This is a genomic window from endosymbiont GvMRE of Glomus versiforme, assembly GCF_003546845.1.
In genome coordinates this window covers 115,343-173,013 of the sequence record NZ_NWVA01000009.1, presented here as the reverse complement: position 1 = coordinate 173,013, position 57,671 = coordinate 115,343, and the positions used below count along the sequence as shown (strand labels likewise).

Annotated in this window: 47 protein-coding genes, 2 tRNA genes and 1 other RNA gene (1 of these 50 cut by a window edge); 24 read left to right on the top strand and 26 right to left on the bottom strand. The window is 28.7% G+C overall.

Features of this window, described 5'->3' with window-relative positions:
- Positions 1-161: 161 nt before the first annotated feature.
- The gene (locus tag GvMRE_RS11450) at positions 162-509 is read right to left on the bottom strand and encodes a hypothetical protein (protein ID WP_147411379.1); all 348 of its coding nucleotides are present in this window, start codon (positions 507-509) and stop codon (positions 162-164) included.
- A 178-nt stretch (positions 510-687) separates the two neighbouring features.
- Positions 688-885 (bottom strand): hypothetical protein, encoded by a 198-nt coding sequence (locus GvMRE_RS11445; RefSeq protein WP_147411378.1) that lies wholly within the window; start codon positions 883-885, stop codon positions 688-690.
- 842 nt (positions 886-1,727) lie between these two features.
- On the opposite strand from GvMRE_RS11445, the gene thiI reads away from it, so the two are divergent.
- Positions 1,728-2,885 (top strand): tRNA uracil 4-sulfurtransferase ThiI, encoded by a 1,158-nt coding sequence (thiI, locus tag GvMRE_RS11440; RefSeq protein WP_147411377.1) that lies wholly within the window; start codon positions 1,728-1,730, stop codon positions 2,883-2,885.
- 987 nt (positions 2,886-3,872) lie between these two features.
- On the opposite strand, the gene GvMRE_RS11435 is transcribed toward thiI, so the two are convergent.
- The gene (locus tag GvMRE_RS11435; RefSeq protein WP_147411376.1) at positions 3,873-4,082 is read right to left on the bottom strand and encodes a hypothetical protein; all 210 of its coding nucleotides are present in this window, start codon (positions 4,080-4,082) and stop codon (positions 3,873-3,875) included.
- Positions 4,083-4,832: 750 nt separating this feature from the next.
- Between GvMRE_RS11435 and ssrA the strand changes: the two genes are divergently transcribed.
- Together ssrA and GvMRE_RS11430 are read left to right on the top strand one after the other, a co-directional pair.
- Positions 4,833-5,203: a transfer-messenger RNA gene (gene ssrA / locus GvMRE_RS14560) on the top strand.
- A complete protein-coding gene (locus tag GvMRE_RS11430) occupies positions 5,177-5,386 on the top strand; it encodes a hypothetical protein (protein ID WP_147411375.1) in 210 nt (69 codons plus the stop codon). The genes ssrA and GvMRE_RS11430 overlap by 27 nt, the downstream gene beginning before the upstream one ends.
- Positions 5,387-5,554: 168 nt before the next feature.
- Here the strand turns inward: GvMRE_RS11430 and GvMRE_RS11425 are convergent, their stop codons facing one another.
- The 5 genes from GvMRE_RS11425 to GvMRE_RS11405 all read right to left on the bottom strand — a co-directional run bounded on the left by GvMRE_RS11425 (position 5,555) and on the right by GvMRE_RS11405 (position 12,278).
- On the bottom strand, positions 5,555-6,382 hold the full coding sequence (locus GvMRE_RS11425) for a class I tRNA ligase family protein (protein WP_147411374.1): 828 nt from the start codon (positions 6,380-6,382) through the stop codon (positions 5,555-5,557).
- Between the two features lie 103 nt (positions 6,383-6,485).
- Complete coding sequence (uvrB, locus tag GvMRE_RS11420) at positions 6,486-8,480, bottom strand: excinuclease ABC subunit UvrB (RefSeq protein ID WP_147411373.1); 1,995 nt, start codon at positions 8,478-8,480, stop codon at positions 6,486-6,488.
- A 216-nt stretch (positions 8,481-8,696) separates the two neighbouring features.
- Complete coding sequence (uvrC, locus tag GvMRE_RS11415) at positions 8,697-10,304, bottom strand: excinuclease ABC subunit UvrC (protein ID WP_147411372.1); 1,608 nt, start codon at positions 10,302-10,304, stop codon at positions 8,697-8,699.
- A gap of 841 nt (positions 10,305-11,145) precedes the next feature.
- A complete protein-coding gene (locus GvMRE_RS11410) occupies positions 11,146-12,003 on the bottom strand; it encodes a glycosyltransferase family 25 protein (protein WP_147411371.1) in 858 nt (285 codons plus the stop codon).
- Positions 11,970-12,278 (bottom strand): hypothetical protein, encoded by a 309-nt coding sequence (locus tag GvMRE_RS11405; RefSeq protein ID WP_147411370.1) that lies wholly within the window; start codon positions 12,276-12,278, stop codon positions 11,970-11,972. Before GvMRE_RS11405 ends, GvMRE_RS11410 begins: the two co-directional genes overlap by 34 nt.
- 400 nt (positions 12,279-12,678) lie before the next feature.
- Between GvMRE_RS11405 and GvMRE_RS11400 the strand changes: the two genes are divergently transcribed.
- Genes GvMRE_RS11400 through GvMRE_RS11390 form a run of 3 tightly spaced genes read left to right on the top strand, consistent with a single transcriptional unit; the run spans position 12,679 to position 15,998 of the window.
- Complete coding sequence (locus tag GvMRE_RS11400; protein WP_172575398.1) at positions 12,679-13,842, top strand: NusA N-terminal domain-containing protein; 1,164 nt, start codon at positions 12,679-12,681, stop codon at positions 13,840-13,842.
- Entirely contained in the window at positions 13,826-15,658 is a 1,833-nt protein-coding gene (locus GvMRE_RS11395) for a GTP-binding protein (RefSeq protein WP_147411368.1), read from the top strand. Before GvMRE_RS11400 ends, GvMRE_RS11395 begins: the two co-directional genes overlap by 17 nt.
- 16 nt (positions 15,659-15,674) lie before the next feature.
- On the top strand, positions 15,675-15,998 hold the full coding sequence (locus tag GvMRE_RS11390; protein WP_147411367.1) for a ribosome-binding factor A: 324 nt from the start codon (positions 15,675-15,677) through the stop codon (positions 15,996-15,998).
- 191 nt (positions 15,999-16,189) lie between these two features.
- Here the strand turns inward: GvMRE_RS11390 and GvMRE_RS11385 are convergent, their stop codons facing one another.
- Positions 16,190-16,405, bottom strand: a complete 216-nt coding sequence (locus GvMRE_RS11385; RefSeq protein ID WP_147411366.1) for a hypothetical protein — start codon at positions 16,403-16,405, stop codon at positions 16,190-16,192.
- Positions 16,406-16,451: 46 nt separating this feature from the next.
- Here GvMRE_RS11385 and GvMRE_RS11380 point away from each other — a divergent pair, with 46 nt between their 5' ends.
- Positions 16,452-16,973 (top strand): CBS domain-containing protein, encoded by a 522-nt coding sequence (locus GvMRE_RS11380; protein ID WP_147411365.1) that lies wholly within the window; start codon positions 16,452-16,454, stop codon positions 16,971-16,973.
- 321 nt (positions 16,974-17,294) lie between these two features.
- On the opposite strand, the gene GvMRE_RS13990 is transcribed toward GvMRE_RS11380, so the two are convergent.
- Positions 17,295-17,450 (bottom strand): hypothetical protein, encoded by a 156-nt coding sequence (locus GvMRE_RS13990; RefSeq protein WP_172575396.1) that lies wholly within the window; start codon positions 17,448-17,450, stop codon positions 17,295-17,297.
- A gap of 43 nt (positions 17,451-17,493) precedes the next feature.
- On the opposite strand from GvMRE_RS13990, the gene GvMRE_RS11375 reads away from it, so the two are divergent.
- The 13 genes from GvMRE_RS11375 to GvMRE_RS11315 all read left to right on the top strand — a co-directional run bounded on the left by GvMRE_RS11375 (position 17,494) and on the right by GvMRE_RS11315 (position 33,545).
- Positions 17,494-18,006 (top strand): HMG-box domain-containing protein, encoded by a 513-nt coding sequence (locus GvMRE_RS11375; protein WP_172575395.1) that lies wholly within the window; start codon positions 17,494-17,496, stop codon positions 18,004-18,006.
- Positions 18,007-18,759: 753 nt separating this feature from the next.
- Positions 18,760-19,122 (top strand): hypothetical protein, encoded by a 363-nt coding sequence (locus tag GvMRE_RS11370; RefSeq protein ID WP_147411363.1) that lies wholly within the window; start codon positions 18,760-18,762, stop codon positions 19,120-19,122.
- Positions 19,123-19,251: 129 nt separating this feature from the next.
- The gene (locus tag GvMRE_RS14160; protein ID WP_147411362.1) at positions 19,252-23,385 is read left to right on the top strand and encodes a hypothetical protein; all 4,134 of its coding nucleotides are present in this window, start codon (positions 19,252-19,254) and stop codon (positions 23,383-23,385) included.
- Between the two features lie 197 nt (positions 23,386-23,582).
- Positions 23,583-24,680, top strand: coding sequence for a PCRF domain-containing protein (locus GvMRE_RS11360; RefSeq protein ID WP_147411361.1), 1,098 nt, complete (start codon positions 23,583-23,585; stop codon positions 24,678-24,680).
- A gap of 320 nt (positions 24,681-25,000) precedes the next feature.
- Positions 25,001-25,074, top strand: a tRNA-Gly gene (locus GvMRE_RS11355).
- A gap of 6 nt (positions 25,075-25,080) precedes the next feature.
- Positions 25,081-25,155: transfer RNA gene (locus GvMRE_RS11350), tRNA-His, on the top strand.
- A gap of 68 nt (positions 25,156-25,223) precedes the next feature.
- Entirely contained in the window at positions 25,224-25,508 is a 285-nt protein-coding gene (locus tag GvMRE_RS11345) for a hypothetical protein (RefSeq protein WP_147411360.1), read from the top strand.
- Between the two features lie 30 nt (positions 25,509-25,538).
- Complete coding sequence (locus GvMRE_RS11340; RefSeq protein WP_147411359.1) at positions 25,539-27,668, top strand: AAA family ATPase; 2,130 nt, start codon at positions 25,539-25,541, stop codon at positions 27,666-27,668.
- Positions 27,669-27,745: 77 nt separating this feature from the next.
- Positions 27,746-28,318 (top strand): nucleotide exchange factor GrpE, encoded by a 573-nt coding sequence (locus GvMRE_RS11335; protein ID WP_147411358.1) that lies wholly within the window; start codon positions 27,746-27,748, stop codon positions 28,316-28,318.
- A gap of 99 nt (positions 28,319-28,417) precedes the next feature.
- A complete protein-coding gene (dnaK, locus tag GvMRE_RS11330) occupies positions 28,418-30,316 on the top strand; it encodes a molecular chaperone DnaK (RefSeq protein ID WP_147411357.1) in 1,899 nt (632 codons plus the stop codon).
- A 26-nt stretch (positions 30,317-30,342) separates the two neighbouring features.
- Positions 30,343-31,512 carry a DnaJ C-terminal domain-containing protein gene (locus GvMRE_RS11325; protein ID WP_147411356.1) on the top strand — a complete coding sequence of 390 codons (1,170 nt, stop codon included), beginning with the start codon at positions 30,343-30,345 and terminating at the stop codon, positions 31,510-31,512.
- A 47-nt stretch (positions 31,513-31,559) separates the two neighbouring features.
- Entirely contained in the window at positions 31,560-32,519 is a 960-nt protein-coding gene (locus tag GvMRE_RS11320) for a hypothetical protein (RefSeq protein WP_147411355.1), read from the top strand.
- 33 nt (positions 32,520-32,552) lie between these two features.
- A complete protein-coding gene (locus GvMRE_RS11315) occupies positions 32,553-33,545 on the top strand; it encodes a hypothetical protein (protein ID WP_147411354.1) in 993 nt (330 codons plus the stop codon).
- A gap of 95 nt (positions 33,546-33,640) precedes the next feature.
- Here the strand turns inward: GvMRE_RS11315 and GvMRE_RS11310 are convergent, their stop codons facing one another.
- Positions 33,641-34,501: a deoxyribonuclease IV gene (locus tag GvMRE_RS11310; RefSeq protein WP_147411353.1), complete on the bottom strand. Its 861-nt coding sequence runs from the start codon at positions 34,499-34,501 to the stop codon at positions 33,641-33,643.
- A gap of 366 nt (positions 34,502-34,867) precedes the next feature.
- Between GvMRE_RS11310 and ligA the strand changes: the two genes are divergently transcribed.
- Positions 34,868-36,580: an NAD-dependent DNA ligase LigA gene (gene ligA / locus GvMRE_RS11305; RefSeq protein ID WP_172575394.1), complete on the top strand. Its 1,713-nt coding sequence runs from the start codon at positions 34,868-34,870 to the stop codon at positions 36,578-36,580.
- A gap of 854 nt (positions 36,581-37,434) precedes the next feature.
- Here ligA and GvMRE_RS11300 read toward each other — a convergent pair.
- The 9 genes from GvMRE_RS11300 to GvMRE_RS11260 form a co-directional block, all read right to left on the bottom strand.
- Positions 37,435-38,052, bottom strand: coding sequence for a hypothetical protein (locus tag GvMRE_RS11300; protein WP_147411351.1), 618 nt, complete (start codon positions 38,050-38,052; stop codon positions 37,435-37,437).
- Positions 38,053-38,374: 322 nt separating this feature from the next.
- Positions 38,375-38,806 (bottom strand): Hsp20/alpha crystallin family protein, encoded by a 432-nt coding sequence (locus tag GvMRE_RS11295; protein ID WP_147411350.1) that lies wholly within the window; start codon positions 38,804-38,806, stop codon positions 38,375-38,377.
- Between the two features lie 12 nt (positions 38,807-38,818).
- Entirely contained in the window at positions 38,819-39,205 is a 387-nt protein-coding gene (locus tag GvMRE_RS11290; protein WP_147411349.1) for a hypothetical protein, read from the bottom strand.
- Between the two features lie 488 nt (positions 39,206-39,693).
- The gene (locus GvMRE_RS11285; RefSeq protein ID WP_172575393.1) at positions 39,694-40,845 is read right to left on the bottom strand and encodes a pepsin-like aspartic protease; all 1,152 of its coding nucleotides are present in this window, start codon (positions 40,843-40,845) and stop codon (positions 39,694-39,696) included.
- Between the two features lie 614 nt (positions 40,846-41,459).
- Positions 41,460-41,795: a hypothetical protein gene (locus tag GvMRE_RS11280; RefSeq protein WP_147411347.1), complete on the bottom strand. Its 336-nt coding sequence runs from the start codon at positions 41,793-41,795 to the stop codon at positions 41,460-41,462.
- A complete protein-coding gene (locus GvMRE_RS11275; RefSeq protein WP_147411346.1) occupies positions 41,795-42,190 on the bottom strand; it encodes a hypothetical protein in 396 nt (131 codons plus the stop codon). Before GvMRE_RS11275 ends, GvMRE_RS11280 begins: the two co-directional genes overlap by 1 nt.
- Positions 42,191-42,271: 81 nt before the next feature.
- Positions 42,272-42,628: a hypothetical protein gene (locus GvMRE_RS11270; RefSeq protein ID WP_147411345.1), complete on the bottom strand. Its 357-nt coding sequence runs from the start codon at positions 42,626-42,628 to the stop codon at positions 42,272-42,274.
- A 9-nt stretch (positions 42,629-42,637) separates the two neighbouring features.
- Positions 42,638-43,249, bottom strand: coding sequence for a hypothetical protein (locus GvMRE_RS11265; protein WP_147411344.1), 612 nt, complete (start codon positions 43,247-43,249; stop codon positions 42,638-42,640).
- 2,587 nt (positions 43,250-45,836) lie between these two features.
- Complete coding sequence (locus GvMRE_RS11260; RefSeq protein ID WP_147411343.1) at positions 45,837-48,842, bottom strand: hypothetical protein; 3,006 nt, start codon at positions 48,840-48,842, stop codon at positions 45,837-45,839.
- A gap of 745 nt (positions 48,843-49,587) precedes the next feature.
- On the opposite strand from GvMRE_RS11260, the gene GvMRE_RS11255 reads away from it, so the two are divergent.
- Positions 49,588-50,328 (top strand): uracil-DNA glycosylase, encoded by a 741-nt coding sequence (locus GvMRE_RS11255; RefSeq protein ID WP_172575392.1) that lies wholly within the window; start codon positions 49,588-49,590, stop codon positions 50,326-50,328.
- 175 nt (positions 50,329-50,503) lie between these two features.
- Here GvMRE_RS11255 and GvMRE_RS11250 read toward each other — a convergent pair whose 3' ends face one another.
- Complete coding sequence (locus GvMRE_RS11250) at positions 50,504-51,514, bottom strand: leucine-rich repeat domain-containing protein (RefSeq protein ID WP_147411341.1); 1,011 nt, start codon at positions 51,512-51,514, stop codon at positions 50,504-50,506.
- Positions 51,515-51,743: 229 nt separating this feature from the next.
- Between GvMRE_RS11250 and GvMRE_RS11245 the strand changes: the two genes are divergently transcribed.
- Positions 51,744-52,229 carry a hypothetical protein gene (locus tag GvMRE_RS11245; RefSeq protein WP_147411340.1) on the top strand — a complete coding sequence of 162 codons (486 nt, stop codon included), beginning with the start codon at positions 51,744-51,746 and terminating at the stop codon, positions 52,227-52,229.
- Positions 52,230-52,337: 108 nt separating this feature from the next.
- On the opposite strand, the gene rpmG is transcribed toward GvMRE_RS11245, so the two are convergent.
- Together rpmG and GvMRE_RS11235 are read right to left on the bottom strand one after the other, a co-directional pair.
- A complete protein-coding gene (gene rpmG / locus GvMRE_RS11240) occupies positions 52,338-52,502 on the bottom strand; it encodes a 50S ribosomal protein L33 (RefSeq protein ID WP_147411339.1) in 165 nt (54 codons plus the stop codon).
- Positions 52,503-52,538: 36 nt separating this feature from the next.
- Positions 52,539-53,495: an HAD hydrolase family protein gene (locus GvMRE_RS11235; protein ID WP_147411338.1), complete on the bottom strand. Its 957-nt coding sequence runs from the start codon at positions 53,493-53,495 to the stop codon at positions 52,539-52,541.
- A gap of 825 nt (positions 53,496-54,320) precedes the next feature.
- Between GvMRE_RS11235 and GvMRE_RS11230 the strand changes: the two genes are divergently transcribed.
- On the top strand, positions 54,321-54,818 hold the full coding sequence (locus GvMRE_RS11230) for a hypothetical protein (protein WP_147411337.1): 498 nt from the start codon (positions 54,321-54,323) through the stop codon (positions 54,816-54,818).
- A 487-nt stretch (positions 54,819-55,305) separates the two neighbouring features.
- On the opposite strand, the gene GvMRE_RS11225 is transcribed toward GvMRE_RS11230, so the two are convergent.
- The 3 genes from GvMRE_RS11225 to topA all read right to left on the bottom strand — a co-directional run.
- A complete protein-coding gene (locus GvMRE_RS11225) occupies positions 55,306-55,599 on the bottom strand; it encodes a hypothetical protein (protein ID WP_147411336.1) in 294 nt (97 codons plus the stop codon).
- Positions 55,600-55,673: 74 nt separating this feature from the next.
- Positions 55,674-55,949 carry a hypothetical protein gene (locus tag GvMRE_RS11220; RefSeq protein WP_147411335.1) on the bottom strand — a complete coding sequence of 92 codons (276 nt, stop codon included), beginning with the start codon at positions 55,947-55,949 and terminating at the stop codon, positions 55,674-55,676.
- Between the two features lie 291 nt (positions 55,950-56,240).
- Positions 56,241-57,671: the 3' portion of a type I DNA topoisomerase gene (gene topA / locus GvMRE_RS11215; RefSeq protein WP_147411334.1), read on the bottom strand. Its footprint extends 270 nt past the window's final position; only the last 1,431 of its 1,701 coding nucleotides appear in the window; its start codon lies off the right edge, out of view; it ends in the stop codon at positions 56,241-56,243.

The window sequence follows — 57,671 nt, the reverse complement described above, 5'->3', positions numbered from 1 at the left end:
TACTAGGTAGTATCTTATTCTTAAAAAATGTACTTCTTTATTATATCAATGAGCAATAATGTTTTGAACTTAAATCACATGATAAGAAAATTTTAAATTCTTGTTAATTAGTTTATTAAAAAAATGTTTTCTTACTTAATTAGCATTTTAAAAGTAAAAATTTAGAAGTGTAATCCTGTTTTTTGAGTGTCATTCGCAACATACAAAATTGCGTCAGAACAATTTTTCGTGGTTCCTCGATCGATTATTTCTAAAATGTTTTCTTCATTTTTTGCTTTTTCGTACCATTCTTCTAACGAGGTTGTTGTTACTAAATTTTCTTCTCCTTTGTTTGAATAATTTGAATTACAATATTCGATAATAACTACTAAATTATCGTTATACATATCATAACTTTCGTTTTCCTTTTGAATATTGTAATATTCATCGATTAATTTGGAACAAGATCTTTCAAGACTTAGTTTTTCTTTTTTTAAATATTTTGAAAAGGAATTGGCTAGACGAGTCAAATTATTGTCTTTTTTTTCTAGAGAACACAAAATAAAAATAATTTTGTAAATAAATTAACTTTTATATTAACTAACTAAAAAAAATAAAACTGCCTAAAATACCCGTTATTTTCTTCTTCTTTCTGATGACTATCTCGAGTTTTGTAACTGTTCAAAGCAAAAAAATAAACGAATAAATTTAGAGTTTAATAGAGTTTAATAAAAAAATTTTTGCTATTGACTTACCTCCAAAATAGCTGGTTAATACTCTTTCCATTTTATAACTTTTGAAGTCTTTATACGTCTTATCTTCGCTAGCACGACCTTTTCCTATTTTCGGAGTATATTTTTTACCATTTTCTCTTTCTATTTGGTTTTGAATAGTGAAAATTGGCATGTTTTTTAACGATGAAAATTAGTTAATTTAAAAAAAAGAAAACATTATACAAGTAATTTCAGAAGTAATTTATATACATATTGGTCTAGATTTTATTGATTACGTCAATGCTTTCATATTCAAAAAAGAGAATAAACATTACGTTAAAAAAACTTATTGACTTAAAAAAATATAATACATTTTATTTATTAATTGTTTTCTTATGAAATAAAAAGCTGGCGTAAAAATAATACAAAAGTATTATTATTTATATCAAACAACTGGACTATTATTCTTAGCAATTATTTCGTCATGGTTGTTTGATCTCCTAAGGAGCAATTAGTTTTTACTTCTTTCCCTTTCTCAATGAACTTTCTGGCGTTAACTTTATCAATTTGGCCTTATTCATGGTTTACTTTTTCTTACTGAATTTTTTTGGCAAGTTAGATTTATGCGGGTTTGGACTGAGTAATATTTTTTTTAAAAAGTAAGAAAATGATAAATTATCCAATGAGGAGAGAAAGTACCATAATTTTGAAACTGGTTGTCACTTCTTAACATCAAAAAGATAATCTCTCAGACTCTTTTAACTTGTTCCATTTCTTCTCACTAACTACTCCCAAAAGATTTTCCAATTTTAATCCTCTAAAAAAAGTACAAACAGAGGAAGATCTAGCCAATTAATGTATTTGTTGTCCTCAGAGTAAGTAACTAATACAGGATTAATAAAACAGACAGATTTATGAAGAGTTTTGGCATGAGAATTAAATTGCTATATGAATAAAAGCAACATTTTAAGAACTTTTAAGGTCAACTCATTTTCTCCCTAATTTTCTTTCTAGGTTAATTGGATAAAATTAAATATGAAAAATAAATTTATTATTATTCGCTATGGAGAACTATTTTTGAAGGGTAAAAATAGGAATGATTTTGTTCAAAAATTAGTTGCCAATATTACCTTAACTTTCCAAAAAAATAATTTCTCCAACTTTAATATCAAAAAACTATCCGACCAACTAATAGTCACGAACCAGAATGATAAAGAACTGCCAAAAATGATTTCTTCCTTAAATAAAGTATTTGGGATTAGCGTTTTTTATTTATCTTATCAGTTAGAAAACGATTGCGAAAAACTCTATGACTTTGTTAGAGAAATTACTAATCATTATGAAATTAACTTTACCACTTTTAAATTTGACATTAGTAGGAACGATAAAACTTTTTCCAAAAATTCCTTAATATTACAAAAAGAATTGGGAGAAATTATAGTCAAAAGTCATGGCTTGAAAGTTAATTTAAGCAGCCCGCAAACAACTTTTTATATTCGAATTTATCGTAACTTTATCCTTTTTTTTACTGAGAAAATAAAAGGACAGGGGGGTTTGCCAATTGGCAGTTCCGGAAAAGCTTTATTACTTTTAAGTGGGGGGATAGACTCACCAGTAGCCGCTTACCAATTAATGAAAAGAGGTTTGGAAGTTGTTTACTGCCATTTTTACCAGCAAAAAGAGGGCCAAGAAAAAATATTTGCCCTGGCGGAAAAATTATGTCCTTATAATAATTATTCTAATAATATTTATCTTGTTGATACCCAGCCCCTTTTTACCGAAATTAGCCATATTAGCCAAGCAAAATATCGTCTCGTCATTTTAAAAAGAATGTTTATTCGTTTGGCTTGCTCCTTAGCCCAAGAATTAGAAATTAAAGCCATTGCGACTGGCGATTCACTATCCCAAGTATCTTCCCAAACCTTAGAAAGTTTAACGGTTATTCAACAAGTTAGTTCTCTCATTATATTACAACCTTTAATTAGTTGAGACAAAAAAGAAATAATTGACCAAGCCCAACAAATAGGCACTTATAACCTTTCTCTAAGTAAATATGAGGACTGTTGTTCCTTGTTTGAGCCCAAGCATCCCATTACCAAACCAAAAAAAGAGATAGTAGAAAAATTAGAAGGAGAAATTTTCTGAGAAGAAACTTTAGATATCATCTTACAAAAGATGGAAAATTTCTCCTAAAATAGAACAAACACGTCGAATAATTAAAAGCTTGTTTTTTACTTCACTCAAGTTTTTAGATTTCGCAAAAATTTAGGTTATTTTTTTATTTTATCTAATGTTAAAATAGGTAAATATGAAAGGAAAAAAGAAAATCCAAGGTGAAGCAAAAAACGACAGATTTTTTTTATTAAACTTTACTCTGATAGAAATTAGAGAAATATAAAATTCAGATATAAATTATTCTTTTTATTGTCATCACAAAATTATTGTTGTATACTCATGTTTTTGCTCATCCTAATTTTATTTTATGAAAAAACCGATTTTTTCATTATGTTATCAAAAAAAGTTACCAAGAGGATGTTAGCATCTCCTTTTTGTTTTTTTTGATGACAATATTTTAGAAATTTTGTACAAGCCTTGTTGTACATAGTTAAACATAATTTATCATAATCTTTTTCATTTTTGTAAGAGTTTTGAATACAATCTTGGTAATTTCTATAATATTTTTCCCAATCCCCAAGTTGTTTTTTTACTTTCGACTTCTCTTTTTTAAGGTAATCGTTAAAGATCTTTGAAGCCTCTTTTTTTTTGTATCCAAAAAAGAGGCTTTTTTTTACATCACCTGAATTTTTAAATATAAGTTATCATCAATTATTAAACTTTTAAAAATAGTAAAATATGCAAAAAAAACTTACAACAATTAGTCATAAAAATAAATTCAATTTCTTCAGTAAATAACGTTTTGAATTTAACTGAATAACCAACAGAGTTTGCTTTTCAATTTAAGAGAAATATTGATAAATTTAGATAGTTATAGGATATAAAACAAATAACAAAATTAAGAAAAACTATCAATCACCATTCACTTCATTATCAAAATCATTAGCACTTGATTTGTTACGATAAGTGGATAGATAAAAAGGCAAACATTTATTCTTATTTTTCACTTGACTAATCTTATTATTTTAGTATAGTATGACAAAAGCAAAGTTAGTTATATTCTTACTAAACATTTTTCTTCGTTGTAAATGAAAATATTCTTACTAGATGTAATTTTTTGTCGTTAGTAAATAGCATAATTAAGGCTTCTGTTCCTTTTTCAGTTAATAAATTAGTTAGATCTTTTTTGAATTGTTCTTTGCTTGTAGATCCATTTTTGATAATTATGTGTTTTGCTTCTTCAGCTAATTTTTCAGAATCTTTTAGAAAATCCACAGAATTTTAATAAGTAAAATATTTCCAAATAAGATTGATATTTATCAAGTTTGCTTACATATTTCTTCACTAAAAGCGAGTATTACGTGAGTACCGTTCAAATCGTTAATGTCAGTTTTTCTCAAAGTTGAGTAACTTATAGATTGCAATTCTATTTTTTTTGCAGAGATAATTAAAATCATAACAATTTTATTAAAATTAAATTAATCAACATAAATATTTCTTGTACTTTACCTCCCGTAGTTGCAGTTATTATCTGATTTCTATCTTTAATAAATGAACAGTTTTTAAAATCAATCGTCGGCAGAGTGCTTTTCATTTTTCTCTCTAGATACTAGCTAAACAACTTTCTAAAAATCCGTACTTATCAGCTAAAAATTTGAAACAGATCAACATAAGTTATTCCCTCTTTTTTGGCTCTTTGAAAAATCTTTTTTGTAAATATGAATTTTAATAATTTATGAAACAAATGATTTTTTGTTTTTGAAACATGACACAACAAATGCAACATGAAACTTGTTATGAGATAAGTATTTTATTTTGAAACAAAATCAATATTCATTAAAATAATTATAAATTAGCTGGTGGATGTTATGAAATTTATTTTTGATTTTTAGTTTTCATTAATTGCCTTTACTAATTTTAACAACAAAAGCTCTATAATAATAAGAATTTAAATAAAACAAGATATATAATGTTAAAACAAATAAAAAAAATATACTTAACATTATAGCAAAGCATAGTGAAAAAGGGGATGCAAGTTTTGACTTAGATTAGACTTGATAATTATTGCAGTGTTAATTTGAAAAAAAAAATCAAGATAAAAACAATAGCACTATTATAAATAATTACAGCTATCATAGTAATTTAGCAGCTTGCGCTGCCTAAATACCTAGCTATCCACTCCATTTAAATAGCTAGTAGCAAAAATGGAATTAACTAGTTAAGTTTGGTTATTATTCTTACTAGATTTTTAATTTAATCTAACAAAAAAAAACCACCTATTAACATATAGTTTGTCTATTAGTAAATGTTAAGATAGGGAAATTAAAAATAGACTAAACTGTAGAGATAATTATCGGTTATTTAAGGACATGGGTTCAATCCCATCATCTCCACCAAAATATTATTTAGACATAATTCTCAAGAATAAAAAACAATCAAATTGGGGTAAAGTTTGTTTAGATAAAAAGATCATTGGTTGAGAAGCAGCTAAAAAACAAGCCCGAGCTGATTTAGCCTACCATGAAAAAAAAGAGTGTGCTACCGTGAATAAAACTGGTAAAACCTTAACTATGTTCTAGTTATCTAAGCTATTCTAACCATAACCAACTAAGCTTTTATTTCTCATATAACGTTCAACAAAATTTGTTGTTTTTATAATCTTTCAATAATTATCTTCTTTTAATTAGGTTTGTGCCAAGAGGATTAGACCACTAAATATTTTAAAAGTTGTTGACTATTTGTCTTATTTATGAATTATTCTGTTTTTTCTCAAAAATTTTTGTTACCATGAGTGTTTTTAATCCGGTTTGTAATTTTTTTTTTTGTTCTTGGTAATAAACAAGTTTTTTTCTCTCTTCTTCTACTAATTGGGAAGGTGCTTTTTTCAAAAAATTACTGTTTGTTAATAGTTGCTTACTTCTTTCGCATTCCTTTTTATAATATTTCAATTGTTCTTCCAATTCTCTTTTGTTAACTTGTTCATGATATCATAAAATTCCAAAAGGTTGTAAATCAAGAAAGGAACTAAATTTACCCCTTTTCTCCCTTTCTAAGATAAAAACTCTACTTTTTGTTAATGGTTTTAGATATTGATTAGAATCAAAAGAGTTATTTAATTTGTTTTCTCATTTAGGAACTAATTCCAAATAAAATTCACTGACTTTACTTTTTTGGTGAAAATTGCGGATATTACTTATTAAAAGTAGTAAACAATCTATTTGTCAAAGATTACTTTTTTCAGTTTCTATATCAATCTTTTCAATTTCGGCTTCTAATATCTTTTTTTGAGTTTGTTCTTGGTAAAGGTATTCGGTAATAAAAGGAGTAACAGGGTGAAGCATAATTAATAATTGTTGATAAACAAAAAGCGTCGTTTTTTTAGTATTATCATCTCAGGGAGAAATTTTACTTAATTCTAAATATTCATTACTTAATTTTTCCCGAGTAAATTTAATAAGTTGAGCGGTAGCAAAATTAATTTCTTTCCTTCCTAAGTGATAAAAATAATTCTTTTGACAAAGAGCTAATTCATTTAAAATTCAACTATTAATTAAGTTATTATTTTTGTCTATCACTTATTATAATTAATTTTTCACTTGTCTTTTTATTTTCCTCTTTCTTCTGTTCTTTTTTTAAGTGAATAATAAGTTTTTTTAGTTCGGTTTTTCTTTCTCTTCTTTAATTATTTATTATTTTAGTATTAGTTATCACTCCTTCTAATTTTTCCAAGTCTAGAAGGGCATTTCGAAAAGCAATGGCCTGGTCAAACTTGAATTCTTTGGCAGATCTTTTTGTTCTTCTTCGTAAATCTTTAACTAATTTTGCTAATTCTTTTTTTTTTATTTCGCCTTTTTGAGCTTTTTCCACTAAAATGGCTATTAGAGGGTCAAGAACAATATCTTTGACTGGTTTTTCGATTGTTTTAGGAGTAATGCTGTTCTGATCGTTATGCACTTCTTGAATTTGGCGCCGACGATTAGTTTCTTGAATAGCACTTTGCATGTTACTAGTAATCCCATCTGCATAAAGGATAACTCTGCCATTTCTATTGCGCGAGGCTCGGCCGATTATTTGAATTAAGGAGCGAGTATCCCGTAAAAACCCAGGCTTGTCAGCGTCTAAAATACAAACCAATGAAACCTCGGGTAGGTCTATTCCTTCTTTTAACAAATTAATTCCTACAATTACATCATAAACTCCTCGCCGCAAACTGGTAATTGCCTGATACCGCTCAAAAATCTCTAATCGACTATGAAGATAAACGACCCGAATATTTCTCTCTTGTAAAAAACTGGCAATATCTTCTGACATGACAATAGTCAGAGCATAAATGAGAATTTTTTCCCCGCGACTGCTTTTTTCTCTTATTTCGTCCATAATATCAGCGATTTGGTTGCGGGTGGTTCTTACTTCTATTTGTGGGTCCAAGAGACCAGTTGGACGAATAATTTGCTCAACTGGTTGATAATTGACTTTTTCTAATTCAAAGTTGCCAGGAGTAGCAGAAACATAAAGAGAATAATTGACTTTTTCAAAAAATTCCTCTTGACTGAGCGGTCTATTATCCAGGGCCGAAGGCAAACGAAAGCCATATTTTATCAGCGTTTCTTTCCGTCGACGGTCGGTATTATACATGGCTTTCAATTGGGAAATAGTGATATGGGACTCATCAACAATAGTTAGAAAATCTTCCGGAAAGTAGTCCAGTAAAACAAAAGGAGTTTCCCCAGATTTTCTCCCATCAAAATAACGAGAATAATTTTCAATGCCGGGACAAAAACCCATTTCTCGCAAGTTAAACAAGTCTTCTTGAACTCTTTTTTCTAATCTTTCGGCTTCCAAAAATTTTCCTTCTTGGTAAAAAAAGTCTTTTTGCTCGGTCAACTCTCTTTCGATTTTTGCCAAAATTTCGGCTAATTTTTCTCCTTCTTCTCCGACATAATTATGATTAGGAGGAATAACAATTTTCTCTAATTCAATTATTTTTTCACCGGTTTGTTTATCTCTTTTTTCAATTTTTTGAATCTTGTCCTCTATTAGGCTTATCTGAAAGTAATAATTCTCTTCTCAACATAACATAAAGCAAATATCATCCTCTTTTATTTGGCAGTTTCCAGAGTTGATTTTTTTATCAATTTTGTATCCTAAATGGAGCATTTTTTCCTTAATTAGATTCCTATTTATTTTTAGTCCTTTTTCCAAATGAATAACCATTTTTTGGTAGGAAAAAGGACTAAAACAGCCATAGATGGCTGCTACTGAAGCTACCACAATAACATGTTCTTCCGTAATTAAAGAATTGAGAGCTTTTAACCGCATTTTGGCAATGTTATTATTCCGCTGAACTTTTTTTCCAATATAAATGTTGTTAACAGGTTTATAGGCTTCTGGCTGATAATAATCAAAATAGGAAACATAATATTCTACTCTATTATGGGGAAAGAAACCTTGCATTTCTTGATAAATTTGCATAGCTAAAGTCTTATTGTGAACCAGAATTAGAGTGGATTTTTGAATTTGTTGAATAACATTAGCCATGGTAAAAGTTTTTCCAGTACCAGTAGCTCCCAAAAGCACTTGTTCTTTTTGCCCTTTGTTAATACTTGCAACTATTTTTTTAATTGCTTTTGGTTGGTCTCCACATGGTTGAAAATCAGTTTTAAGATAGAACATTGTTATAAAAAGGTTTTCGCAAAAAATTTTAATGTTGATGACAATGTTTTAATAATTCTTATAAGAAGAAAAGATTTATTAAAGATTATGAAAAAAGTAAGTCAGGAAAAACATTGAATGTTCATAAGTTTAATGCACTTGAAAAATTATACATTTCGAAATTTAACTGGTTAAGAGTGTAATTATTTTTGTTGTTTTTTTCGGAAAAGACATAGGTTACTTTAAAATACTTTGACGATGTAGTTTGCGATGAAAATTAAGAGCATAGCGGTGAACTTCCTCTTGGCAGTTAGCTAAAAAATTAAAAATTCTTTCTTGATCAAAGAAGCCTAGTTCTTGGTAATCACTAGTAACAATTTTGGCGGTCTGGTGTTTTTCATTTTTGGCTAAACCGATTACTTTTACCTTTACTTCTAATTCTTTTAAAGTCTGTTGAACGGTTCTCACTTGTTCTTTACCACCATCTACTATTATCAAGTCAGGAATTTTTCTAGATAAATGTTTTTGATAATGGGTTAAACAGGCTCTTTTTAGGCGGAGTATATCGCTATCTTGGTCAATGCTTTCTAATTTATATAATTTGCTTTTGCTCAAAATTTTTTCGCCATTAATAAAAATTAAAAAACCTGCTGCTACATCTTGCTTATAAAGGTTAGAAATGTCTAAGCATTCGATATAGTTAGGTATTGGAATAGACAAAAGTTCACTTATTTCTTTTAATACTTGCTCTTTATTGACTTGTTGAAACTCATTTCAGTAGTTTTTTTGTCAAACTTGATGAGCATTTTGTTGAGCAAGATCAATTACTTCTTTTTTACGGCCTCGTTGGGGTGATTGGCAAGCAAATCCTAATTCTTCTCCTAATAATTCAATTCCGGGCAATTTTTTCGAAATATAAAGTATTTTTGGTGGTAAATTATTTTGATAAAATTGGTAAAGATAAGTTTCACAAATTTCTTCTTGATTGTTCCAGACTGGAAAAGCTGCTTCATCAGTGGCTACTAACTTTCCATAACGATAAATAAGGAGGCAAAAGGCCAGAATATTTTCTTGCTCGTAAATACCTAAAAAGTCGCAATTTTCTTTTTGGATAAATTCAATATTTTGCTGGCTAGTAAAAAGGTCGATATTATCCAGTATTTTTTTTTCTTTGTGAGCGATTTCAAAGGCTAAGTTAGTGATATTTTTCCGCAAAGAGTTTTTAATTTTTTTTTTTATTTCTTGGGTTTGGCCGTGAAAAAATTTTCGAACCTCTTTTTTAATATTTTCGTAGTAAGACTTGTCAACTACCTGCCAGCAATGACCAGAACATTGATCAATAGTATAATAAAAACAGGGTTTTCCAAGTTTACCTTTACATTTAACTAAGGGAAACAACCTTTCTAATAATTGTAATATCTCGCGAGCCTTGCTGCCATCGGGAAAAGGACCAAAATACTCATTGGAACTGGCAGGATTAATTTTCCGCACCACTTTATAACGGGGGTTTTCTCCACCAGTAATTTCCAAGTATGGATAGTAATGGTTATCTTTAAGGAGAACATTAAAACGAGGCTGATATTTTTTAATCAGATTTTGTTCTAAAATTAAGGCTTCTTTAGCATTATTAGTAATAATAGTATTAAAACTATGAATTTGCTGATAAAAATAACTGTCCTGAGAGTTTTGAAAATAACTACTAACCCTCTTTTTGAGGTTTTGAGCTTTACCAACATAAATTATTGTTTCATTCCTATCTTTGAATAAGTAGCAACCTGACTTATTGGTTACTTTATTTAGAAGTTTATGAAAAGTTAACTTGTTATTATTATTTATATTTGGCATTAGGGAATTATATTAGTAGAACAAAAAAAGTTTTTTAAATTTACGTACATTTTATTTTTTTGCTTTTTAATCTACCTAACTAAATATAAAAGTGAAGCTATGAAGTGTTTAAGCTTTTAGTAAAGAATAACAAAAAACAAAGGAAAAAGTTAGAGGCAAAGATATTTTTCTAACTTTTCGTGATAAACTTGAAAGAAAATTAAGAACTAAAAAAAAGCCAGCTATTTTCAAATTATCTCATGATTGAATTATAAAAAGAATTTTGATTGGGAAGATAAAAAGAATAAAGCAAATAAAATTGGTTTAGAGTCTGACACTAATTATGAAAGTTTAATATTTCATTTATATTCTCTAATTTCTGCCTTTGTATCTTGCTAATCAAAATGCTAAAATTTCATAAGATCGACTATTTACAATATGATTTAATGAAATATTGATTATCAACTTTAATCCATTATTCTTCTTTTTTTTACACCTTATTGATTTTCATCTTATGATCAACAATTGAACAAGAAACAATATGAAGAAAGCAATCTTTCGCAGTAAATAAATAAAGTTTTTTTAAAAGGTTTTTATGAATAAATAAAGTATCATTTTAACTATAAAAAATTGATATTTCTTCCATGGAAAAAATACTAAAAATGTAAAGTAATGAAATTCCTGCTTATGAGGACTCTTTTTAGAAATTTATAAAATAGATGATAAATTTAACTATGTTGATTTTAATTGATAGTGATGTAGCAATAGTAGAAAGTTATGAACCTACTACTTTCGGAAGAGTTGAAGAAACCATGTATTATCAAGGTAGATATTATCATGATATCGATCACAATTTTCTTATTTAAAATCTTAAGGGTCTTAAAAATAAAGCCTCAATTCATACTATTTCATGATATCCAAGAAAATGCAAAGTAGAATTTTTTAGAGGATAGGTCCACTGATTTTGTTCTGGAGAAATATCGGAAGGATTGTCTTTTGATTTCCATTGTACAATCGCTGATGGTTCTAAAGTAAAAGATGATATTTTTCCTTTTTTTATATAATGCACTAATTCTAAATCAATAGGGCTTTTTATATTAATTAGCAAATTTAACAAATTCTGAGCTCCTAAAAATGAGACTGCATAAGCATGAGTGCAGAAAGGTGATTCAGATTTATAAACCTTAAATGGAGACGTTTGATTATTTAGAGGATTTTTATGTTCTTTTTGCCCACATTGCCCAATATAAAATAGTTCCCAGTCCTTAGGCAGATACGGAATATAAGTATTCATTATATCAGTGATATTGAGTTCAATGTCTACATCATCTTCTAGAATTAAAGAACTGCGATAACCCCTTTTTAAAATATCACCATATAAACGATAGTGGCTAATATAACATGCTTTATATTGAGGTTCGAGATCAGATAAGTATTCATTAAGAGTTTCAAAGTCTTCTTTAGGTACGGCATCTACAAAGTCAAAATCTAATTTTAAATATTTAGAGAGAGATTCCATCATTTCTCTCCGATCTTTTCGTGATGGTAAGTTTATTACATAGATGTGATCAAAATCCAAAGTATTTTTTGAAACAGTTGAGTTAATTCTATTAATTAAAACATTAATATTAGAAAACCATAAACTAATATTCAGGAGTATTATTAAAAAGCAAAATACTAAAAGGTTTATTGCGCTTTTTTTATACTTTGTAAGTTTCATTTTTTTAGCTTATGATTTTTTTTAGAAAGAAAAATTTGAACCTTTTTATTATTTTTTTCCAAGCTAATAACTATACAATCATGAGAATAAGTTAGACAAATATTAATGACAATACAAAGTTCTAAATAGTTATGTTTTTTCCTAATTTGGTTAGGTTTTAAAGAAAGGTTTTTAGTTATTTTGTTGTTCTTTTCTATTTTCATTTTACTTATTGCTTTAAACAAGTTTGGAGGCAAAGCAGCGGTTTCAACTTTCGTAGCTGGTTCAATCGTCACTAGTGGTGGTGGTGTTTCCCTTCTTTTTTTATACAGGAGCAGTTGGTTATGGAACAGGAAAAGTTGTCAAAATCATGGGAAAATAGTTTGATTATTGTTTAAGCATTGTTGCGTAGCTTAGTCGAGTTTGCTTTTGCCTTGAATAATTGCTTTGCATCCTTCATAATCATATAAGTTCATAAGTTATATCTCTGGTTAGTTCGTGTTGCTGAATGAAGAGTGAATAGTATAGTAAAGGAAGCACGATCTAACTTTATAAAATGATAGAAATTTGCTTTATTTCTGCTAAGTCATTCGATAGTTTTTGCAATGATCTTGGACAGTTAGTTATGTTGATATTAGATTAAAATACTTATTAAATACCGTTGATAACAAAAATGCGTGTTTTCAAAAATTAGTTTTGACAGAAAATAATAAAATTCACCAGTTAATTAAAGAGTTAGCTGAAGAAAAAGAAATATCAGAAGAAAGGATCAAGGAAATAATCATCCAATCAATTAATAAATCTTACTGTAGTGGCGAAAATACGGGAGTTAGTTTGCATTTTGAGTTTGATAGTGGATTATCAGTTTATCATACCTATCAAATTGTAGAAAAAGTTAATAATCCTAAAAGAGAAATTCAAAAAAATAGTGAGTTATTGAAAGAAGGGAAAATAATGGGCGAAACTTTTTTACTACCTTTAGATATTAAAAATTTACCTCTTTTGCTTAGTAATGAAATAAGAAAGCAATTGCAAAAAGACTTAGAAGAAGCTAATTGAGAAAAGCAGTATAGATTATTTGAATCCCTTCAAGGACAATTAGTATGAGGAGTTATTCAAAACTTTAAAGAAAACTGTTGCATAATAGATATAGAATCAAAAAAGGGAATAGGTTGTTGAGATAAAAAAGAGTTGATCTTCTATCCTAGGAGATTGCTATCATCAAAAGAGAAGTTATGATTTTTGGTTAAGGAAGTGCAGAAAAAGGATAATTTACCTCAAGTTGTTCTTACTCGTTCAGATGATTTGTTTCTGCATAGAATATTAGAAAATGAAATCCCTGAAATAAAAAAAAAAGTGATTATTGTTCATCATATTATACGATTACCAGGGATACTGAGCAAGGTAATAGTAAAAAGTGAAAATTTAGATGCTAACCCTCTCGGAGCTTGCATAGGAAAAGATGCTCTAAGAATAAAGACTATTTCCAAACTAGCTTTTCCTGAAAAAGTGGATATAGTTCTTTGATCAAGAGACAAAAAAACTTTGCTTTTTAATTTGCTTTTATCAAATGAGCCTACCGAACTAATCATTAAGCAAGAAAAAGAATGGGAGGTAATTATATCTCGATGAAAAGGATCTTTAATTAATGATGAATGTAGAAGTAAAGTTTTAAAAAAAATTAGCGATTATTTGGAAATAAACATTCATATAAGGAGTCTTGAGGAATCAGCCGTAAAAAAAAAAGAAAATAGAAGAAGAGTAGTAAGAGAAATCAGTATTTATAAAAATGTTCATATAAGGAGTCTTGAAGAAACAGATTATAAAAGAGGTGAAAAAAAATATGAAAAAAAATACTAATCATTTGCTTTTAGAAATTTTTCGACGAATAATTTCTAGTACTCAAAACGAACTCAAAAACAGTGTTCTATACCTTTCGTCAGAAAGCATAACAATTAGTGATCTAGGAGACATAATCAATAAGCCAATAGGCGAAATTGTCTTTTTTTTTTGAAATAAAGAACAAGTGCTAAATTCAAATGATCCTCTGTCTTTTGGTTTGGTGAAAGACTACTGCAAAAGTATAGGCATAGAAGTAAAAAGGAAAAAGGAAAAAGATTTTCGAGAACTTGTTCAAGAGTATTTGGAAAAAACAACGAAGAGTGTTGAACTAGTCAATCGCCCGCCTTTTATTAGTGTTATGGGTCATGTTGACCATGGCAAAACCACACTTTTAGACACTATTTGTCATACTAATATTCAAAAAAAAGAAGCGGGAGGAATTACCCAAAAAGTTGCTGTTTTATATATAGAATTTCAGAAAAAAAAGCTCATTTTTTTAGATACTCCTGGACATGCGGATTTTATTCGAATGCGTCAACAAGGCATTTTTCTGACCGACCTGGTAGTTTTAGTGATTGATGCTAAAGATGGCGTAATGCAACAAACTAAAGAAATTATTGACTATCTTCATAAGTATGAGTTGCCAACTATTATTTTTGTAAATCATAAAAAACTAATAGAAACAAATAATGAAGAAAATTTAAATAGAATTAGAAAACAGTTGCAACAAAAAAACTTGATTCCTTTTGAGTTTGTTTCTGGCAATGCCAAAGAAAAAAGTGATGTTGATTATTTATTAGAAAAAATTTTACCTTTAGCTGATTTTAAAACAAACTCTAATTATCCAACCCATGGTACAACCATAAATAGTTATTTACATCAAAAGGGTAATTTTTGAATTAATGAATTGCTAATTCAAGGCGGTAAATTACAAAAAGGAGATACTATTTTTATCAATTGAAAATTCTTCAAAGTGAAATTTATTCATAATATTTTCAATGATGAAATTACCATTGCTCACCCTGGTGACTTGGCAAAAGTTGTTGGTTCAAATTTCGCTACTGAATTAGGAGATAAATTTTTAGTAGTTAATGACATAGAAATTAAAAAAGCTATCGAAAAAGAGTTAATTAGTCATCAAAAAAAAGAATTTGACCTAAATTCTTTTTTAACTATTAGAAATAAAAAAAAAAACGCTAATTTAATACTAATGGCTAATAATCAAAATTCCCTTAAAGCATTAGAAGAATTAGTGAAAAAACAATCCTCTTCTGAATTTAATTTTTCAGTAGTTCATAAGACTGTCAAAAACTCTTTAAAAGATTCGATTATTTATTTTGCTAAAGATGGTAATGGTATTGTTCTAGCATTTGATTTACATCTTGATAAACATCTAATTAAAACTTTAGAAAAAAACAATATTTTATTTTTTAGTAGCGACGTCATTTATAAAATTGAAAAAATTCTAGAAGAGATTGCTAGTAGTCATCAAGAAACAGAAGAAGTAGAAGAAAATACAGGCAAAGCTCATATTAAAAGTGTGTTTTATTTTTCCAAAGGAAGTATTGCTGGTTGTAAGATGATTGATGGAAAAACTACTTGCAATGACCTTGTTCGTGTTCTACGTACTCCAAAAAGAGGCAAAGAAATTGAGTTATTTATGGGAAAAGTAAAGAGTTTAGAAATTGAAAAAAGAAGAGTTTCAGAGGTAGCAAGTGGTCAAGAATGTGGAATTACTTTGAAAGGATTTGATGATTTTCAAATCGGAGATAAAATGTGGTTTTTTCGAAGAATAAAAAAAATAGTAAAGAAAAATGATGTTGATAAAAAGTAGTTCTTACAAAAAAAAAATGAAAGAAAACTTATACAAAAGACAAATAAGTTATGTCCTGTATAAGATAAAACAGGAAAATGATTTACCTTATTTTTCTCTAAGTTATTGTGTTTTAAGCACTCATGGAGAAAGTTTAAAAATTTACCTAGCATTTTTTCAGAAAGAACTTCAAAAACTAGATAAAGAAAGGTATCTAGAATTAATGAATAAAAAATATTCTTTTCTTATCAAAAAAGAACTTGTTAAAAAAAAAGTATTCAGACGTATACCTTCTCTTCGCTTTTTTATTGATAAAGAATATGAAATGATTAGCAAATTACAAAAAACGAATTATAGCTAACAGTTTATGAAGGATTCAAATAAAACATTATTTTTTTCTTTAACTTATTTTTTTTTATTTTTTTTTATTTCTTTCTTTTTGAATTTCCTCTCTTTATTATATTCAGAAGTAAGTCTGACTAAAATAAACTTGCCTAAAAAATGGAAAGTTTGCAAAAAGATGAAAAAATTAGATTTCATTTTAAAAAACAGTTATCTTCTTTTTTTTATAATCTGTTTTGCACAAGTTTTTTTTAATTCTTTTATGTCAGTTTTGGCTATAGACATCTTTAAAAAAACCCCCATTGAAGCGTTTCTGGGGAGAAATGCATTAATTTTATTGTCCTCTTTGTTAATTGCTTTTTTTACAGAGGTACTTCCCAATTTTTTATCTAATAATAAAAATTTAGTACTTAATGCTTTTTTCATTACCGTTACTTACGCAATAGTCTTGCCTTTTTCTTTTTTACAGAGAGTGATCAAACCAAAGAAAAAAATATTTGTTAATTCAGAGGAAGAAGTTGTCCGTTTTGTCGATAATTTATCTTTAGAAAACATATTAGAAAAGCAAGAAATTAAATTAGTGAAATCTGCTCTCAAATTCGATGATTTAGAGATTAGAGAAGTATTAGTTCCTAAAAAAAAGACTATTTGTTTGAATACAGGAATGACCAATGAGGAAATAAAAATGATTTATTTAAAATATTCATTTACTCATTATCCTGTTATTGACGAAAAAAAAAGAATAATTGGTCTGTTTAACATGAAATATTTTTGTCAATTGTTGATTAAAAATGAAATTATTGACTGACGTAAAATAATTAACAAAAATGTTATTTATTTTTCTTTTCATAATAAACTACACAAGAGTTTAACAAAAATGCGAGTAACTGGCTCTCGTTTAGCAATCGTTAAAGAAAAAGATAAGTTTATTGGTATTGTTGGCTTTCTAGATGTTTTGAGTCCCCTGATAGGACAAATAAGGAAAAAAGCATAATTTTTTTAAATGATCAGAAGGGTTTAAAAATAAGTCTATTATCTCATGTCTTTGCAAAACAATATTAGAATCTAAATTAAATATACTATTGGAAATCAAAGAACTACACCTTTGAAAATTTTCTATTTGTGTACTCTTTATAATCCCAAGTTTTAAAATCGTTGTTATTTCAAAAATTCAAGGATCGAATAGACAATACAAATCAGTAAATTTGAAACAAAAAAACAATCAATTTAATTTGGATGATAAATTAAATTGTTTCATAATCAAACAAACTTATTATTATTTCTTTTGTTCTCTAAGATGAATAATTAGTAGAAACTAATTATTTAAAAAGACATGGTTTATATCTTTTTTTCTAATATGAGTATTATCATCACAACCTTTGGCGTTAGAAATGACTGAGATTAGTAATTTATCAAATAAAAAAATGTTTATTTGTCCTTTGTGTTCGTCGCTCATATCTACATTATCCATTTTACCATTTAGTACACTAAACGATATACAATTCATTAAAAAGTTGCAAAAGGAAAAAAAAAATCATATTCCTAGACCTCCTAATGCATTTATTCTTTATCGAAAAGATAAAGCGGCTTTATTCAGAGATCTACTAGAAGTTAGATTGATTACTAATCAACAGATATCAAAAGAAATTGCAAAGTTGTGGAGAAACGAGTCATTTGAAGTAAAAGAAAGATACAAAAAATTAGCTAAATCATTCGATGAAGAACATAAAAAAAATAATCCTAGCTATAAATATAGTCCCCAAAAAAAAAACAAACAAAAAGTAAAAAATTTGAAAACGCTACCTCCTACTTTTTCTACTCATGTTGAAAACATACCGTACTCACCACTAGCTTCGACATCACATAATTTTGATGTTGTTCAATCTGATAATGATGGTTTTATTTCTTTTCCTTACATTGATTTTTTACCATCTATATCCACAAAGGAAATTTCACAAGATTCTAACTGCGAAGTAAATGACGAGAGTTTTTTATTTGAATTGGAAAAATTACAAAAATTTTTTTAGTGGACGGCGAACATTCTTTGTTAAATTCTAGAATTTGCTAAAAATAGAAAATCAAAAATTTCTTATTGTTAGCAATGTCATTTTCTCATATTCTTTTTAGCATTATTAAGTCAAATCCCTCTTGGATGCTATTATAAACTTTTTCTTAGAAGAAGTTAGAACGTAATATTTTAATAAATAAATTCAAGTTAAGGAAAAAATCTTTTTAATTATACTCTTTCATATCTTTACAGGAAGTCAGCATCACCCCCGTTTTTTGTCATTAATAAAATAGCGCTTGAATATTAAAAAATAATACTGACACCGCTTTGATTGACAATCACAAGCTTAATTTTGTTTTTTTTGATAAACAAAAAAATAGTATTACAAGGTTCGAAATTAATCCCGCTCTTTAATATTATTCATATAGTTTTTCTTGTTTTGTTCATATGTAATCCAACTTATATAATCTAATAAAAGAAATAAAATTAGCAAATAAAAATATGCCTGTTGTCAATAGCAATGACTGAAAAACTTTTATTTTTATGTAGTTAAAAGTAGTGAGAACACTCTTCAAGAACAAAAATTAGTAATAAACTATAATAGTAGTCAAAATTGCTGAATCAGGAGAGATAAATCAATTGCCTCTCATAGTTTTTGGAGGATTTTTACTACCTCTCTCTACTACGAAGAAACCTAATTAACTACTATTCAACAATTACTAGTCACGATAGTCTTTAAGATTTTAAGAAGTTTGTCTCTTCATAAAGTATTATGAACCATTTTAAATACAACTATCTAAACAACCTTTTATGGAAAGTAAAGGGAGAATGTTCTTATTCAATAGATAATCCTCAAAGCCAATTTACTACTGAATACGGAGCCAAAGGCTTTATTTTAGTTCCTGATAATCACTGAATTACTTTTACAATTTACCCTGATAAAGTAAAGGCTTTTTATAAGTGTGTGAAAGAAAACCAAATAATTTACTACCAAAAAATAATGCCGATTGTTCCTTTAAATCAATTGCCATTAGTAGTTCCTCAAAAATACCGAGAAATTGAGTTCATTTTTACCGAAAAAAATGAGGTAATAAAGGAAAATGGGCAATGAATTTATAAGTCTCATGCTGATTAGAAAGCCTGTTGAATAAAGTAAAAAGCAAGGAATAGCAAAAAGAATATAAATATATTTTCATACCAGCCAGTAAAATTAATTCATATAACTAAAAAGAATAATATTTATTATAAAAGATTTGCAAAACTAATGATTAATACAAAAAGACTTATTTATCCTAAAGAAACTTACAAAACAGAAACAATGACACTAGATAAAATAAAAAATGAAATAGACATTGTTAGTAAAAAACTTGAGGAAAAAGAAACTCTAGAAAACAAAAATGAATTAGAAGATCTGTTAATTGAGTTACTAGAAGCACAAATTAACCGCTGTTCTGATTGTGAAGCAAAATTATCATTTGGAGATGTTTATAATCTAGTTATTGAAAAAGAAACTCATCAAAAATGAAGTTATTGTAATATATGCTGGAATAAAGAGATTAAAGAAGAAAAAATTGTTCTGAATCAAGATATTCCAATATTAAAAAATAGAAATATAAGGGGTGTTATGAGAAGGTTTAAATTTGGATTTGATGAAAAATACCAAACGTATGAAAAAAAAAAAATTAGAGACTTTTACTATGCGCTTGCTATTACAGAAAGAGAAAAAAACCTTCCTGAAGAAGAATTTAAGAAATTAGTCGAAAAAAGTAAAAGAACATTGAGCCTTTTTAAACACAACGATAAAAATAAACTATCAAAAGAATTAATAAATACAAAAGCCCCTGAGTTAGCAAAAAAATTTACAAAAGATGAAATTCATGAAAAAGAAAGAATGATAAAAACAATTCTAAATGATGATGAACTAGAAATTGAAAACATTAATGAAGCTAGTGAAGTTCTATCAGATAGCGAAAAAAGAATGAGACATGAAATGGAAGTAATGAAAAATTCTATTGATCGTGATGAACCTCATGAAATAAAAATTAGTGATTATTGATTTAATAAAATCGTTAATTTTATAAAGATTCAACTAGAAAAAGAACAAATTACTGAATCCGAAGTATTAAAGTTTTCAGGAGACTTCAGATACAAATTAATTAGAAGATCTAATAGAGGAACAATTAAATCAGCAGATAAAGCAGTTCAGCAAATAATTGATGAAGAAATAAAAGAAGCAAAAATTAGCAAAGCTGTCTTTAAAGCCGAACTACTCTTTAGTTTAATTTCAAATGCTGCTGAAGAAAAAAAAGAACTTACTCTTTTAATAGATAAATTAGTTAAAGATTGTTTAAGAGACTGTGAATATAAAGAAATAGAGTTAGTTGTCGATGAAGTCACAAAGAAAGATAAAAAATATTTGAAAGATCTCGAGAAAAGAATTCCCTTATTAGAAATAGAGTTAGATGATAGCAAAGGAGAAAATTTTTGAAAAAATAATAATAGCATTTTAGTAGACACAATGTTTGAATTAAAGAAAGGTAAAGATTTTCGTGAATTAAGACCCAGCGATTTTGAAAATTTACCGATAATAAAGATAATAAGAAAAAGGATCGATCAAAGCAGAAAAGTAAAGAGTAATTTACTGGATAAGTTGAATAAACAATTGATTAATTATAATAATGTTGCCAAAGGTAAACCCAAAAGCAGTTTCAAAAATATTATAGGTTATACTAGTCATTACCAACCTGAAGACGCTAGTGATTCTTTAAAAGAATTTACAGACTATCTCGATAAAACAAAAAATGATAATAGTAATTACAAATTTAATATAATTATTCAGAATATTCTAGAAGATAAAAAAGAAGAAATAGATTCTTGTTTAAGTAATTTAAGGGATTTCGCAACTTCTAAAGATAAAGATAAAGATAAAGATAAAGATAAAGATAAAGATAAAGATAAAGATAAAGATAAAGATAAAGATAAAGATAAAGATAAAGATAAAGATAAAGATAAAGATAAAGATAAAGATAAAGATAAAGATAAAGATAAAGATAAAGATAAAGATAAAGATAAAGATAAAGATAAAGATAGTATTAACGAAGAAGAAAAAAGACAATGAATAGAATATATAAATGGTTTGATTTATGATAACAAACTAAGAACAGATTTTAATGAAACAAAATTTAAGAAAGAAGTCGAAAATGAAACTAATTTTGAATATAAAAAGGAAATAGAAAAAGCTACTACAAAAAGCGGAGTTGAAGATCTTTGCAGCAAAGTAACCAGAGTGATTATTGATTTTGTTTCATTAAGAGGAGGAAATAATTCAATAAAAATAGCAAAAATAAATCAGTCTTTCGTAAAAGAACTCAAAAAAGATCTAGAAAAACAAGGAATAGATGTTAGTAATTTAGAAAATGAAGAAAGACGATTATTTGATCTAGAAGTTCCTGAATATGAAAAAGAAGAAGATTTAGATTCAGAACTACTCGAATCAAATTTCGCTAGAAGATTGTCAAAACTAAAATCTGAATTATTATCAAAAAACAATAATACTAATGCTCTAGAAGCCAAAAAGATCTGAATTGAAAGCTTTAAAAATGCTCTACCTAAAAATTTATCTGATTTATCCGAAGATAAAATTTTAGCTTATCGAAAACCAACCACGAAAAGACCCTCTACAAACACAAATAGTTATACTTACTGAATTCCTTTCGCTACAGCTCTACAAGTTTTGCAAAACGGATGATTAAGCGAGGATTTTTTTTGAAATGGTACTCAAGCTATCGTTAAAGAAAAACAGTATACTTCTTCTATAGAAGTTGTTGATGCTTTTAAAATCGACAAAACGAATTTAATTAGAGCCAACAGTTTACTAACTAAAATAAATACAGCAACCGAACTAAGCAGTTTGCCAAAAGAATCAGAAATTAGCATAGAAAGCTATGATGAAAGTAGAGTGATTAAGAGCAGGAGTTACGATAATCTTCTAACTCAACTCAAAGCTAAGCAAGGTCAATTTAGACTTGAAGATAAAAAACAATGCTTCTATTGTAAAAAATATTTTCCTAATTTAGTGTCTGTTTTTGAAAATAAAGCCTGTGAGAATTGTGCCAAAAAAAATATCTCTTTTAGTTGTACAATTTGCGAAAGTGAGTTTGTTTTCGATAAAAGTTTAAGTTATATCGAAGCCGAGAAAAAAGCTCGTCAAGCCCTGAAAAACCATTTATTACAAGTCCACGGACAACTAACAAAATGTGTTGGATGTGGAGCTAATAAAGACAACAATAAGTGTAAAACTATTTCTGAATTTGGCAAACCTGATATTACTAAATGATATTGTGTAAATTGCTGAAATAAAAAGAAAGAGGAAGAAATAACTGAAAAAGCCAAAAGAATTGGATTGGATAAATTTTTATCTGAATTAGGAAATTGGGAAATTAAAGCTAAAGCCAACCTCAAAAAGTATATTAAAAACTTCCAAGAGGGAAAAGATAGAATAAGTTGAAACAATGCTCATACTAGCAAAAGCTGTAAAAAATGTGTTCCTGACTTGCCTCCTGATGACTATATTACAGCTCCCAAGGCAAAATATCATATTCAACAAAGTAATAAATATGGTGATAAGATAATTTATAATCATGTTTGTTTAAATAGTAATGAAGAATTTAAAAGGGTTAGTAGTAAATACGGCTCTGACTACAAAAAATTAACTCTTCGTCAAAAAGAAGGCCGAGAAACTACTTATAATAATTGAGAACAAAGAAGAACTTCAGATTATAATCGACAAAAAACTTGTCGCTATTGTCCTCAAACCTTTAATTATGACAAATCATTAAGGTTCTTACCAGCCAAGCAAAAAGTTGAACAAAAATTAAAAGTTCATGAAAGCAATTGCCCAAAAAAGAATGACCGAGCCAACCAAAGAAAACTAAAACAAAGTGCCTGAGAAGAAAGAAGAAGAAAAAAGGGCAGTCCTTTTTATACTTGTAAATTATGTTGGGGTAAAGTTTGTTTAGATAAAAAGATCATTGGTTGAGAAGCAGCTAAAAAACAAGCCCGAGCTGATTTAGCCTACCATGAAAAAAAAGAGTGTACTACCGTGAATAAAACTGGTAAAGCCTTAACTATGATTCCGATTTGTTTTTCTCCCAACAAAGGAGGAAATAAACATGCTGACCTCTCTTTTGCTAATGAAATTAATGAGGATGATTTAGACATCGAGTTAGATAACGAAACCGAAGTAATTTATCAAGCACAGCAAACAGATAGTAATAGCAACAAAGGTTTTTACGCAACTTTAATTACATTGGTAGCATTTAGTGTAGGAATTATAGCTTACTTCTTGTTTAGAAAAAATAAAGAAAGTAAAAATTATAAATATCAGGAAAACTCTTAGTATTATTTATTACTACTCTCTCATCTTTTAAATTATTTTTATCATAGTCTCATATTAATAGATCTAGATTGATTATATTTCTGGTTGCTTTGAAAGAAAATATTTATTAAAATCAACGAAAGAAAAAACTTGGTTAAAAGCTAGTTCCTATATAATAGTAAAATACGTTTAAAATAAGGCAAGAACTGCTTAAATTTATGAATAAGAAGTTAGAAAAAAAAATAATTGATCTAAGAAATGATAGATCAATGATATATAAAAATGAACTGGTCAAAAAAATCATCATTTATTTAGAAAAATTAGAGTTAGACAGAGAAACAAGTCCACTAAAAGTGAGTGACAAAAAAAAAAAGAATTTATTGCTCTCTAGCAAAAAAGAGTATGAAAAGTTAGAGCAAACTCAAAAAGATTACCAAGAACTAGTCCCGGAATTAAGCAAAGAGGAGCAAGTTTGAATGCTGGCAGAAATTAAAAATCTAGAAAAGCAAAAAGAGCGAATAATTAATAAAATTAAAGAGGAATTAATTGAAGAGGGGGGAGTTAAGCAAAATGTTATTGTGGAAATTCGTCCTGGTGCGGGAGGAGAAGAAGCAGGGCTTTTTGTTCGCGACCTTTATGGCATGTATGAAAAGTTTGTAAAAAAAATGGGGAAAAAAAATGGGTGAGAATTCGAAGAAATTGAAAATGAGGTAGACAGCAAGGGTAATTCCAAATTTGTATCCTTTTGGGTAAGAGGCAAAAATGCTTTTTCTTGATTAAAAAACGAGGCTGGGGTTCACCGAGTTCAGAGAGTTCCCCGCACGGAAAAAAGCGGGAGGGTACACACTTCGACCGCTAGTGTGGTAGTTTTGCCCGAATCCCAAGATAGAAAAATACTAATTCAGGATAAAGATGTTAAAAGAGAATTTTATGGTTCAGGCGGGCCAGGTGGGCAACATGCTAACAAAACTGCCTCAGCGGTTACGCTTACTCATATACCAACTGGAATTACTGCTTCTTGCCGGAGTGATCGCAGACAGCAAGAAAATGAAAAACAGGCTCGTCTAGTCTTGGAAAGCCGAATCCAGGATAAATACCGGCGGGAGGAAGAAACAAAAGCAAGAAACACACGCTCCTCTATGATTGGAAAGGCGGACCGTTCCGAAGCTATTCGTACTTATAATGAACAACAAAATCGCTTGACTGATGACCGTCTAAGAATGAGTTGAAAAAAACTTAATTTTATTATAGAAGGAGAATTAGAAGAAATATGCCAAAAACTTATTGATTACGAAGTGGAAAAATTCTTACAATAGTTTCGAGTTTTAGGATAGCATAACACAGAGTAATTTTTTTTCAAAAAACGACACTAGTAAAAGCTGCGAAGAATTATAAACTATCTCTAAAGATATTTATTTTTTTTGTTCTTATTAGGCTTACTTTTTTTTATCCTTTCTTTACGTTCTAAAAAATGACTGGTAATTAGATCCCAAAAGATCTTAATGAAGCAAATCGGACTTTAATAGAGGAGAAGTTAAAAGAAAATAAAAACAAAGCTAATAGAAAAAGAAAATCATAAAATAAGAAATATAATTAAGAAGTACAATATAACATAATAAATAATGATAACAAATATGCGAATATAATTTAGTGGTAGAAATCAAGGCTGCCGTCCTGATAGCACGGGTTCGATTCCCGTTATTCGCTCCATTGTTGGTGAATATGGTGAAGTGGTTATCACGCTAGTTTGTGGAACTAGAATTGTGAGTTCAATTCTCACTATTCACCCCAAAAATATTTTTACACGATTTTAAAAATTTTAGAAATATTTATGTTAAACATATAAAAAAAAAGAAAAAATGCAAGCAAAATGTTACGATTGTAAAAAATTAATTCCCGAAGCTGAAGCTGTTAAACAAAAAGAAGGAGGAGGAAATATAACAGGAGGCGGTTATAGCAAGTGAGGCTTGGGATTAGGTACTGGTAACTGGCAAAACAAGAGTAGAAGTTTTTCACTATGTATCGAATGCGCTCACCGACGGGAAGAAAGAGAAAATTTTTGAAGGTTAGTGATTAATATCATTTTTCTAGTAGTTACAATAGTTACTTTTGCATCAGCTTTTTTTCAAAATACGAGAATGTAAAAAAGAGTAATAGTCCATCAGTTTGTTTTCATGAATCAAGAAAAAAAAAGAGAAATTATTGAAAAATTTACTGAAAATCTCAACAAAAAAGAAAAAATTAATGAGTTAGCAGTAATTGGACGTGAGGAGGAGATTGAACAACTAATTTGTATTTTGTCGCGAATGATGAAAAACAAACCCTTGTTGGTTGGCCATCCAGGGGTAGGAAAAACGGCAATAGTAGAAGGCTTAGTTCAAAGAATTAAGCAAGAACGAGTACCTGATTATTTAAAAGGCAAAACCGTTTATCAACTCGACATGATGTCTCTAAGAGCCGGAACCAAATTTCAAGGAGAATTAGAAGAAAGACTAAAAGCTATTTTAAATTTCATGGCTCAGCCAGAAAATAATGCTATTCTCTTTATTGACGAAATTCACATGATCGTAGGGGATAGAGGTGATCAAGAGGTTCTTAATATTGCTAATTTATTAAAACCAATGCTTTCGCGGGGTGACATCCAATGTATTGGAGCAACTACTCAGGAAGAATACCGTAAATATATCGAGAAGGATAGAGCCTTAACACGTCGTTTTAGTAATATATTAGTGAACGAGCCAAGTTTGGATGAGACACTGCGAATTTTACATGGTATTCGTAATTATTTTGAGATTTATTATGAATTAAAAATTTGTGATGAGGCGTTAGTAGCAGCCGTGAAACTTTCTCAGCGTTATTTGACTACTACTTACTTGCCAGATAAGGCTATTGACTTGCTGGATGAAACTTGTGGTCGGGTAAGAAGTGAAATGTGGCGTGAGCCCGCAGTAATTAAGAAAGAATATCAGAAGTTAAGAGAATTAGAGATGAATTTAACTGCGACCAAAAATAAAGCAAAAGAGATTATTCTTCAGCAAGAAATTAAAGATCAGAAAAAGAAACTGGAAAAATTAGTAAAACAAAATGATCAAGAAAACATGGTCATCCAAAAACTAAGTTTAACAAAAAAAAAGTTGGCCAGAACAGAAGAAGAAATGGCTAATTTTACTTCAGCTAGTAAAAAAGAATTTGATCTTGTTAAAGCATCTAAAATAAGACATTTTACAATTCCTATGTTGAAAGAAGGAATCAAAAAATTAGAAGAAGAAGCTAGTAATAATGTATTAAGGAAATATTTTATAGATAGGAGAGAAATTCTGAAAACAATTGCTATAAAATGTGATTTGTCAATAGAAAAAAACTTAATTGATGAATGAGAGAAACTTTTTTTTCTTACTGCAACTCTTCAAGAAAAAGTGAAAGGTCAAGATAAAGCTTTGCAGGTAGTCAGCGACGCTATATTTAGGGCTTGAACAAAGATTCAAGATCCTATTCGGCCATTAGCTTCTTTTCTTTTTGTTGGTCCTACAGGAGTAGGAAAGACATTAGTAGCTCTAACTATCGCTGAACAACTTTTTGACCAAAAAAAAAATCTTATTCGTTTAGATATGACCGAGTTCTCTGAACCACATTCTATTAGCAAATTGATTGGCTCTCCACCGGGATATATTGGTCATGAGAACAAGCCACGATTAGAAATTATTCGTGAGAAAATGCACAGCGTGGTTCTTTTTGATGAGATAGAAAAAGCTGACCTCGAAGTTGTTAATATTCTTTTGCAAATATTAGATAATGGTCTTCTTACTTTAGCTAATGGTAAAGAAATAAATTTTCGCAACACAATTATTATAATGACCACTAATTTAGGTTCAGAGCTGTATCTTGAAGGAAAAAAAGAAAATGGATTACAAGAAGAATTAGAATTTGAGGTAAAAAACCATTTTCGTCCAGAATTTCTCAACCGCCTGGACGAAGTGGTCTTCTTTGACTCCTTGAACAAAACAGTCGTTTATGAGATTGTTGCTAAGGAACTAGAAGAATTTGTCAGTCGAGTTGAACAAGAAAAAAATATTAAATTAAAATATAATGAAAAAGTATTAAAAAAAATTTTGCAAGAATCTTATTCTATAGAGCATGGAGCTCGTTCTGTTAAGCATTATATAGAGAAAAAAATCGGTTCTTTAATAGGGAGAGGAATTGTTTTCAAATTTCTCCGTACCGGTGGCAGTTATTTAATAGACACAGAAGAAAAAACTGATGAAATAAAAATCACTACCCTATCTTTGTTAGAAACAAGAATATAGCAAGCAGTAAGAAAAAAGTTTCTAAAGTTAAGCTTTAAAAAAAAAAAGTAATAAAATGATAAATAATAAAAATTAATATGAGTAAAAATACAAAAAAAGAACAAAAAAAACTCGAAGAAGAAAACACTCGAGAAGTCTCTAAAGATAAAGATTCAAAAGAATTTGTTCAGCAAGAAGACAAAAGTGAAAAGTTAAAAAAACTCGAAGAAGAAAATGCTAGCTTAAAAAAACATAATTTACTACTAGAAGCAAATTCAGAAAATATACGTAAAAATTTTCAACAACAGTTAAGATATAATAATAAAAATCTTATTGCTTTTTTTATTGATTTTTTTATTGATTTAGAAGAAAAAGCAATAAAAACTATGCGTGCTAGTCAGAAAGATAAAGTAAAAAACCATTTGCAAGGAATTGAAATGATGGCAGATATATTATGAAAAAAATTAAAAAGCAAGGGAGTAAAAGAAATTGAAATTAAAATTGGAGAAACTTCATGAAGCAGTCGTCTTCACGAATTAGCAGAAGAAGTAGAAAATAACGACTTACCAAAAGGGACAGTTATCGAAGTTTTAGAAAAAGGCTATTTACTGGAAGATCAAGTTCTTCGACCGGCAAGAGTAAAAGTTAGCAAAAAAGGTAAAAAACCTTAAAAGACTTAAAAACTTAAAAAAAATATACAGACTTAACAATATATAATTAACATAAATAAAATTATAATTAACATAAATAAAATATATACATAAAAACATATGAACGAAAAAATTATAGGTATTGATTTAGGTACAACAAATTCTTGTACTGCAATTTTTGAAAAAGAACAACCAAGAGTTTTAGAAAATTCTGAAGGGTTTCGTACTACTCCTTCAGTGGTGTGTTATGATAAAGGAGAAAAAAGAATATTAGTGGGTAATTTGGCAAAAAGGCAAATCGAGATAAATCCTGAAACTATCTCTTCTATTAAGAGAGAAATGGGGAAAAAAGTTGAGAAAAATCTAAATGGAAAAGGATATTCTCCAGAAAACATCTCAGCTAAGATTTTACGTTATTTAGTAGATTGTGCAGAAAACACTTTAGGAGAAAAAATTACTCGGGTAGTAATCACTGTGCCAGCCTACTTTGATGATAACCAACGACAAGCTACTATAGACGCTGGAACAATCGCTGGGTTAAATGTTGAAAGGATTATCGATGAGCCGACTGCAGCAGCCTTAGCATATGGCTTAGATAAGACAGTTGAAGAAGTAGAACAAAATGTGTTGGTTTATGATCTAGGTGGAGGTACTTTTGATGTTTCTATCCTCCAAATTTCTAAAGCTGCAGAAGGGAATGTTTTTAAAGCTATTTCTACTGCTGGAATTAACACTTTAGGAGGTGATAATTTTGATAAAAAAATAGTTGAGTATGTAGTTGAAGAAGTAAAAAAAAATAGAGGAATTAATCTATTGAACGAAGGTGAAACCACAGAGGAAAGAAGGATAATAAAGCAACGGTTGAAAGAAGTTAGCGAGGGGGCCAAAAAAGATCTTTCGCAAAACTTAAAAACTAAAATTCTTCTTCCTTATATTATTCCAGCAAAAGGTGGTGAATCACCTCATGTAGAAGTAGAACTTACTCGCTCTACTTTTGTTGAATTAATTAGCAATTACATTAAGGAAACTATGAAAGAGGTTGATGAGGCTATCAAAAGAGCTAAAGAAAAGTCAGTGGAGAGAATTGATCAAGTGATTTTGGTTGGAGGTTCAACCCGAATACCAGCAATTGAAAAAGAAATAGAAAAAAAATTTGGCAAAGCTAAAATCAACAAATCAGTAAATCCAGACGAAGTAGTAGCTATTGGAGCTGCTGTTCAAGGAGCAATATTATCGGGTGGATTTGATAAAAAGGTGGTTCTTGTAAATGTCACTTCGCTTTCTTTAGGAATTGAGATTCAAGGAGGAAGGATGGATCCTGTAATTCCTCGTAATCAGAGTATTCCAACTAAAGTGACAAAAACCTATTCTACCGCAGAGGATAATCAAAAAAGTGTTAGCATTAGGATTTTTCAAGGAGAGAGACCAAAAGCTGAAGATAATAAATTATTGGGATATTTTGAGTTAAGCAATATTGAGCCGGCTCCAAAAGGAATTCCCCAAATCGAAGTTACATTTGATATTGATGTTAATGGAATAGTCAGTGTTTTTGCCAAAGATAAAAAAACTGGTAAGCAAGAAAAACTTACTATTAAAGATAGCCAAAACTTAAGCAGTGAAGAAATCCAAAGAATGATTAAAGAAGCCGAAGAAAATAAAGAAAAAGATGAAGAAGACAAAGCCAACTGAGAAATATACGACAAAGCGCAAAGCTTTTGTTACGGATTTGAAAAGCAAATAAAAGATTTCAAGGAGCATAAAAATTTCAATGAAGGTGACGAAGGATTTAAAAAATTTGAAGAGATGTATAAAGAACTAAAAGAAGCTGTTAATGCTGAAGAAAAGAACTACCAAGATATTAAAAGTAAACTGAACAAAGTAGAAGAAATGATTAACATTGCTAATGAACTAGAAAGAAAAATGGGAAAAGAGGAAAAGAAAGACGACGAAGGCTATGCCTCTGGTGGTAATGAAGAAGAAGTGCTTGATGTTGAACCCGAGGACAAGGATAAAAAATAAATTTAATAACCAATCTTCCTTATTAAATGACTAGAAAAAAAAAATATTATGATACTCTTGGAGTGTCAGAAAACGTTTCTGAAGAAGAAATTAAATCTGCATATAACAAATTAACTTTAAAATGACATCCAGATATGCATGATTCTCCTGAAAAAAAAGCAGAGGCGGAGAAAAAAATGCAAGAAATTAATGAGGCGTACGAAGTTTTAGGCAACTCGAAAAAACGTCAGCATTATGATCAGTATGGAACGACAGAAAGTTCTGGACAAAATTTTTATAATAGAGAGACTTTTTCAAGTGATATATTTGATCAAGGAGAGTCATTTTTTAAGGATTTTATGGATTCTGTCTTCGGAAACCAAGACAGTTATAATGATCACAGTTATTCAAGAGAAGATAAAAACCAGTCTCAAGATGGAGATGATATTTTAGTTGAAATAACTTTAACTTTTAAAGAATCAATATTAGGAACTAAAAAAAAAGTACCATTGAATCTAAAAAAACGTTGTAAAGATTGTAATCAAACCGGTGCTTATTCATCAAAAGACATTTATGAATGCCCAACCTGTAAAGGAATAGGTGTGGTCAATACTATTCAAAAAACAATTTTTGGAATAGTCCGCACACAAACTACTTGTTCACATTGCCGAGGTAAAAAAAAAGTAATCAAAAAAAAATGTGTTCATTGTAGAGGAAGCAAATTTGTGTTGCAAAGGGAAGTAGTTGAATTGAATATACCTCGAGGTATTCAACCGAAAAAAAAGTACCGTTACCAAGGAATAGGTAACGAAGGGCTGCATGGAGGAAGGAAGGGAGATATTTATGTAAATCTAGAAGTTAACAAAAATTCTTACTTCAGGCGTGAAGGTTATGACATTCATGTTAATTTGCCTATTTCTTTTTTGGACGCTATTTTAGGGAATAATGTCGAAGTGATTACTTTAGAAGGAATAAAAAAAGTTAAAATCATCCCAGGAACTCAAAATAACGATTGCTTAATCTTAAAAAACCATGGTTGTTACGTAAAAATCAATGATGAAAAGGATCGTGGTGATCTATACATTTGATTACAAGTAAAGTTGCCTAGGAAAATTACTTCGATGGTTGAAGAAGTGCTAAAAGATATTCAAAAAAAAGCTAATTGAGACCCAAATCATGATTTCGTTGAAAAAAACAAAAATATTGCAGATAAGTAATGACTTTTACATTTTTTTAGCTTTAGTATAAAATAAAATTTATATATATGAACTATTCTACAATTCAGTCGATCAGAGAGAAATTAAAACAATACGGAAAAGAATATTCAACGTTAAAAGGACAAGTCAACCTTTATGCTTTTTCCTTGTCAAAAACTACGCTTAGCTGTCATAAAAAAGAAATAGTCTGAGAACAACTACTATCCCTTATTAAAAAAAACAACGAAGAGCTAAATCAAGAATTAAACAAATTAAATGTTGTTCACTTTTCTGAAAACGAATCTGTCCTTAACAAAGAAAAGGAATCTCTGATTAGTGAATATAACGAATTGATAGAAAAATTTAGAGAAGAAAAGGAATTTGTTTCGCGACAAAAAAAAAAAAATGATATAACTTCTGTTGTTTCTTGACAAGAAAAAATTTCTAAAGCAGGTTATTGTTATTTTTGTGATGCAGGCACAAAAAACGGTTACAAATTAGAAGAAACACAACAGCAGATATTAGAAATTGAGGTTGATGATGAGGCAGAATTTTGTTCGCAGGAATGTTTGTTAGATTATTGTAAGGAGTACAAAAAATGAGAAGAGTCAAAAGCCGAAGAAAAAAAGAAAAATGAAGAAGAGATCGAAAATTCAAGAAGAATAGTTACTAAAATTCAAGAAATGATAACAAAGTTAGTAACAAAGTTAAATAAAGTGAGAGAAAAACAAAGAGAATTAGAATTGGTTCCCGGAAATAATGTTAAACATCATGAAGAAAATCAAGGATTTTTTTATCGAATTGGCCTGAAAATAGGCCTGGTAAAGAATACAGAACCTCTCAGTTTGGAAAAGTTGAGTAGCATAAGAAATAAGATCAGTTTAAGTTTAGAAAATTATAAAAAAGAGTTGAAAAAATATCTCACGATATTACTTGTTAGCGAACAAAAAGAAGAAAGAAGACAAAAAGAAGAAAGAAGAACTTTTAAAAAGAGAAATAAGATCTCTAACACAGATCAAGACATGTAAGAAAATTATTAAATTTGGCATACTAAACTCAGCATGATTAAAAAGAAGCGTTTCTCCCTTTACCGTTTACTGTTAAAAAAAATTCGCAGCAAATTAATTGTCTGATACTCCCTTGCTTTCATTTCTTCGTTTTTTTACTATCAAGCCACTGTTGGGGGTTTGAAACTTTGAAGTTATAAAAAGACACATTATCCTCATTATCTTTTATTCAAAACTATTTCTATTAACTCGAGAGAAGAGTTACTTTTGTGTTCTTTTTTTTGTATTTTTATTGGTAATCTGCCAACCGCTTTAGTTTGTGAATATCTAAAAAATTATTCTTTACAATTATGCTATAATTATTCACGAAAACTAGCGTTTAGTAATTCTATGCGTAAACTTTCTTTTGAAGTTAAAGAGAGAAGAAAAATATTAAATGATTTTTTGAGTGAAATAGAATTGTTTATTCCACTTTTTATTCTAGTCCCTAACAGAATTTTTGTTGCTCTAACAAATATAATATTTACTTTAATATTTCTAGGTGATCTTTATCCAACTGTTTTTTCTGTCTATTTTTTCATATTCTTTTCGCTGGTTATTGCTATTTCGAGCTTTTTTGCTTATCAGCTCCAAAATAAAGTTAACCAAAATCTTAATAAATTTAGATATCAGGAAAATGTGGCTATGGAAAAGTATTTAGAAGATCAAAATAAATCACAAGAAGTCAAAAATCTAATTGACTCTAATTTTAAAAAGATTTGTCTTTTTTTAAAAAAAAGAACTTTTGCTTATTTGCCATCTCTTATTATTCCTAGCCTAAGTATTCTTTTTTGCTTTTTTTATAGTACATATTATGGTAGAAAATGAAAAATAAAAGAATTTGTCGAAGTGGGTTCTATTGCTGCTTCTATTCAAAATGTTTTTTGAAAAATCAAAGAAATAATTGATAATTTACCGGAGGTTAGCAAAATCAGAGTTTATTACAAAAGTTTGCAGAAATTATTAGATAAATCTAAAGAATGTCAAGATCAAGATAATACCCAGTAAATTTGAATAATCTATAATGATTCAGATTTAATTTCTCTAAAATTGTCGGGTTTTTAAGTTTAAAAAAATATTCAATATCTTTTTTTTATATTCAATTAACAACTTTTAAGCATTCTTATTTCTTCTTTGTGGCTTTCCTTTTCTTTAGGAGTTTCTAATATTTTAGCTATACCGCTAAATTTAGGGTGTCAAACTATTTTATGTAAAGTGTTTCAACCGATTTGACCATAGCCAATATTCTCATGTTTTTCCTTTCTAGTTCCTAACTTATAATAACTATCATTTAAGTGAATAACTCATAGTTTATCTAAACCAATTTCCTTATCAAATTCATTGATTATTTCTTCTAAATTATCTTTGAAATTATATCCTGCCGAATACATATGGCAAGTATCTCAACAGATTCCTATTTTTTTTTTATATTTAACTTGTTGAATAATACTATTTAGTTCCTGAAAATTGACTCCAATTTCAGTTCCTTTACCACACATAGTCTCAAGAGCTATTCTGATAGAGGGATCATCTTCTAATACTAAATTTATGCCACGAACTATCTGTTTAATTGCTTCGCTCCTTTCAGCATTCAAAGCATTTCCAGGATGAAGAACGATAGTTTCTAAGCCAATTTCAACCATCCTTCTTATTTCAGCTTTTAACAATTTGATTGATTGATAAAAAATGTTTTGATTGAGGATATTACCTAAGTTCATTACATGAGGAGCATGAACTATTATGTTTTTAATATCGATAGTCCTATTTTCCTTTAAAAAATTTTTAAACTCTTTTATTTTTAGTTCAGGAATAGGCCGTCGTTGATTACTTTGAGGAGAGCCGACATAAATAGCTAAGGCGTTAGCTTCATAAGAAAGCGCTTCATGAATTGCTCCTACTAGAAAATTAGGATATGTCATTGAAATATGACGACCAATTATTAAATCATAGTCTTCTTTGTTCATTTTTTACAATCTGTTATTAAATTACATGAATTTTCATGGTATTCATCCATCAAGAATTAGTCAATAATAATTCGATCAGGAATAGATAGAATCTTAGAAACTTTTTGATTCTATGTTACTAGATTAAAAAATTTTTAATAAAAAAACAAGAGAAAAGGTATTAGATCTATTCTTTATATTATGAATAGAATTAAATAATTAATAAAAATAAAGTTTTTAGACTTTTAACTGATTCAGCAATAAAGTCCATAAAGTGATTTTAATAATACAAGACAAAAATCAAGAACGTAGCATCAGTAAAATAAGTAGCTTACAATTTATTATAAGTAACCTAATATGAATTTTTACATGAACAAAAAAAACTTAATGGCGTCAAAAAGAAAAATGAAAAGACTTATTTCTCTGATTGAAAATTGAAATTATAACTATTATTTTCTTGATCAGTCTATTGTTGAAGATTCAATATATGATAAACATCTAAGAGAATTAAAAGATTTAGAAATTAAGCATAATCTTATCCTTCCTGATTCACCGACCCAAAAAGCAGGTCATTCTGCCAGTAACAAATTTCGTCCAATCGTTCGTCAAAAACCCATGCTGAGTTTGGATAGTGTTGATAATTACGAAGATTTATTGAAGTTTGATGAAAGAGTAAAAAAGATATTGAAAAAGGAGGAGGAAATAGAATATATTTGTGAATGAAAAATTGATGGTCTGTCAATCGGTCTTGTTTATCAAAATCATCAACTAATTCAAGTTAGCACGCGAGGAAATGGTAATATTGGCGAAGATGTAACTTTCAACAAAGAATTAATAAAAAATATTCCTTTTTTTCTATCCACGATCGCTAATTGTGAGATACGAGGAGAAATTTATATGAAAAAAAGTGAATTTTTTCGTTTGAATAAAGAATTAGAAAAAAATGATAGTAAATTACTCGCCAATCCCCGTAATGCTGCCTCCGGTAGTTTAAGAACTCTTGTTCCACTCCAAAACAGAAAGTTACACTTTTTTGCTTACCAGTTATTTAACTCCTCCCTAGACAGCCAGTCCACTTGTCTAAGGGAACTAGAAAAACTAGGTTTTGCCGTCAGTCCCGACTATCAATTATGCAAAGGAATCGAGAAAACTAAAGAATTTATCCAAAAGCATGAACCAAAAAGGTTAAATTTAGATTTTGAAAGCGACGGAATCGTCGTGAAAGTAAACAATTATGATTTTTATCCATTACTAGGACAAACCAGCCGCTTTCCTCGCTGAGCTATCGCTTATAAATTCCTCGCCTTGTCTACTACTAGCCAAATAGAAAAAATTTATGTAGAAGTAAGTCGAAATGGACGAATAACCTATGTTGCTGAAATAAAACCAGTAACATTACAGGGAAGCATAATAAGCAAAGTAACACTACATAACTATTCATTTATTCGCAATTTAAAACTAAATATCGGCGATAAAGTATTGATTAAAAAAGCTGGTGACGTTATTCCCCAAATAATTCAACTAATCAAACTAACAGAGAATATTTGGTTGCCACCTAACGCTTGTCCTTCTTGCAACTCAACCCTTAAGTGAAATCCGACTAATATCTATCAAATATGCGACAATAACTACTGCTCTCAACGAACTATTAATCTTCTCGCCCATTTCGCTTCCAAATCTGGTCTAGATATTAAAGGACTTAGCCAAAAAAATATTGAAAAACTTTATCAAAACAACCTCATAAAAAAACCAATTGACTTTTATCAATTAGAACAAAAAAGAGAAGAATTACTAAAACTTGAAGGTTTTCAAAAAAAAAGCATCGATAACATTTTGTCTTCGATCAAGAATTCCAAAAAAAAACCTTTAACTAATTTATTAATAGCTTTAGGAATTCCACTACTAAGTTCGGTTAAAGCCAAAAAATTAAGTATTTTTTATCCTAATTTAGCAAGTATTCGCACTATAATAGAAAACAATGAATGAGAAAAAATTAGGGAATTATTAGGAGAAGAAACCCAAAAGGAAATGAAAAATTATTTTCAAAACCCAGAAAATTTTCAACTTCTTAAAGAATTAGAAAAAATCTGAGGAAATTAAAGTAAACAACTTTTTTATTTTAATAGCAGTAATAACCCTTAATTCAAGGGATAATTAAACCTAGAAATCAAAGAATTATTAACACAATCAAAATTAGCAAAAAATATTTTTTTCGCTGAGCAACTTTTGGTTTAAAATATCAGTCAAAATTTATAGTCAAAAACAACAAAAAGACCAAAAAAATTAACGCTAAAAGACCATAAACTGGAAATCAAAAAGTAAATGCAATATAAACTATCTAACTTATTGAATTTTACATTAATCTTTTGGATAGACTTTGATTCTTTCTTGAAATTTCTCGTTTTCAACTTCATATTTAGAATGAGTATAAAAATGGTTAACTTCTGCTTCTTCAATATATTCTAACATCTTCCTTCTTTCATAGTTATAATTTGAAGTTAAACTATCTAATTAACCTAACTAATAATTCAAATTTTTTTCTTCAATTATTAGGGGGGAATTTTTAGACTCCCCACCTTTCAATTCGCTTAATCAATTAGCCAGAAAAAAGAGATTTTGTGTTGGCTAAAAGCAAATTCGTTTTCTAATTCGAGATAATTATTTCTTAATTTTGGTAATTTTGGAAAATCTACAACCTACATAAATGCCCTTTTTATAGTCAAAAAAAATCCTTCTATTACATTTCCGACAGTTAAATATCGGCTTTCAAAGAAAAAAAGTATAAATTTTTCAAATAGCCCAAAGATTAATCACTGGCAAAACTGGTCTTTTATGACAACAAGGACACTTAGAAACGATAAACATTTTATAAGCCAAAAAGTATAAATTATAACATTGTGCTAGAAAAATAACAATTGTCAAAAATAAAGCGAGACAAAATATTTTTCCCAAGATTACTTTTTGAAAAAGTAGCCAAAATCGATACCAACACTAACAAAAGGGGTATTAACTGCCACTTTTCTTCCCACAGTGAGACCTAAACCACCAGCATTTAAACTAATAGACTTATCCTTTATCGAAGCACCAGTATTAGCACTTATCCCTAAACTGCCATTAAGAGGTCCCAAATCGGTTTCAACTAAGTTAATATTAGCTTCTAAACCCATACTATTGCCATTACCGACACAAACTCCTAAATTACCAGAACCAACTCTAATACTGGCATGTGAATCTTCAAGAGTTAAAATCGAGGTTCTTACTCCCACTTCTGCTCATTTGATATCTTCACTGGGAAAGCTTCCGTCAATACCCACTCCAGTAGTAAATCACTTTACTCCATCTCTCTTATTTTCATAAGCCGATATGCTCTTGCCTTTTATATAGCCACAACTACAATTTTTATCATCTATACAAGGTCCATAACCCTTTTGCTGACTCTGATTTTCTAATCAATAACTATTCTCAACAGCTTGATCAACTTTATAAGTTTCTAAGAATTCCGCATAGGTTGGGATTTCTTGCTTTAATTCAGCAATTGTTTCTGTTTTAGGTATAATGTTTTCGTATACCATATTTTTAAAATTTATTTTTATTTATTGTTTTGTTTTTGGTTATAATTTACTACTCATTAAAGCCAGTAGTCAAGCCGTGCAGTTTTTCTTAACTGAGGTTTAGCCTCGGTTACTAGATATTATCATTTAACGTCCCTCAAGGACGTGACTCGACGACTACTGGTGATAAATAGTCAGTGGTGGAATTGAATTAGCATGATTAGAATTTATTTTCTTTACAATATTATCATTTTATATTATCTAAAAATATAAAAATACTCAGCAAGCACAAAACACATTTTTTCTTTTGTACCTGCTTTTCTTTTTTGAATATTCTTCTGAATTATTCTATTCTGATTTTTCTTCCTTTATTTTCTTCTGATTTAGGAATAGTAACAGTTAAGACCCCCTCTTTATAATCAGCTTTAATACTTTGACTATTAACAGTTCGAGGTAAATTGTAAGTTCTAGTAAAAGACCCATAACTAATTTCAGAAAAATGATATTTCTTATTAGTTGTTTCTTTTTCTTCTTCCTTTTCAGCATGAATTCGTAATTGATTATTGACTAATTCAATATCAATTTTTTCCTTAGGAACTCCCGGTAACTCCGCTTTAACATAATAATTATTTTGATCCTCTTGTAACTCACTGCGAAAAGGAGTGATTTCTCAACTTTCTTCCTCAAAAGGAGAAAAAAGGAGATTGTCTCAAATATTTCGTGGTCAGTTTCTTTTCAATGGGTTATTTTTTATTATTTTATTGTCTCTGTTCATAATAGTTTAACGTTAAAAAATTCTTGTTTGTTTTACTTTAAATAAATCTTCGACTGCTTTTTTTAGTTCTTCTTCATTCTTGTTCCTTAAATTTCATAATCCCGCTCGCAATATTTCGCTTTTAGAGGGATAAAATCCTTTTTTATTTAATTTATCTTTCAAATTTTCCATTAATTCTGCTTCCTCATTAGACAAAGTGATAGAGGTTTTAATTGCTGCCAAATGAGAACCTACAATTTCAGCAACTTTTTTTGTCCCTTCTTTGGTTTTTTGTCAAGCAGAACTGTGGCGGATTTCATCACTTTTTTCTTTACCTTCTTGAACTTCTTCCTTAGCTTTTTGATAGCCCTTTTGAGCATTTTGTTTAACTTTTCCTTGTAAATTATTGTTCTTATTCATTACTTTTATTATATTAGACTTATTATGGAGTTGCGTGGAAAAAATGAGCATTAGGACGAGCGTCCTTTAATTTTTTCTGCCATAATGTTACTTGTAATTATTTAGTCTTTATTTGCTAGATTTTTATCAGTTCTAACTAACTTAACTAATTGCTTTTTTTTATAAATATTCTAATCAGTGGCAATTAGTAACAAATCCAATCAGAATATTTTTTTAAAGTCTCTTCTTTCTGGAGAAGAAAAGTACCAAAGGGCGCCTCCTTAGCAAAAAAACAGTCACTTTTTACTTTTCTTTTTGCCATGGATAAAGAAGTTAAATACATAACTTTTTTGTAAACTTTCACTGAACTTTTTCAACATAATTTATGTTTTATATAGTTTTTTTCTCTTATGAGTGAATATTTTGTAACAAGATGAGAAAAAATGTAGATCCTCAACTCTTGAAATATTTTTATTTTTGACGAAATTTTAGCAATAACTAAGCAATAATTAGAAAAAAACTATCCTGATCAAGAAGCAGAAAAAATATACATTAATTAGCTCGATATTGAAAAAAAGGATCTTATTTACTTCCTTACAATGATTATGAATACTAGGAGCAAACCCCACGGTTTTTTCTTTAGTATTAAATACCGAGTAAACATTTTTTAAGAAAACGTCACCAATTAGCCATATTCCCATTCCATCTACTGAAGATACCTGATTACGAATTCCCTGAATTCCTGAAAAACAAAACCCTGGATATACGGAAGAAATATTACTTATTATAAGATCTTTTGGATCAATACTATAATGAATATTATTAAATTGAAGAGATACTACAGAAGTTGTATTACAAGGTATTGCAAATCCACCGCCTTGAAAGTCAACAAGGAATCCACCAATATTAGCATGAATTTTCTCGGCGTCTTCATACAGAATTTTAAGCAGCGACGTACCAGTATCAATAATGGATTTTCTTTGTTTTTTTAATTCATTTTTTCCTTCCAATTTAGTTTCGTTTCCTACCTCATCTAACTCTATTTTTTTACCATCTACTGATAATCCTTCTAAATTAATAACCCAGAATCCGGATTCACCGATTACTTTATTATTAACAATATCTCCAGAAAATTTTTCCTTGTCAACTCCGCCAAGCGTTAAAGCTCCTTTATCTCCTGAGTCCCTCGCGCGAGATAAATAGATACTAAAGATAGGTTCTTCTACTTTATTCTGTTTGACCATTGTGGAAAAAACGGTTGGAATATGCTGAGTGCTAAGTTTATCAAGAGACAACCCAAGTATGCCATCAAAAGGTGCATTATAAAAATCATCAGTTTCTAAAAAGGCACAGCCAAATTGTTGTTTTTCTGCGATAATTCCGCCGATTTCAACATTCTCAAATGCACCAGTAACATTAACAAAAGATGCTTTTTGATTGAACAAAAGAGAATATTTCTTTTCCGTATTTATAAAATTTTGAGATATTTTCTCGTCAAATTGTTTATGTTTTTTACATGATTTGGATGTGCAATTAACTGAAGGAACCCAAAGATCTGGAGAGCCTGTATCCAAAAGCATTTGAAAGGTTTGATTACCAATAGTAACTGGAAAAGAATAACCACCATCAACATTATTTCCTACCGAGAAACCAGTTAACACAATTTTTGGAAGAGCAGACTCACTACACCTAATACTGCTTCTCTTCCAAAATTGAAGACTGATACCAAAGAAACTACACGAATCTTTCATTTTAGCGACAACTAAATATAAAAAAATAAAAGTTAATAGAGCATAGAAAAAGAATGATATTCTCATTATTGATTACTAATAATTAAAATCTCCTGGAAAGAGCCAACTTATTGATATAATTATTAAAAGCAAAAATATATCTTTATTATTAAATCAATTTGATAAAAAAAGACAACAATTTTTCCGTCTAATTCATAGATCTTTTTTTATTTTCAAGAAAAATTTGAAACATAAAATAAACTACTTTATTTGCTTAATAGAGAAAATGATGAGCTGGCGATATAGGACATTTTTTTTGTTTCATATCCACGCTTATTTCATAATAAAAAAAACAATTGATTGACTACAATAGCAATAAATAAAAAATAAATTATGGCTGAAATAAACTATTCAAATATTTGTAATTAATTTTTAAATTTTTTCTCTTCTTTTTCTATCTTTTTGTCTTAATTTCTCCTAATGAGATTTAGATATTAAAGACTTGCCTGCCTTGAAAATTCGGGTTAAAACTTGTGCTTTTTTTGCTATAATCTGCTAATTTTTTCGAGTTCTTCATTAATTTTACGGTCAACTTCAGCATTTTTTTTTAAAAAGAGTTTATTCTCTCTTATTCATTTGTGGATTCTAAACAAATTAGTAAAAATCAAGAAGAGGGAAAGTAATATAATAACTGAAACAAAACAATGAAAAGCAGATACTTTTGCGTCTTTAGATAAATCATCTAATTTATTAATTTGTCATACAATACTAAAGCAAAAAACAAGCTCAAAAGGCACTCGTCAACCGATTAAAAATTTTTCTCTTTTTCTTTCTAGCTCTCTTTTTTTAGATATTAATTTGATTAATAATAGATTGTTCATTATTTTTTAAAATTTTTTACAACATCGCCTCCAGCAGCAATACCTGAAATAGTTCCAATAATTTCTGCTCCTTCTTCTACATTTTTGTTTTTGATAATATTCTTAGCAATATAATTAGTTCCTTTTGCAACCACCGCAGTTGTTAAACAAACACTTGCCATTGCTGCGCCTGCTGGTGGACAAGCAAAGGTGAGAATTCCTACTCCTATCGCTCCTGATCAACCTATTCCTTGTGCTATTTTTTTGTCTCCTTCGTGCAAGGGACAAGAAATAAAAAAGTCTTTTTCAGTGACTTTATTTTTTAAAGATGGTTCTTGCAGTACTTTATCAAAATTGTTTTCTATTATTCTGACTTCCTCAGTCTTTGGTATTAGATATTCATTTTTATTTACCATGATTTTAATTTTTTTCTTCTATATTTCGTTTTTGCTATCATTAGGCCTCAAATAGCATTAGCATCTAGTATTTAAACAGCGTTAAGTTACTGTTTTTTTTTGTTTTTTGCAAAATTGACAAATGAGTTTTATTTTTCTTTTTTTTCAAGGAGGAGTAAACAGAAATCTTATTGCTTTTCTTTTTCTGCTTTCTAATTTTTGGTCGCAACGGTAACATTTAGCATTTATTATTTTATAGAGACAAAAAAGATTAGCAAGAATGATATAAAGAGATAAAAAAAGCATAGGAAGAGTTAAAAGTAATCCTATTGGAGTTAAAAAAGGAAGATTTAAACCTGCTAAAACACAAGCAACAAGCGATATCAACATCATTTTAAATACTAATGAAGGAATATCTAATTCTATACTTTTTTGTTTTTGGTTTTTAGGTAGCATCATTACTTTTGTTTACTGAATAACACAAGATATTCCTCCTGCTATGGTGCTAATTTCTAATTTCTCTCCTATACTAACTCCAAAACCTGCTGCTTTAAGCTCCAGACCATTAGCACTAATTGAACCACCAGTATCAAGGTTAAGTCCTGCTTTGACTTCTACACCACCACTTTTAAAATCTATCAAGTTAGCACTAGCTCTTAATCCACCAAATCCTCCATTTACCAAATCTACCCCAGCCGAAATAGTTCCAATTTTAAGCTCACCATCATGTCTAGCTTCTCTATATAGAGAAAAATCAACATCACCTGATAAAGCATTACCGCCTAAACCCACACTACCAGAAGCGGTAGCATTTCCTATTTTTCGGTTATCTTCTTTATAAATCGAAAACTCGGGATTTGTGCAATCACATTTAGTTTTTGGACAAAAGCATCCACACAAAGTATTTTTACAAGGCCCATAACCTTCTACTATTCCTATATCACTATTTACTAAGTCTTCATAATTTACTCTTTCATCCCCGTCATGGTTAATTAAAAACTCTTCATAACTAGGAATTTTATATTTATCTTTTAATTCATAAACTATTTCAGTTTTTGGAATTATATTTTCGTTAACCATATTATTTTTATTTAATTTTGCTAACTTCACGACATTAGCCTTTGTTTATTAATTATTCTAATGGTGGAACTGGTAAAGAAATCCACAAGACTATTGAGAAAAACCCAACAATCTAATTAGAATATTACTTTGCCCTGTTTTACTTCTTGGGAAAGTCGCCTAGTGTAAAATAAACAATTTGGAATTGCTTTATTGTCGTAGGATCAAAGGGAGAAGTTATTTTTACTTATTTTGGCTTGTGATCTTTTCTGTCTCTATACTTTTTTGTGCCCTGATGGCACAGGAAGATTTGATATTTTATAAATAGTTTGTTTTTCACGGCACTTCATATATTTTTGTATTTAATTTATACTTTAAGCAAATCAAGAAGCAGTTAACTTCTTTTATTGTTGTTTTATTTTACTCTAAATCTGTTATCTAATATGGAAACTTTTTTACTAGTATTTCATATATCTAATTTTATTATATAAAATTTAATCACTCACTACTCATTTTTTAGAACAATACCCGGTTATCTAAAAAAAGTTTTTGACGGAATAATTCTAATAATTTTTTGTCTACATCACGAACTTTATTTTTAGGACAAATTAGTAAAGGGCATTTTTTCCTAAATGAGAATTTAAACCACTCTTTTCTCCTATAACTCCTATTCCGATCAGTTCCAAACCAAAGTTAATTTCGTCTTTATCGTTTTTAGCAGCACTAGCTAGCTATTGTTTTTCCTACTCCTGCTACTTCTTACTTACTACTACCCTGCTGGTGGACAAACAAGAGTAGCTCCTGCTTACTATACCTATAAATACCTTTGTTGTTTATTTTTTATTATTGGCGCCAGTATTTTTTGTAAAGCAATTATGTAAGAAAAATTGAAAAATTAACAATTTTGTTTTTTTTCGTGTTTGAACAGTTTGGAAATTCAGGAATGGTTTTAATTGTTGAATGATTATTTGTGTTTTTTGTGACGTTAGAGAGTTTTTTAACTAGATCTTCTATTCTTTTAACCTTTTTTGATAATGTATCCAGAGCAATATTATTTTCTTCGCAATTTTTACAAAAGTTTCTGGTAGGTTTTTTTTTGCAAGTTAAAGAACATTTAATAACAGCTGATGATTTTTTTTTTGAATCAACATGAATATCTTTTTTTAAAGAAAGGGTAGAGGAGTATTTTTTTTGTTTTCTTTTCATTGCGAAAGCAAATTTGAAAAATTGATTAAAAAAATTACTATGATTTTTTTATAACAAAATTGTGTAATAGAGCAATATAAAAAAAATCGAAAATTAAATTTAGGTTATAATTGCGTGAACAATTTACTGAACATGTTCATTGTGAAAATCTTTTTTTATTCTTACAATACCAAATTATTAACTATTGTCTTGTTGTAAAACTAACTTTTTTATTTGCTATAATTTATGTTTTTTTATGTAAGCAGTATTCAAAAACTTTGAAAATTTGTTTCTATTAATATGTCTTTTAACCTTTTTTTAGAATTATCTGTGAATCTAATGAAAAGAAATTTTTTTCGAGAAATAAGAGATACTATACTGATCAATACTTTAAATTTCTCGTACCTAAACTCTGTTAAACAATTTTTAATTCTACTTTTGTTTAAAGTATTTAAGAGGTAAAAAGATGTATTTAGATTTAATATTTGAGAGTATTATTAAACCCTTTGATTGAGCCCAAACAGTCATATTAGACTTTTTGTGTTTCTAGTATTATATAGTTTCATCGCTGCGTTTTAATCAAAAATAAAACTGTATTATTTTTTCAATATATTTAAGTCTTTTATAATTACTTTCCCAACATTTAAAAGACAAATTATTTCATAAACATAAAAAAATTGCCAAAACTACATTATTAATATAATCTTAATTTTTTAAAAAATGTTCTTAACTAAAAAAATGCTCTTTAGGCTATTCATTTTGTTCCTAAGTTTATCTTGCGTTTATTCTTCGCTTCTTGACATTGACAGACAGGACTTGCCTTTTTTCGATGGAAATTCTATGAATTGTTGCACTGATACTAAAGCTCCTTCCTTTTGTGATGAACATGATGGGCAACAAATCATCCGTAACTGCTGGAACTACCAAAAAAAAAGCGGATATTTTGATGTTCAGTGTTCACACTAGGAACTAGTTGTGTTGGATTTAGTGCTTTTCTTAATACTACACATTGTTACAAGTGTAGTTAACAATACTGCGCAAAACAAAACGTAAATACAAAACAAATTTAAAGATAGGAGGGAATGAATTAGACTTAATTATGCAAATTTATTAGATTTTTTAAACATTGATATTTCTATTGTCCTTAATCATCTTTGTTCCTTAAATAATTTTGGAAATCTTTAAATTAATCGAAGAACTTCTTTGGAGAAATTTTTTCTTTTTTTTTTTTTTCAAGTTGTTTTCTTGATGATTTTTTTTAGCTTCTGGTCAAGAGTAAGAATGGTTATGATTAATTCGTTTTTAATAAATTTTATTAATAATAAAAATGTCCCTCAGACTTAAAACCTGAGTTACAATGATGTTATTTTTTATTACCAATTAGTGCCTGCTCAATTAAGAGCAAGCAATAATACTATCATCTCTACTCACTAGCTATTTCTTTGGTTTCATCATCTTCGTTAGTTGGTTCTCATCAATTACTAATTTTGTCTCAGAATACTACTGATAAAGCGAGAACTACTAGTGCTGGAATTATAAGAGTTAAATAATTTTGATCGACCACTCATCTTTTTCATAAGCTGTTGTTATCATCACCATTATGTTCTTCTTCTTCAACTTCTCTAGTGGAATGACTTTGTTTTTTTTCTTTTTCAATCAAAAACTTTTTAATACCTTCTAGACTATATTCTTCACCATTACCATATTCTTCTTTGTCTAATTCTTTATCATCATCTCGATAATCATCCATTTCTGTTTTTACTGCTTCTATATCGAAATCTGGATGATTAACTTTATAGGAAAAAATACTGTCTATTACTTCCTCAGGTCTTTGAATCATAATTTTTTCTCAATCATCTAAATTTGCGTTTTCGCTTCTCATATAATCAACAAATGAGTTTTTATCTCCATAAACCTGATTAACTAATTCTTTTAGTTTATCTTCACCTAATTCACCTAATTCATTAGTTCATTCATCAAGCAAATCTTGATCTATTAATGAATTATTACTAATTTTTAATACTTGTTTTAGTTTATCTTCATTAGATTCATCATTATCACTATCACCATCATTACTTTTGTGATCATTATCTTCTTCTTTTTCAGGTTCTCAAGTGCCTTCTTGGGCTTTTTTTAATGATTTTAGAAATCTATCTTCTATCTCATTTAGTTTACGGTAATTATTACCAAGGTCTTCAAAAGCATCAATGTATTTTTTTAGTAATTCGTCTTTATCTCTTGACGAGATAATTTTTTCTATTACTTCATTTAGATTGCCCCCTAATGTACGGAATTGTAAGGCTAAAGAATTTGATTCTGATTTTAATAATTCTTTTTCTGATCTTTCGATTGCTTCATAAATGTTTTCATATTTTTCTTTAAAACTATTGTTCTTATTTCTACACTTAATACTTAGTTCATGAACAGTCTCTTTTATTCTTTGTAAGTCTCATAAACTATGATTTTTAGCTTCAAATTCATCTCCTTCAACCATCTTATCAATAATTTCTTCTAATTCTTCAACATCTTTATCTCTACAAATTATAAGAGAATTCTGTAAAACTTTTAATTCATTTTTTGATACAATTATTTCCTCTTCTTTTTTGATAATATTATTTTCTGAAACCTTTTTATTTTCTAACTTGCTCTTTACTAAAGAAATCTCAGATTCTTTTAACACTCTCTTGGAGTCCATTGAAGCCATTTGTTCGAGTGTTTTTAATTCAATAATTTTCTTTTCAAGTAAATTTACGCTGATATATTTGGTTGGTTCTCCATCTTTAGCTTCATAATCAAGCTGCATATCTTCTACATTGATTTTAACTATTTGATTAGTCATTGATTCTGGTCATTCAGTCGTTTCGTAAAAATTATCTTTTTTAGAAATTGTCATATTATATTCTTTATTATAAGCCGCGAATCTTTCAGAATGTCCCATTTTCACTTCTGCACTCAAAGAGATTAGGAAATTGTCATCAAGTTCTGACAGTTTTGGATATTCTTTTCTAATTTTCCTTACAAATCTCAATAGAGCGACATTATTCATTGAAGTAACTTCCAGACAAGGACAAAGATAATTGTTTTTAAAATCTTTAGGAGTCATATTGTCTCCATAAACCTCTGCAAAACAAAACATCTGATACAGATTTACATCTTTAAATCTAGTACTAATCAGTTCTCCTTCTAGAACTTTTTTATTTCTGTTTTTAATAATTCATTTTTCTAAAGGAAATTTTTTTGCACCATCATTAAATTTTTCAGTTAAAGCTCGAAAAATGAAGAGTCTTTTTTTGTTTAACACTGCTTTGAAAGCCTCAGATCTGTTATCAGGACTTAGAATATTTTTGTCATTTAATATCAGTTGAACTAGTTCTAGCATTTCATCTGGGGTAGCCGCAATAAGATCTTCATCAGTGATATTCATAATCTTACCTTCTAGTCTCTTTCTTGTTTCTTCATCTTTGTAAAACCCAAAAGAGTTACCGGGGAAAACTTGAAATACATCTTTAATGCCTTTTGTTTCTCTTATTTCTTGTGTTTTTTTTCCATAAGGATTTTCGCTTAGCATAAGGGAATAAGAAGAAGCCTTTACAAGTTCAAAAAGCTCTATTGCTCTAGGTCTCTCAACATTTTGTTCTAATGTACTTTCTGTAAGGGCTTGTACAAATTCGTCCCTATCAAATTCTTGTAATGCAACAATAATTTGCCCTAAAATAGGCACCATTCCACCATTTTCTTTAGTTATAAATCTCTTTTCTTTCTGTTTATCTGTTAGCAAATGCTTGATTGAATCATCTATATTATCGAAATTAGCTTCTCAATAATAATGAGTTTGATTGAAATATCTTTTATAATTAGCAGAGATTTCCATCGCATTATCATCAAGTTCAAAAGTTCCGTCTAAGATATCATCTCTAAATCTTACAGCTTCTTCGACAATTTCTTGTCTTCTTATTTCTTCTAACTTAATTTTTTGATATTCTTCAGAATTTAAAAAACCTTCGTTTTTTGTTTTCTTCGTTTCTTCTATCTCTAATTCTTTAAAATTAATTTCAAGTTCCTTTTCATTGATCAAACGTCTAATTTCAGCTTCAGTTTTTAATCCATCTTTAAGTCTTTGCAAATTATTGATAGCTTCTTCAATTTTCTTATAATTACCTAAGCTATTAATAGCTTCACAACAATCATAATCATTAATCATATGATTTTCTAATTCTTCTAAGAGTTTATCATTTCTAGAATTTGTTCACTTAGCTGTGAAAACTTTATCTAATATCTCAGCTGTCTTTCTAGTTTTACTGATATCCTTTGATATTTTACTATTATCAAATATAAAGCTCTCTGGGAGTTTACTTATATCTATATTGTTGTTACCATATAATTGTTCTTTAGCGTCTGCTGCGTTGTTTATTTCATTTATGTTTACCATTACAATTTTTTTTTATTGGTTAATTCTTTATTTAAATTTAATATCAAAATAAATATTTTCATCTGCTAGTAAAAACTTTAGGAGATTAACAAAATATTGGTAGTAGAAAACAATTAATAATGAAAAAATACAAACAATAAAATGATTAAAAAACCTAAAGTTCTAATATAACTTTATAATAAACTTAATAAAACTACTTTCTGTATATAAAGTTTTATGTTTTTATTAATAAATATTAGCATTGGTTATCAATCTTAAAAACTAAAAATAAAAAAAAAAATTTGAAAATTCAAAGCAGCTGTTATCAATATGAATAGATAAAGAATTGTTGAAAGTTGGTATTGAGAATAACCAAGAAAGCGAAGCAATAAAAAAAAAATTATTTAGAATAGTAGAAAAAATATGGCAAAAGTTAAAGAAATATTGTTAAACAAGACCACCAATAAGGAATTATTAGCGGAATATAGAACCACAACTTAATATCAGAACAGGATGTAATTACATTAGATTTAAGTAGTAAACGCTCTATCAAAACAACTAGGGACACTTTTGTTTTCTTAGCATCACGTATTGAAACTTTACAAATTTGAGTAAATTATTCGCAAATAACTAGAAGTACGATAATTTTGATGACGTGCTGCACATTTTGTGCAGCTTAAAAACAAGGTTTAAAAGTCAAAGATAGAATAGGGATAATTAAAATAAATTTATAATAATTAATACTCATTAATACAAAGCTATATTCGTGTTCAATAATAATTTTTTAGAAGAAGAATTTTGTTTAAACAAAATTAAGCCCGGCTGATTCTCTTTTTTTCAGCAGGAAATTCAAAAAGAATATTTTTTATCTTTACTTACCGAGATAAATAAAGAATATCAGAAATATACTTGTTGACCACGAAAAGAAAATGTTTTTCGGCTTTTTCGAGAAATTTCTCTTGATAAAATAAAAGTAGTAATATTAGGGCAAGACCCTTATCATTCTCCAGAAGTAGCTGATGGTATTGCTTTTAGCACTCAAAAACCTAATTATATTCCACCCAGTTTAGTAAATATCTTTTTAGAGTTCAGTGAAGACCTTAACTGTGCCTGTCCTACCAAAAGTGATTTGCTCCCCTGAGTTAAGGAAGGTGTTTTTTTGCTTAATACTGCCTTAACTGTGCGTGGCGGACAAGCCCTTTCTCATATGAAAACATGAGAAGAGTTTACTTATTCTCTATTGGATTATTTAAACCATCATGACCGAAAAATTATTTGAGTATTGTGAGGACGAAAGGCTCAGGAAATTGGTGAAAAATGTGGCATTAGTAAAAAAAATGCTTGTAATTGTTTAGTAATTAGTTCTCACCCTTCCCCTTATAGTGCCGAACACGGCTTTTTTGGTTCCCGACCTTTTTCAAAAACTAATCAACTGTTATCAGAAGCAGGCAAAGAACCAGTTAACTGACTATCTATTCTCGAACCATCTTTGAAAAAGTCCGGTTAACCCTTTTTTAAGAATGAAATACTAGAACAATAAATTATGCTTGATCTTGCCAGTGTCTAATTATGTTGCTATTAGTATGAAAAAACTATTTAATTCTTGCTGACTTAAAATACACAAACTATATTTACTGCTTTCTTGACAACAATTTTTAACTGCTTAAAGTTTCTTGTTTTTTTTACTTATAGTAAGTAAATAAATTTCGGATTGAATATTTTTTTAGTGAAATAACAGAAAAAATTAATATTATTACTATTATTAAAAATAGTAATAATATAGAAAAAATGTTACTTTTTTTTAATAATTTAAGATAGTGTTCAACTTTATTAGTTTCGTAATAAAGCATTTTTTTTTGTTCTAATTCAGTTTCTAGTTCGTCGTAAGCTTTTTGCAATAGTTTTAATCTATTTTCTAGTCTCTTTCCTCTTGTTATTTTTTTTTTCTTGTTTAATTGAGTTATTTCAGTTTGGGTTTCCCGGATTTTAGTCAGCAATAAAGTAATTAATTGAGTTTCTGATTTGGGCATTTTTTCGTTGCAGACTTTAATAATCTTTCTTGAATGACATAATTGTCAGGCTTCGAGGTCATAATCAAAAGGTCTTAATTGGTCTTGGATGGCTTTACATTTGGCATCAGATCTATTAGGGGCACATTCAATTTCAAGTTCTGATTTAACTGTGGCTTTGGCTAGACTAGATGGCAAGTATTCTAATCCTCGATCAATATCTGTGGCTTCAATACAAATGCTCTCTAATTTAGATAAATCTTTTCAACTTTCCAAGGAACCGTAGAAATAATTACGTCTTTCTCCTGCTAAACCATCTTTAGAAGTTCCTATTTTTAACGTTTTTAAATTCTTAAATCTACTAAATATAGCAATGTCAGTTGGTTGGATTTTGTTGTTAGAGACCACCAAAGATTTTAACTTTTCAGGGCAAGGTAAAATATTTAAAAAGTCTATAGAAGTCAAATTGTTATCATAAAGAAAAATTAATTTTAAGTTCTGCATTTCTCCCAAATTTAGTTTAGTTAAATTAGATCTAGGAAGAAAAATAGCCTCCGCATCTACATAATCGCTTAAATCCAATTCACCACTCTCTAATAATTCATCAACATTAATAGTTTTAACTTTTTCTCTTTCTGCTTTAGTTTTGTATTTATTGTCTAAATACTTTTGAGGTGTAACCATAATAATTAAATTAGATTAAATCACAACTTTTTATGGCAATATAAAAAAATGTTAGATGATTTTTCCAGGCATTCTTTTATTATTTTTTTACTAATTCCTTCGTTTTTTATATCTAATTGTAGTGAACAAATGTATATAAATCTATATTTATATTTTTTTAATGATTTATCTGTATTTTAGTTTGTCTTCTTCTTTTCTTTTTATAGCTCTATGAAAAGATAATAATTGTTTGAATAGCATTCAGAAAGAAAACGCTTATCTTCATTCAGAAAATTTTCTATCTTATTTACAGCAAGTTTTAGAAAAAACTAAGTATTTTCTAAAAGAGATAAATAAAATTTACTTTACTTCACTTCCGAGCGGACAAACTGGAATAAGAATTTCTTTATCATTTCTTGCTACTCTTCAAGTTGTCAACCCAGAAATTAAATTCTATCATATAAATGCCTTATTGTTGCAATCAGGAATAGAGAGTTGCATAAGTTTGTTAAGTATTGATCGAGGGGAAAACAAATATCATGTATCAATTTATAAAAATAAAAAATGTTTGCTTGAAGAAAAGATTATCTATCAAAAAGAACTAGAAGAAGTGGTTAAACATTTTCCTGATTTTTCTATTTTGAAAAATTTTCAAAAAGTAGATTTTTTAAAAAATTTTCAAAAATTAAAAAAATATTTTGTCTTACTAAATAATGTTGAAGAAATTGATTATTAGAGCAACAAGCAATTTAATAAAATTATTTTTGTACAAACCAATTGCCCCTTAATCTTCTAAATTCAAGAAAGAAAGCCTTCTTGGTTAGAGAAATAAATAAAATTAACTCTATTTAATGATTTCTTCTTTGTGTTTCTGCGTCTTTCGGCAAAATTTACAATATTTGTTTAAAACCAATTTTGCATCTTTTTGTTGAACCTTGGCTCTAGAAGTACGATAATTTTGATGACGTGCTGCACATTTTGTGCAGCTTAAAAACAAGTTGATTCGCATAACTATTTTTAGTGTAGATAATTTAAGATTTAATTTTTACTTAGATAAATCAAAATAATCAGTCAAGTATTTAGCTACCCCATCACTGTTAAAAATTCCAAAATCGGTTATGCCATAAGCATAGGTTTTTAAGTAATCATCGCTGTCAGCGGTAACTATACCTTTACCAACACTATGCACCAATTCTATATCGTTAACATCATTACCAAAAGCAATAACATTATGTATTCCAATGTTGTATTGAGTTGATACTCACTTGGCTCCCATGCCTTTGCTGGCTAATTTATTACGGATTTTTATTATTTTTTTTTCTAGGTCAGGAACTAGAACATTATCTCCTAATTTTTTTGGGTCTTCTTTTAACTTGTTTCCAAAGTAAAAAGTAATCGCATTGCTGTATTTTCTTCGCAAAGTTAGTAAAATTTCGTTAAAAGCTTTTTCATCTTTCGGAGATTCTAACGGAAATTCTAAAACTAATTGCAAAGCATCTTTTTCTCCTAAAAGTGGCAAAATATTTTTTTCTTTTACATAAGGATTATTATTAAAAAATATCTCTCGATAATAGATATCATCACTAGTGCTAATAGTTTTTAAATCTATTTCTCCATTTGCTTTTAATCCATTAACATGGTCTATTAGGACATTATGAATATTTTCTTTAATTATCGGTTCATTTAAGATATCTTTTACTATTTCATTTTTAATAGGGTGAAAAACCACTACTTCTTTATTATTTTTATCTGCAGGGTTATTAATATAGGCTCCATTATAAGTAACTAAAAAAGTATCTAAACCTACTTCCTTGTAAAAAGGCAGGGCAGATAAATAGTTTCGCCCCGTGGTAAAGCAGATTTTATGTCCTTGGGCTATTAATTTTTGTAAAACCGCTTTTAGATTTTGATTTAAAGTCGAAAAATCGGGATTAGTGCTGGTTCCATCGATGTCTAATTTAATTAAATGTTTTTCTTTGTTTTTTATTTTTTTTACATTCATATTTGCTTGTAATGATAATCTAATTTTATATTAAGTTATAACCGCAACAATTTTCTATCCATTTCTGGTTAAAATAAATGCAAGTAAAAATTTTGTCACTTTCTTTTTTATGTTTGATCTAACTTTATTTAGTTCTTTATTAGTTTTATTTATCAGTTTTACAAAGAATAGAAAAAATTTGTCATTCAATTTGCCATTGATAGAACAATAGAAATTTAATGTAATATATAAAGAAAATTTTGGAAAACAAGGAGTTTTAAAGCATTTCTGAGTATAACAGGCGTAAAGTTAGCTGTTTTGCTAAACTAAATGGAGCGCTAAATCCTACAAAAACCAGATTTTTTTGTTTTAAAATAGTCACTAATAATTATGTTGTGCTGAAACTGTTAATATAAATTGCGCAAATATATTTTTTAATTAAATACTGAGAGATTTTATATACCTGATTCTATAAACTTTGCTTGTTATTTCAATTCTCTCAATAACTACAGTTTTATTTAAATTTTTATAATAACAAAAGCATGGAAAATTATAATTTTTCTCCCCCAATTCTCCTTCAACAAAACAAAGATAGATTAGAATTAATGCTAAAAGAAGCAGAGGAAAATAATTATAAGGTTTGTTTTTTTTTGTGTTAAGAATTTTAGGCAAATTTTTTACTTAAAAACTTATTCTATAAATTATAAACCTTAAAAGATTTCGGTTTTTTGTTCAGCGATTTGGGAATGCGATAAGAAAATGATGGCAGTAGATATTTGGTTATGCAAAAGAAATGGAACTGAATACATCTTTTTTTTTCTAAAACGAAAGACTTATAATATACCAATGAACGATTCTCTTCAAAATCTCTCTATTAGTAATTTAGTAAATAAAACAACAGCAGAAGAATGCGCACTTAAAAAAATCAGTGAGTTTGGCCGACCTGCTACAAACGAATACAAAGAGAAAATGGTTTCTTATCTACAAACTATCATGGTAAAAGAATTTTGCTTTTCAAAAAAATGTGATTATCTATTCGAGCAAGAAAAAAGATCAAGCGATCGTTTTCCGGCAGATAGATTAGCTCGACTATGCGACAAAGAAGAATACACAGAATTTTTAGACAGTTCCGTCATCCCTTTTTTTGCTGAAAAAACAAGAAAAATTTTGTATACCATGAATAATGTTTCGTCATTAAGTTTAGAAAATTATGCAAAATACTACGCGGAATTTATGTTCATGTGGCTTGATAAGTTCGAGGTTAGCAAATATTTTTTTACTAGAAAATTGCTTGTTTCCGAACTTTTATTAAAAATTCTTATTTTTTTCCCTCCAGCTTGATAGTTAATTTTGCGTTACATACACCTTCTTCAACATTCTTATTTCATTCTCTCGAACGAAAACACACACTTTATTTCATGAGTCAATATCATGATAAATCATAAGATGACACAACAATTCTAATTTTTTTTAGCATTCTTTTTATAATCAAAAATTTAATAATTTATCAATGTATTGTTATTAACAACATGTACGTAGCAAAAAGATTCAGTTTTTTAATAATAAAACTATTATTACCTTGACTATCTAAAGGTTGTCAGTAAAAATAAGCAACTAAGACTAATTTCTGAGGGTTGCAAATTAATCTACAACATTCTTATTAATAATAAAATTGATTGAAAATGAAAGTTAAGAAGTAAAAAGGCTGCAGCAAAAAGCATGTAACAGTAAAAATTCATTTCTATTTCTAATATACGCCTTTTTTAAATTCTATGAAAAAGTATGTTAACAACAACAAAAAACGGAATTAAGAATAATTATTGGTGTTATTTTAATGATTTGGGTTGTTGGCTTGAACTGCTTGAGCAAAGTGTTCTTGATATCTTTGTTGTTCTTTTTGTCAATCATTAATATTCTCAATTTTGTCTGTACTAATATCAAAAACATTTCCTTCATCTAAATCGTTAGTGGTTCCTATTTTTGCTCAATTTTCCATTCCTTCCTCACTTGTTACTATTCTCTTTCACATCAAAAATGGGGCTAAATTTGCTTTCAATTGGTCTACTCCTGCCCCTATTCGACCAAAACTACCAAAAGTAAAAATAGTTAGTTGTTCAGTAGGCAAATCAATTAAACCATCACTTATATCAGTAGCATTAATGTCTAAATCTATTAATTCATCTATATTGCTAATATGACTTAAAGAACCTTTTCACTGATATTAGTTAGAGTTAAATATCTAATAAATTGCTTTTCTATAGTCAAATGTTCTAAATCAGTAAAAGCCGACAAATCTAAATCTCCAGTTAAGCTTATTTCTAAAGGCAAATAAAACTTGTTTGTTTCATCTTCATTTTCGCTTATGTGATAAGGATCATCCAATTCTTTGTCAGAACGGATATGAAGTTCTTGAATACTATTTCCTAGGCTAGTATCCAGAATATTGTTATTTAATCAAACTTGGGCATTTACCATATCCTATATTTTTAATCTAATATCAACATAACTAACTGTCCAAGATCATTGCAAAAACTATCGAATGACTTAGCAGAAATAAAGCAAATTTCTATCATTTTAGGGTTTAGATTAGAGCGATCCTCTTCTTTTTTAATCCACTAAGAACCTTACGAAAAAAATGAAAAGAAATGGAAAAACAACGTTTCTGTATAATGATACGAACAACAGTAAACCATAACTAAACTGAAAATTGTTAATCTGCCAAGCTCGCACTTAACAACATATTAATGTTCTGAATCAATAATAAACTTAACAAACTTTTTTAAAAGAAGGGAAAAAATTCTCTCAAAAATTCTTAATAAAATCATAATATCTTTTTTTTCCTTGACTAATTTTGTCTAATTCAATTTCTAAGGAAGCAGTATAGTTCTCATTTATTAGTGATGAAAACCTTTCTTGTAATCAATTATTAACTATAAGTCCTTTTTCGATTGGAATAAATTGTCCTTTTTCATTCAATTTCACATATTTTCTTTTAACTAATGTTTGACCGAAAGTATTATAGGTAGAAGGGCGACCAATTCCTAATCTTTCTAGTTCTTGCACAAGACTTCCTTCATTATAACGGACTGGTTTATTTTCTTGATATTCTTGAACCTCAATTTTTTTGGCTTCTAGTTGGAAAATTGCTTCTAATTCGCTTTTTAATTTGACATTATAATTAGGAAAATAAACTTCCGAAGCAGCAACTAAAAATCCTGCAAACTGGCAAATCCTTTCAGCAGTGACAAAATAATAATCATTATTAAGAAAAGTATAGGTGATTTTGTTAACTTGAGCCGGGTTCATTAAGCTAGCTAAAGTGTGGTTATATATTAATTTATATAGATTATACTCTTCCTCCGATAAAGAACTTTTAATTTCTGCTGGATGGTAATCTAAGTAAGTGGGATGAATAGATTCATGGGCACCTTGAACATTAAGTGTTTTTTCTTTCTTTTTCCAGGCTGGATTAGTATTAGAATAATTAGAACCTCATTTTTCTCGAATATATTTATAGGCTGAACTCACGAATTCTTGATTAATACGAGGAGAGTCAGTTCGTGGATAAGTAATTAAGCCGACTTGTTTTCTTTTAGTTCCTATCCAAACCCCTTCATATAATTTTTGGGCTAATTGGGTAGTTCGAGCCACCGAAAACCCTAATTGGGATTTGGCCTCGAATAATAATAAAGAGGTAATAAGTGGTGGTTTTGGTAGGATAAATTTTTTTTCTTCTTTTTTGCTAACAAATTGGAAAATTAAGCCCAATTTTTTTTTAATTTCTTCGGCTTCGACTTTGTCCTTGTAAATAATTAATCCACCAGCCTCATCAACTTGTTTCAGAATTATTTTTTGCTCATTGACTTGGCAAATGCCACAAATGATATAAAGTTTCTTCTTTTCAAATTGTTTAATCAATTCTTCTCGCTCAATAATTAGTTTCAAAACGACTGATTGCACTCGACCCGCTGATGAGGCTTGCAGTTTTTTTTGTAATATTGTGCTCAGACAAAAACCAATCATGCGATCCAACACTTGCCGAGAAAGTTGTGACTCTACTAAATTTTGGTTAATAGTCAAAGGATTATTTAAAGCCTCCTTAATGTTTCGTGGTGTTATCTCATAAAAAAGTAACCGCTGATATTGAGCAGGAGAGAGTTTTAATAGTTGGACAATTTCCTGAGCAATTGCTTCTCC